45 protein-coding genes and 1 pseudogene (1 of these 46 running past the window's edge) are annotated in these 45,319 nt (G+C 57.7%); 32 read left to right on the plus strand and 14 right to left on the minus strand.

The genetic code is table 11. The features are described 5' to 3' along the window. The 4 genes from MFP24_RS03755 to MFP24_RS03770 all read left to right on the plus strand — a co-directional run. Positions 1–986, plus strand: the 3' portion of a protein-coding gene (locus MFP24_RS03755; protein ID WP_249229185.1) for a PucR family transcriptional regulator. The gene continues 250 nt to the left of window position 1, outside the view; only the last 986 of its 1,236 coding nucleotides appear in the window; its start codon lies beyond the left edge, outside the window; it ends in the stop codon at positions 984–986. After that, a complete protein-coding gene (gene codA, locus MFP24_RS03760) occupies positions 983–2,245 on the plus strand; it encodes a cytosine deaminase (protein WP_249229184.1) in 1,263 nt (420 codons plus the stop codon). The genes MFP24_RS03755 and codA overlap by 4 nt, the downstream gene beginning before the upstream one ends. Before the next feature lie 276 nt (positions 2,246–2,521). After that, positions 2,522–3,058 carry a type IV secretion protein Rhs gene (locus MFP24_RS03765; protein WP_249229183.1) on the plus strand — a complete coding sequence of 179 codons (537 nt, stop codon included), beginning with the start codon at positions 2,522–2,524 and terminating at the stop codon, positions 3,056–3,058. A gap of 5 nt (positions 3,059–3,063) precedes the next feature. Then, on the plus strand, positions 3,064–3,477 hold the full coding sequence (locus MFP24_RS03770; protein WP_249229182.1) for a putative T6SS immunity periplasmic lipoprotein: 414 nt from the start codon (positions 3,064–3,066) through the stop codon (positions 3,475–3,477). A gap of 57 nt (positions 3,478–3,534) precedes the next feature. Here MFP24_RS03770 and MFP24_RS03775 read toward each other — a convergent pair whose 3' ends face one another. Then, positions 3,535–4,530: a type IV pilus twitching motility protein PilT gene (locus MFP24_RS03775; RefSeq protein ID WP_249229181.1), complete on the minus strand. Its 996-nt coding sequence runs from the start codon at positions 4,528–4,530 to the stop codon at positions 3,535–3,537. A gap of 21 nt (positions 4,531–4,551) precedes the next feature. Here MFP24_RS03775 and MFP24_RS03780 point away from each other — a divergent pair, with 21 nt between their 5' ends. The 9 genes from MFP24_RS03780 (at position 4,552) to MFP24_RS03820 (ending at position 9,889) form a co-directional block, all read left to right on the plus strand. Continuing rightward, entirely contained in the window at positions 4,552–5,265 is a 714-nt protein-coding gene (locus MFP24_RS03780; protein ID WP_249229180.1) for a YggS family pyridoxal phosphate-dependent enzyme, read from the plus strand. Between the two features lie 68 nt (positions 5,266–5,333). Beyond that, a complete protein-coding gene (proC, locus tag MFP24_RS03785; RefSeq protein WP_249229179.1) occupies positions 5,334–6,155 on the plus strand; it encodes a pyrroline-5-carboxylate reductase in 822 nt (273 codons plus the stop codon). A gap of 115 nt (positions 6,156–6,270) precedes the next feature. Continuing rightward, positions 6,271–6,825 carry a YggT family protein gene (locus MFP24_RS03790; RefSeq protein WP_009111529.1) on the plus strand — a complete coding sequence of 185 codons (555 nt, stop codon included), beginning with the start codon at positions 6,271–6,273 and terminating at the stop codon, positions 6,823–6,825. Further along, a complete protein-coding gene (gene yggU / locus MFP24_RS03795) occupies positions 6,822–7,112 on the plus strand; it encodes a DUF167 family protein YggU (protein ID WP_136167235.1) in 291 nt (96 codons plus the stop codon). Before MFP24_RS03790 ends, yggU begins: the two co-directional genes overlap by 4 nt. Before the next feature lie 17 nt (positions 7,113–7,129). Continuing rightward, complete coding sequence (gene rdgB, locus MFP24_RS03800; protein ID WP_249229178.1) at positions 7,130–7,723, plus strand: RdgB/HAM1 family non-canonical purine NTP pyrophosphatase; 594 nt, start codon at positions 7,130–7,132, stop codon at positions 7,721–7,723. Beyond that, entirely contained in the window at positions 7,716–8,858 is a 1,143-nt protein-coding gene (gene hemW / locus MFP24_RS03805; RefSeq protein WP_249229177.1) for a radical SAM family heme chaperone HemW, read from the plus strand. The genes rdgB and hemW overlap by 8 nt, the downstream gene beginning before the upstream one ends. A gap of 204 nt (positions 8,859–9,062) precedes the next feature. Then, entirely contained in the window at positions 9,063–9,329 is a 267-nt protein-coding gene (locus MFP24_RS03810) for a type II toxin-antitoxin system ParD family antitoxin (RefSeq protein WP_249229176.1), read from the plus strand. Positions 9,330–9,354: 25 nt separating this feature from the next. Next, entirely contained in the window at positions 9,355–9,612 is a 258-nt protein-coding gene (locus MFP24_RS03815) for a type II toxin-antitoxin system RelE/ParE family toxin (RefSeq protein WP_232216569.1), read from the plus strand. Between the two features lie 145 nt (positions 9,613–9,757). Continuing rightward, on the plus strand, positions 9,758–9,889 hold the full coding sequence (locus MFP24_RS03820; protein WP_407061970.1) for an entericidin A/B family lipoprotein: 132 nt from the start codon (positions 9,758–9,760) through the stop codon (positions 9,887–9,889). Here the strand turns inward: MFP24_RS03820 and MFP24_RS03825 are convergent. The 4 genes from MFP24_RS03825 to MFP24_RS03840 all read right to left on the minus strand — a co-directional run bounded on the left by MFP24_RS03825 (position 9,878) and on the right by MFP24_RS03840 (position 14,711). Next, on the minus strand, positions 9,878–10,810 hold the full coding sequence (locus MFP24_RS03825; RefSeq protein WP_249229174.1) for a helix-turn-helix domain-containing protein: 933 nt from the start codon (positions 10,808–10,810) through the stop codon (positions 9,878–9,880). The two genes, MFP24_RS03820 and MFP24_RS03825, sit on opposite strands and share 12 nt — an antisense overlap. A gap of 46 nt (positions 10,811–10,856) precedes the next feature. Continuing rightward, positions 10,857–12,089, minus strand: a complete 1,233-nt coding sequence (locus MFP24_RS03830; RefSeq protein ID WP_249229173.1) for a CaiB/BaiF CoA transferase family protein — start codon at positions 12,087–12,089, stop codon at positions 10,857–10,859. Between the two features lie 59 nt (positions 12,090–12,148). Next, positions 12,149–13,450: an MFS transporter gene (locus tag MFP24_RS03835; protein ID WP_249229172.1), complete on the minus strand. Its 1,302-nt coding sequence runs from the start codon at positions 13,448–13,450 to the stop codon at positions 12,149–12,151. A 94-nt stretch (positions 13,451–13,544) separates the two neighbouring features. Next, a complete protein-coding gene (locus tag MFP24_RS03840) occupies positions 13,545–14,711 on the minus strand; it encodes an acyl-CoA dehydrogenase family protein (protein ID WP_249229171.1) in 1,167 nt (388 codons plus the stop codon). A gap of 656 nt (positions 14,712–15,367) precedes the next feature. Here MFP24_RS03840 and MFP24_RS03845 point away from each other — a divergent pair. From MFP24_RS03845 to MFP24_RS03880, 8 genes are all read left to right on the plus strand, one after another. Next, positions 15,368–16,516 carry an acyl-CoA dehydrogenase gene (locus MFP24_RS03845; RefSeq protein WP_249229170.1) on the plus strand — a complete coding sequence of 383 codons (1,149 nt, stop codon included), beginning with the start codon at positions 15,368–15,370 and terminating at the stop codon, positions 16,514–16,516. Between the two features lie 8 nt (positions 16,517–16,524). After that, positions 16,525–17,289 carry an electron transfer flavoprotein gene (locus tag MFP24_RS03850; RefSeq protein WP_249229169.1) on the plus strand — a complete coding sequence of 255 codons (765 nt, stop codon included), beginning with the start codon at positions 16,525–16,527 and terminating at the stop codon, positions 17,287–17,289. Between the two features lie 12 nt (positions 17,290–17,301). Further along, positions 17,302–18,261: an electron transfer flavoprotein subunit alpha gene (locus MFP24_RS03855; protein WP_249229168.1), complete on the plus strand. Its 960-nt coding sequence runs from the start codon at positions 17,302–17,304 to the stop codon at positions 18,259–18,261. A 39-nt stretch (positions 18,262–18,300) separates the two neighbouring features. Continuing rightward, positions 18,301–19,590 (plus strand): FAD-dependent oxidoreductase, encoded by a 1,290-nt coding sequence (locus MFP24_RS03860; protein WP_249229167.1) that lies wholly within the window; start codon positions 18,301–18,303, stop codon positions 19,588–19,590. Continuing rightward, positions 19,587–19,871 carry a ferredoxin family protein gene (locus MFP24_RS03865; protein ID WP_249229166.1) on the plus strand — a complete coding sequence of 95 codons (285 nt, stop codon included), beginning with the start codon at positions 19,587–19,589 and terminating at the stop codon, positions 19,869–19,871. The genes MFP24_RS03860 and MFP24_RS03865 overlap by 4 nt, the downstream gene beginning before the upstream one ends. A gap of 112 nt (positions 19,872–19,983) precedes the next feature. Beyond that, a complete protein-coding gene (gene fadK, locus MFP24_RS03870) occupies positions 19,984–21,666 on the plus strand; it encodes a medium-chain fatty-acid--CoA ligase (protein WP_249229165.1) in 1,683 nt (560 codons plus the stop codon). Between the two features lie 13 nt (positions 21,667–21,679). After that, positions 21,680–22,240 carry a desulfoferrodoxin family protein gene (locus MFP24_RS03875; RefSeq protein WP_249229164.1) on the plus strand — a complete coding sequence of 187 codons (561 nt, stop codon included), beginning with the start codon at positions 21,680–21,682 and terminating at the stop codon, positions 22,238–22,240. Positions 22,241–22,461: 221 nt separating this feature from the next. Next, a complete protein-coding gene (locus MFP24_RS03880; protein WP_249229163.1) occupies positions 22,462–24,411 on the plus strand; it encodes a glycoside hydrolase family 3 protein in 1,950 nt (649 codons plus the stop codon). Positions 24,412–24,428: 17 nt separating this feature from the next. On the opposite strand, the gene MFP24_RS03885 is transcribed toward MFP24_RS03880, so the two are convergent. The 4 genes from MFP24_RS03885 to MFP24_RS03900 form a co-directional block, all read right to left on the minus strand. Continuing rightward, entirely contained in the window at positions 24,429–24,887 is a 459-nt protein-coding gene (locus MFP24_RS03885) for a GNAT family N-acetyltransferase (protein WP_249229162.1), read from the minus strand. A gap of 135 nt (positions 24,888–25,022) precedes the next feature. After that, the gene (gene lplT, locus MFP24_RS03890) at positions 25,023–26,231 is read right to left on the minus strand and encodes a lysophospholipid transporter LplT (protein WP_249229161.1); all 1,209 of its coding nucleotides are present in this window, start codon (positions 26,229–26,231) and stop codon (positions 25,023–25,025) included. Then, positions 26,228–28,375 (minus strand): bifunctional acyl-ACP--phospholipid O-acyltransferase/long-chain-fatty-acid--ACP ligase, encoded by a 2,148-nt coding sequence (gene aas / locus MFP24_RS03895; protein ID WP_249229160.1) that lies wholly within the window; start codon positions 28,373–28,375, stop codon positions 26,228–26,230. Before aas ends, lplT begins: the two co-directional genes overlap by 4 nt. Before the next feature lie 319 nt (positions 28,376–28,694). Further along, entirely contained in the window at positions 28,695–30,221 is a 1,527-nt protein-coding gene (locus MFP24_RS03900; RefSeq protein ID WP_249229159.1) for an MFS transporter, read from the minus strand. A gap of 119 nt (positions 30,222–30,340) precedes the next feature. Between MFP24_RS03900 and MFP24_RS03905 the strand changes: the two genes are divergently transcribed. After that, a complete protein-coding gene (locus tag MFP24_RS03905) occupies positions 30,341–31,222 on the plus strand; it encodes a LysR family transcriptional regulator (RefSeq protein WP_249229158.1) in 882 nt (293 codons plus the stop codon). A 288-nt stretch (positions 31,223–31,510) separates the two neighbouring features. On the opposite strand, the gene MFP24_RS03910 is transcribed toward MFP24_RS03905, so the two are convergent. Both MFP24_RS03910 and lysA read right to left on the minus strand, forming a co-directional pair. Continuing rightward, positions 31,511–31,876: an ArsR/SmtB family transcription factor gene (locus MFP24_RS03910; protein WP_249229157.1), complete on the minus strand. Its 366-nt coding sequence runs from the start codon at positions 31,874–31,876 to the stop codon at positions 31,511–31,513. Positions 31,877–31,939: 63 nt separating this feature from the next. After that, positions 31,940–33,202 (minus strand): diaminopimelate decarboxylase, encoded by a 1,263-nt coding sequence (gene lysA / locus MFP24_RS03915; RefSeq protein WP_249229156.1) that lies wholly within the window; start codon positions 33,200–33,202, stop codon positions 31,940–31,942. Between the two features lie 136 nt (positions 33,203–33,338). On the opposite strand from lysA, the gene MFP24_RS03920 reads away from it, so the two are divergent. From MFP24_RS03920 to pspG, 5 genes and pseudogenes are all read left to right on the plus strand, one after another. Then, positions 33,339–34,262: a LysR family transcriptional regulator gene (locus MFP24_RS03920; RefSeq protein ID WP_249229155.1), complete on the plus strand. Its 924-nt coding sequence runs from the start codon at positions 33,339–33,341 to the stop codon at positions 34,260–34,262. Between the two features lie 137 nt (positions 34,263–34,399). Further along, positions 34,400–34,486, plus strand: a pseudogene (locus MFP24_RS03925) (type II toxin-antitoxin system RelE/ParE family toxin); the annotation flags it as partial. Beyond that, a complete protein-coding gene (locus MFP24_RS03930; protein WP_249229154.1) occupies positions 34,486–34,770 on the plus strand; it encodes a HigA family addiction module antitoxin in 285 nt (94 codons plus the stop codon). The pseudogene MFP24_RS03925 and the gene MFP24_RS03930, both read left to right, overlap by 1 nt. Positions 34,771–35,025: 255 nt before the next feature. Next, on the plus strand, positions 35,026–36,066 hold the full coding sequence (gene dusA, locus MFP24_RS03940) for a tRNA dihydrouridine(20/20a) synthase DusA (protein ID WP_249229153.1): 1,041 nt from the start codon (positions 35,026–35,028) through the stop codon (positions 36,064–36,066). A gap of 217 nt (positions 36,067–36,283) precedes the next feature. Next, positions 36,284–36,505, plus strand: coding sequence for an envelope stress response protein PspG (pspG, locus tag MFP24_RS03945; protein WP_249229152.1), 222 nt, complete (start codon positions 36,284–36,286; stop codon positions 36,503–36,505). A 323-nt stretch (positions 36,506–36,828) separates the two neighbouring features. On the opposite strand, the gene MFP24_RS03950 is transcribed toward pspG, so the two are convergent. Then, on the minus strand, positions 36,829–37,818 hold the full coding sequence (locus MFP24_RS03950) for a quinone oxidoreductase (RefSeq protein ID WP_249229151.1): 990 nt from the start codon (positions 37,816–37,818) through the stop codon (positions 36,829–36,831). Between the two features lie 105 nt (positions 37,819–37,923). Between MFP24_RS03950 and dnaB the strand changes: the two genes are divergently transcribed. Beyond that, positions 37,924–39,330: a replicative DNA helicase gene (gene dnaB, locus MFP24_RS03955; RefSeq protein WP_009111509.1), complete on the plus strand. Its 1,407-nt coding sequence runs from the start codon at positions 37,924–37,926 to the stop codon at positions 39,328–39,330. A 34-nt stretch (positions 39,331–39,364) separates the two neighbouring features. Then, positions 39,365–40,444, plus strand: coding sequence for an alanine racemase (gene alr / locus MFP24_RS03960; protein ID WP_249229150.1), 1,080 nt, complete (start codon positions 39,365–39,367; stop codon positions 40,442–40,444). A gap of 43 nt (positions 40,445–40,487) precedes the next feature. Here the strand turns inward: alr and MFP24_RS03965 are convergent, their stop codons facing one another. After that, a complete protein-coding gene (locus MFP24_RS03965; RefSeq protein WP_249229149.1) occupies positions 40,488–41,252 on the minus strand; it encodes a transporter substrate-binding domain-containing protein in 765 nt (254 codons plus the stop codon). 204 nt (positions 41,253–41,456) lie between these two features. On the opposite strand from MFP24_RS03965, the gene MFP24_RS03970 reads away from it, so the two are divergent. The 3 genes from MFP24_RS03970 (at position 41,457) to MFP24_RS03980 (ending at position 44,054) form a co-directional block, all read left to right on the plus strand. After that, positions 41,457–41,936, plus strand: coding sequence for an Lrp/AsnC family transcriptional regulator (locus tag MFP24_RS03970; protein ID WP_249229148.1), 480 nt, complete (start codon positions 41,457–41,459; stop codon positions 41,934–41,936). 247 nt (positions 41,937–42,183) lie between these two features. Then, positions 42,184–42,798, plus strand: coding sequence for a YitT family protein (locus MFP24_RS03975; RefSeq protein ID WP_249229147.1), 615 nt, complete (start codon positions 42,184–42,186; stop codon positions 42,796–42,798). Between the two features lie 62 nt (positions 42,799–42,860). Beyond that, complete coding sequence (locus MFP24_RS03980) at positions 42,861–44,054, plus strand: amino acid aminotransferase (RefSeq protein ID WP_249229146.1); 1,194 nt, start codon at positions 42,861–42,863, stop codon at positions 44,052–44,054. Positions 44,055–44,118: 64 nt separating this feature from the next. Here MFP24_RS03980 and MFP24_RS03985 read toward each other — a convergent pair whose 3' ends face one another. Continuing rightward, positions 44,119–44,550, minus strand: a complete 432-nt coding sequence (locus MFP24_RS03985) for a universal stress protein (RefSeq protein ID WP_136166171.1) — start codon at positions 44,548–44,550, stop codon at positions 44,119–44,121. Positions 44,551–45,319: the final 769 nt, after the last annotated feature.

A 45,319-nucleotide genomic window follows, 5' to 3' on the forward strand; every position in this document is an offset into this window, starting at 1 on the left:
CCGGCGAACCCTTTATTCACGCCATTCCCGACGCGGTGGTCGCGCTGGCCGCCCAATTAGGCATGCCGCTGATTGAGCAGCCCTATCTGCTGAAAATGGTCATCGTCACGCAGGTAATCGGCACGGCGCTGGTGCGGCGGGAAACCACGCTGCGCTCACAGCGCGACATTTTGACGCAGTTGCTGACCGGCGATTATCCGAGCCTTGATATCGCCAGCCAGCGGGCCGACCATCTTCAATTAACGCTCGACCGCCCTTATCGGGTTATCGCGCTGCGCCTGTCCGCCATCAAGGCGCTGTTCGATCACAACGCGCCCGAGGCCGCCGAAGCGCGGCTGCAATCGGCCCGCCGGCTGGTGCAGCAGCGTCTGGAAGAGCAGCAGCCGCTGCTGGGGGAAACCCTGCCGCTGGTGATCGTCGGCGATCTGTTTATCCTGGTGCTGCCCAGCGACAGCATCCAGTTTCATCAGGGAAAACGGTGGCTGCACGCCGTACAGCAATCGCTGCGTCAGAAGATTCACCCGCTGCAACTGTTCAGCGGCATTTCATCCACGGTGACGGCGGCGCAGCACTATCGTTCGGGCCTGAGCGAAGCGCGGCGGGCGCTGGACGTCGCGGAAAGCATGCGCCCGGACAAGGGCATGTGCGACTATAGCGAACTCGGCGTGCTCAAATTGCTGACCGCCGTTGCCGATCAGGATCTGGTGACGAATTTTATGCAAGAAACCCTGGGCCGCTTGTTCGACAGCCATCGCAAAAAACCGGCGCTGCTGCTCGAAACGCTGGACGCCGTGTTGCAGGAAAACGGCAATCTGATCAAGGCGGCCGAGCGTCTCGCCATTCACCGCAATACGCTCAATCAGCGCCTGCAGCGCATCGAGCTGCAATCGGGCCAGTCGCTCAGCGACCCGCAGTTCCGTCTAAACGCATCCGTCGCATTACTTATCTGGCGCATGTCCCATGCGCAACAGCAGGAGTTTTTATGAAAATAATCAACGCCGCCCTCCGCCGGCAAAGCGGTCTTTTCAGCATCACCCTCGACAACGCTCTGATCGCGGCCATCGACGCGCAGCCTGGATTATTGCCAGCCGCGGCAGACGGCGAGACGATTGACGCCGGCGGCCAGTTGGTTATTCCGCCGCTGGTCGAGCCGCATATTCATCTGGACGCCACCCTGACGGCCGGCGAACCGCAATGGAATATGAGCGGCACGCTGTTTGAAGGCATTGAACGCTGGAGCCAGCGCAAGGCGACCATCACCCATGACGACACCAAGCGCCGGGCGCACACCGCCATCGGCATGCTGCGGGATCATGGGATTCAGCACGTGCGCACCCATATCGACGTCACCGACCCCAGCCTGGCGGCGCTGCAAGCCATGTTGGAGGTGAAAGAGGAAGCGCGCGATCTGATTGATTTGCAAATCGTGGCGTTTCCGCAGGAAGGCATCGAATCCTTCGCCAACGGCCGCCAACTGATGGAGAGCGCCATTGAAATGGGCGCAGACGTGGTCGGCGGCATTCCGCATTTCGAAAATACCCGCGAACAGGGCGTCAGTTCGGTCAAGTTTCTGATGGACCTGGCTGAACGCACCGGCTGCCTGGTGGACGTACACTGCGATGAAACCGACGATGCGCAGTCGCGCTTTCTGGAAGTACTGGCGGAAGAAGCCCGAGTGCGGCAAATCGGACAGCGGGTGACCGCCAGCCATACGGTGGCCATGGGCTCCTACGATAACGCCTACTGCTCCAAGCTGTTCCGCTTGCTTAAAATGTCCGGCATCAGCTTCGTCTCCTGCCCTACGGAAAGCATCCATCTCCAGGGGCGTTTCGACACCTTTCCCAAACGGCGCGGCATTACGCGGGTGGCGGAGCTCGATCGGGCGGGCATGAACGTCTGCTTCGGGCAGGACTCCATCAAAGATCCCTGGTATCCCCTCGGCAACGGCAACATTCTGCGCGTGCTGGATGCCGGGCTGCATATCTGCCATATGATGGGTTACGAAGATCTGCAACGCAGCCTTGATTTCGTCACCGATAACAGCGCCAGGGCGATGAATCTCGGAGAAGGCTACGGCATCGCCGTGGGCCGCCCGGCCAATCTGCTGGTGCTGGACGCGGAAAATGATTACGAAGCCGTGCGCCGTCAGGCCAAAGCCCGAATATCGATACGACACGGCAAGGTGATTATGCGCCGAATCCCGGAGCAGTTGAGCTATCCGGAAGCACGGCCTGCCGAAAAATGACGGCTAAGCCGTGTATGTTTTTATGGCAAAAATGACCAAAGATCTAATGGCCATTACGGTGGTCATTAGGAGGTGATATGGCCCTTGCTCGTACATTTTCAGACTAATGACAAGATAGCATACGGCCCCAACAAAGTTTGTCATCTGCGCCGATCGCCCAAATCAGTGAATTTTTCTTATCTTTGATAGCATTTTAAGAAAATACTGGTTGATTAGACGAATAAAACAGCATTGTATATGTTCCATATTTTCTTCTAGGTGAAAGGAGTCCGCCTGATGGCACAGGGAGTGAAAGAGGGAACGCTCAGACAATTAACAATAGGTGAAATTGCTTTAGCCCGTCAGGTGTTTGGGAATTCTATCGCTTACCATAAAGTCTGGATTCATTGTGATAGTTATCTACCTTTTGGATTACAGCCGGCAAATACCGCAATGGCGCCAAATGGTGAACTATGGTTCAGAAAAGAACTTTATAAACCAGATTTCTCAATGGCCTATATATACGCTCAACACACTTTTATACATGAGATGGCCCATGTCTGGCAGCACCAAAAAGGGATGTGGGTGAGAAGCAGAGGTCTTTTCAGTTGGGCGGCGGATTATAATTATAGGCTTGATGGTAAGAAGTTATTGAATGACTATCAGATGGAACAACAGGCACAAATAATTGCAGATTATTTTTTCCTTAAGAAGCAGGGATATTATGCTTGGTTAAGAGCTATCGGCTCAACGGTGACCTTTCAGGGCGTGACGAATAATAATATCGATTCACTCTATGAATACGCTCTTTCGCTGTTTTTTAAACAAAGGTGATGGTAATGAAAAGGAAAATGGCAATAGCATTAATCGGCACGCTAAGTTTAACTCTGACTGGTTGTCATCTTGGCGACCCCCGAGCCAAACATTACCGCGCTTCTGTAATCACAATTTCTGATAATATTTGTGTTATGGTTCAACCTGAAAGAGATGAAAAGATTGTTAGCCTTATTATTAGCGAGATTGGAAGACCTGAGAATAAATTAGAAAAATTTGACGCTATTTCCGTTTCATCTGATAAATGTGTTCCTGATTTTGGCTATAAATATGAAATGGGACACGCCTATAACTTTTCGGTAATACTTGAATCACCGGAGAAAAAGAAAAAAGGGATTATACCAGCAAGCCGTATCTTTGGTGTCGATTTCTCACTATGGGAGAATAACGGCAAATTAGAGGCGTATCCTATCAATTAAGTTAAATATTCTTATATATCCGTCATGCTTCAGGCTGTATGTATTGGCTTTCCTCGCTCACTCCAGCAGCCCTTCCCGGCAGCGCTGCTGCCGGCTTTGCTCAAAGGTCTGCATCCCCGCCTGCGCGCCGGTCTGGATCAGGCTGGGCAACTGGTGGCTTTTCCCTTCCCTGATCAGATTGCCGACCGCGGACGTCGCCGTCAGCACTTCAAACAGCGCCACTCGGCCCCCTTGCGGCATCGGCAGCAGTTTTTGCGCCACGACCGCCCGTAAACAGGCGGCGAGCTGGCTGCGGACAAACGCTTTCTCTGCGCCGGGAAATACGTCCACCAGCCGGTCCACCGCCTGCGCCGCACCGCGGGTGTGCAGGGTAGCCAGCACCAGATGGCCGGTCTCGGCGGCGGTCAACGCCAGGCGGATGGTTTCGCTATCGCGCAGTTCCCCCAGTAAAATCACATCGGGATCCTGACGCAGCGCGGCCCGCAGCGCCAGGGCAAACGAGGCGCTGTCCCGGCCGATTTCACGCTGCTGGATCAGGCACTCCCCGCTGGTATGGATAAACTCGATGGGATCTTCCAGCGTGATCACATGCCGACGGCAGCGCTGGTTCAACGCCGCGATCATCGCCGCCAGCGTGGTGGATTTGCCGCTGCCGGTCGCGCCGCTGAGTAAAATCAGGCCGTCGGGCTGTTCAATAAGTTCCGACAGCGCCGGCGGCGCGCGCAGCATGGTCAATGACGGGTGGGCGGACGGAATAATGCGCAGCGCGGCGGAGAGCCCCTGACGCTGACGAAACAGATTGACCCGCAGGCGCGGCCCGTCCGCCGGCATCAGCGCGCAGTCCACCTGACCCGACCGTTGCAGCTGTCGTAGCTGGGGCGGCTCAAGCCAGGCGGCACACCATTGTTCCAGCTGTTCCGAACATAAACGTGGTAAGGTATTTTCCGATCGCAGTTGACCGTCGATGCGCAACATCGGCGGATGTCCGCTACACAGGTGCAGATCAGAGGCATTATGTTTTACACTAAGCGCCACCCATTCATCCACATTCATCGATTAATCTCCTGAACTACTATGACCACTATCCAGCAGAATCTACAGGACATCAGGCAGCAGATCGCCGTCGCCGCCCAGGGCTGCGCGCGGGCACCGGAAGAAATAACGCTGCTTGCAGTCAGTAAAACCAAACCTGTGACGGCTATCGAAGAAGCGATCGAGGCCGGGCAACGGGCGTTTGGCGAAAATTACGTGCAGGAAGGCGTGGACAAAATCCTTTATTTCCGGGAACACTCGCCGGAGACGGGGTTGGAATGGCACTTTATCGGCCCGTTGCAGTCGAACAAAAGTCGACTGGTGGCGGAGCATTTCGACTGGTTCCACACGGTGGACCGTCTGCGTATCGCCCAGCGACTGAGCGAGCAGCGCCCGGCGTCGCTGCCGCCGCTGAACGTCCTGCTACAGATTAATATCAGCAACGAGCCGAGCAAATCCGGCATCAGGGCGGAGGAGTTGGCCACGCTGGCGGCCGCCGTGGCGGCACTGCCGAACCTGAACCTGCGCGGTCTGATGGCGATTCCGGCGCCCGAAACCGACTATCGGCGCCAGCTTGCCGTTTTCCGGCAAATGGATGATCTGTTCCAACAATTGGCATTACACTATCCGCACATCGATACCCTGTCGATGGGGATGACGGATGATATGCATGCCGCCATCGCCGCCGGCAGCACGCTGGTGCGGATTGGCACCGCCATCTTTGGCGCGCGTGATTATTCAGCGGCAACCCAATAATCAGACGCGCGGAATACCTCGCCGCCTTGGCGACCGTTAACAGAACAAGATAATCAGCGAGAATTCACATGCAACAACGTAAAATAGCGTTTATCGGCGCCGGAAATATGGCGCAGGCCATTGTTGCCGGGTTAATCGACGGGGGTTATCCCGCGCGGAATATCAGCGTGTGCGCGCCATCCGCCACGCACCGCGACCAGCTGGCCGCCGAATTTGGCGTCATCAGCAGCGCGGATAACGTGCGCAGCGCTCAGCAAGCGGATGTGGTGGTGCTGGCGGTCAAGCCGCAAATCATGGCGGACGTCTGCGAACCGCTGCGCCGGCAGGTGGATTTCTCCGCCAAGCTGGTGCTGTCGATCGCCGCCGGCATCAGCACCGCCCGTTTTCAGGCGCTGTTGGGAGACAACCTGAATATCGTGCGGATTATGCCGAATATGCCGTCGCTGGTGGGTCAGGGAATGAGCGGACTCTATGCGCCGGCCGCCGTCAGCGACGCCGATCGGCAATTCACCGCCGAACTGATGCAAAGCGTGGGTAAAATCTGCTGGGTGGAAAACGAAGCGGGGATTAACGGGGTGATTGCCGCGGCAGGCAGCGCGCCGGCCTATTTTTTCCTGTTTATGGAAGCGATGCAGCAGGAAGCCGTCCGCCAGGGGTTCGATGCGGATAGCGCGCGTTTGCTGGTACAGCAGGCCGCATCCGGCGCCGCGGCGCTGGTGGAGGCCAACCCGGAGACGCCGTTGTCGACTCTGCGCGAGAATATCACCTCCAAAGGCGGCACCACGGCCGAAGCGCTGCGGGTGTTTAACCAACGTCAGTTGCCGCAAATCGTGGCGGAGGCGATGCAGGCCGCCGTCGAGCGCGCTCAGGAAATGGAAAAGCTGTTTTAATTGAAAGCGGTGATAATCACCCCCATTTATACCCGAAGTCATTGGCGTTGCGGTCGACATACCCGCAACCTGAAAGATGAAAGGTATCATCCATTAATAAGGAACTGACGTATTTATGCTTACCCTGACTTTTCTGGTCAAAACGCTGGTCGACCTCTACGTAATGGTCCTGCTGTTGCGCATCTGGATGCAGTGGTCGCGCAGTGATTTTTATAATCCGCTGTCGCAGTTCGTGGTCAAGATCACCCAGCCGATCGTCGGGCCGCTGCGCCGGATCCTTCCGTCGCTGGGGCCGATAGACAGCGCCTCGCTGCTGCTGGCCTTTATCCTGACCACCATCAAGTACCCGCTGCTGTTGCTGATTCAGGTCGGCGCCCTGTCGCTCAGCCCGATGAATCTGCTGGTCGGCCTGCTGTCGCTGATCAAGTCGGCGGGTTACCTGATTTTCTGGGTGGTGATTATCCGTTCGCTGATGAGCTGGATAAGCCAGGGACGCAGCCCCATCGAATATCTGCTGCACCAGCTTACCGAACCCTTTATGGCGCCGATCCGCCGCATCATCCCGGCGATGGGCGGCATCGACTTCTCGGCGATGGTGGTGATCCTGATCCTCTACCTGCTCAACTATCTGGGCATGGATCTGTTTCCGGGGCTGTGGTTCCTGCTGTGAGCGCCGTCACTCGCCAAGATGACGACCTGGTGATTCGGCTGTATATTCAGCCGAAAGCCAGCCGCGACCAGATTGTCGGGCTGCACGGCGACGAGCTGAAAGTCGCCGTGACCGCCCCGCCGGTCGACGGTCAGGCCAACGCCCATCTGACCAAATTCCTCGCCAAACAGTTCCGGGTCGCCAAAAGTCTGGTCATTATTGAAAAAGGCGAACTCGGGCGGCACAAACAGATTAAAATCATCAATCCGCAACACATCCCGGCTGAAGTCGCGGAACTTATCCGATAAATACGCAGGAAAACAGTATGCAAAAAGTGGTTTTGGCTACCGGCAACCCCGGAAAAGTGCGCGAACTCTCCGGTCTGCTGGCGGACTTCGGTCTGGATATCGTGGCGCAAACCGAACTGGGCGTGGACGCCGCGGAAGAAACCGGCCTGACGTTTATCGAGAATGCGATTCTGAAAGCGCGCCATGCGGCAAAGATCACCGGGCTGCCGGCCATCGCCGATGATTCCGGTCTGGCGGTGAATGCGCTGGGCGGCGCGCCGGGGATCTATTCGGCGCGCTACGCCGGCGTGGATGCCAGCGACCGCCAGAATCTGGACAAGCTGTTGCACGCGCTGCAAGACGTGCCCAATGAACGGCGCGGCGCCAGCTTCCATTGCGTGCTGGTTTATCTGCGCCATGCGGAAGACCCGACCCCGCTGGTGTGCCACGGCAGTTGGCAGGGAATGATTGCCGTTGAAGCCGCCGGTAACGGCGGCTTTGGTTACGATCCCATATTTCTGCTGCCGGACGAAGGCGTCACCGCCGCCGAACTGACGCGCGAAGAGAAAAACGCCCGCTCCCACCGCGGTCAGGCGCTGCGTTTATTGCTGGATGCCCTGCGTAATGCTTAAACTGCCGCCGCTCAGCCTGTACATCCATATTCCCTGGTGCGTGCAAAAGTGCCCGTACTGCGACTTCAACTCTCATGCGTTGAAAGGCGACGTGCCGCATCAGGAGTATGTCGACCATCTGCTGGCCGATCTGGATGCCGACCTGCCGCTGGCGGATGGCCGGGAGCTGCACTCCATTTTTATCGGCGGCGGCACTCCCAGCCTGCTGAGCGCGGAAGCGATGCAATCCCTGCTGGACGGCGTACGGGCGCGTTTACCCCTTGGTCCCGACGCCGAAATCACCATGGAGGCGAACCCCGGCACGGTGGAGGCCGATCGCTTCAGCGGCTATCAGCGCGCGGGCATCAACCGCATCTCGATCGGCGTACAAAGTTTCAGTCAACAAAAGCTGACCCGGCTGGGACGCATTCACGGCCCGGAAGAGGCCAAACGCGCCGCGCATCTGGCCGCCGGGCTGGGATTGCGCAGCTTTAACCTCGACCTGATGCACGGCCTGCCCGACCAGTCGCTGGAAGAGGCGCTGGACGACCTGCGTCAGGCGATCGCCCTCAACCCGCCGCATTTGTCGTGGTATCAGCTCACCATCGAACCCAATACGCTGTTCGGCTCGCGCCCGCCCAAACTGCCGGACGACGACGCGCTGTGGGATATCTATGAACAGGGGCACCGCCTGCTGAGCGCGGCCGGTTATCAGCAATACGAAACTTCGGCCTACGCCAAACCGGGCTACCAGTGCCGGCACAACCTGAACTACTGGCGCTTTGGCGACTATCTGGGCATCGGCTGCGGCGCGCACGGCAAGCTGACCTTTCGCGACGGGCGCATTCTGCGCACGGTGAAAACCCGCCATCCGCGCGGCTATATGCGGGGCACCTATCTGGACAAACAGCAGCAGGTCGCCAGCGAAGACCGCGCCTTCGAGTTCTTTATGAACCGTTTTCGCCTGCTGGAAGCCGCCCCGCGAGCCGACTTTACCGCCTACACCGGGCTGGATGAAAGCGCGATCCGCCCGCAGCTGGAACAGGCGCTGGCCCAGGGTTACCTGATTGAGAGCGCCGCCCACTGGCAAATCACCGAGCACGGCAAGCTGTTTCTCAATTCGCTGCTGGAACTGTTTCTGCCGGAAACGGAATAAAGCGGGGCCGCTCGTTCCGCGAGCGCCCCGTTCACCTCCCGCCATTGCAAAGCGGCGCACAAAACGCGTTGCGAACCGCTTTCCATTTTCACGCTATCCACCTTGCCAGACGGCCAAAAATATCATCTTCTTTACTCTGGATTGAGATTTCATCTTTAGGTATTCTCTGTAAGAATAAATCTTACATCCACCGCTGAGGTAGTTATGGCCAGAACGATAACCATTGATCTTGGAGATGAACTGCGACACTACGTGGAGTCGCTGGTTGAGTCCGGTGATTACCGAACACAGAGTGAAGTCATTCGGGAGGCAATCAGAATGCTGCGTGAAAAACAGGCTGAGTCCGATCTGCAAAAACTGCGTAATCTGATCGCCGACGGATTAAATAGCGGAGAGCCACAGGAATGGAATCGCGATGAGTTTCTGCAAAAAGTCAGGGATAAAGTGCAGACGTCGACAAAAAGGAATTAAGCTCACCCCGCTCGCGCAGGAGGATATGGAAAGTATTTATCTGTATGGCCTGCTGAATTTCGGTGAAGAGGCGGCTGAGCGATATTTATCAAAACTTGAGAACACGTTTAGTACCATTGCTCAATATCGCGTCGGCACGGAACGCCACGAAATCGGTAGAGGCATCTATTCGTTGCCTGTCTCAAGCCACGTTATTTTCTTTTTGTATGAAGTCGATACGGTCATTATTGTGCGTATACTTCACCAATCGCAAGATGCCGTACGCCACCTCCGGTGGATCTAGCCGACAGAAACCTAAACGCGCGGTTTGATGAGTAAGGCATCCGGCTGAATATCCCGATAAATTTCCGTTTTTTCAGCCTGTTCGAGATTGAATTTTTGCTCCGGATTATGACAAAGTGTAGCGATGTTTATCTCCTCGGGTGACGATGATGAAATTGGTGAAATTAATCATGGTATCGCTGCTGATGGCGGCGGTATTGAGCGGTTGCAACACCGCGCGCGGCTTTGGTCAGGACGTGGAAAAACTGGGTAGTAAAATTTCCAGTTCAGCCGGTTAACCTGTCCGTTGGCGGCCGTTCCTCGGACAGGGCGATTTGCCGCACCGCCAGTTCGCGGAACTGCTTCGGACTGACGCCGGTATGCTTATGGAAAAAGCGGGTGAAATAGGCCTCATCATTAAACCCCAGCGAAGCGGCCAGCTGTTTAATGGTTTGCGCGGTATACACCAATTCACGCTGCGCTTCCTGAATAACCCGCATATTAATCACATCAAGGCTCGACATCCCCAACGTGGCGCGGCACAAACGCGAAAGGTGGCCGGGCGATATGCCCATTTGGCCGGCATAGTCATTTACCGAAAGCCGCTTTCTGAATTGCCGATCCACGCTGAGCAGAAACTTATTAATCTGCGCCGCCTTGCGCGAACAGGTGGCGAGTTCCTCCTGTTGCTGCGAAAACTTACTGATGCGGGCGATATGCACGAACAGCGAGGCAAACAGCGACATGCACATCGCCGTTTGATTCATTCGCGGCATCCTGAGCTCACGTTTCATTAACTGGTAAAACCCGCGCACCTCCCTTCTGTCGCGGGTGGAATGCGCCAGCGGAATAACGCACGGCTTATGGATAAGCGTTATCAGACTTGGCGCCAGCAGGCCGGCCATGGATTCCAGCGGCTTCTGTGAGGCCGTAATGGTTAATCCTTCAGTATCCGGCGTGTAATGAAAGCTGTGCACCGTCTGCGCCGGCACCAGGATAAGACAGGGTGCAACCGCCATCAAACGCGCGTAGTTGAGTAAAACATCCACTTCTCCCTGTTGGATAAACAGCACCTGAATTAACGATTCGTGTAAATGCGGGCTGACTTTCCAGTTATAGGTTTTTGAGCGGTAAGAAATCTCTTCCACATTAAAGAAATTTTCCCAGCTCAGTTCCGACTTTTCACCATACAAGGCATAGGTGGGAATGGTGGTTGTCATGGTAATACCCCCGAAATACGGCACGCAGCCCGTGCTGACACATTATTCAACCGCTGTTGCCCGGGAATGAATGCAGGATCACCGCGCCTTCGGCGCCGAGGCGGTCGATCTCCGCGGAAGAGTAGCCGTACTCGGCGAGAATTTGCCGCGAGTGGTAGCCCAGCGCCCGCGACGGAATAATGCGCGCGGCCCCCATTTCGCCGATGTTCACCGGCGGCGTGGTCAGCACCCGCTGATTGCCGGTGGGGTAGTCAACCTTGCGCAAACAGTCATTCGCCCATGCCTGCTCGTCCTGCAGGATCTCATCCGGCGTATAGCCTTTTTCATGCGCGAAGTCGTTTTGCTTCAGCATGGCCGTCATTTCATCCAGCGTTTTTCCGGCGATCCGTTCACTGATGATGTCGATAATCGCCCGGTTGCGGCCATAGCGATTCACGTCGTCAATCCGGCAGAATTCGGGGCTATCCAGCAAATCATCCCGTCCCAGCAGCGTCATGAATTTATTGAAAAAGCGGTCATACTCGGGAATACAGATCACCATCCAGCGTCCGTCTTTGGTTTGATAGGTATTGTTGAACGGATTGACGACTTCCCGGCGGGATTTCGGGTAGCGGTTGCCATACTGAGCCGACACCACGGCGACGCTCATCATAAACAGGGCGGTATGATGCAGGCTCACGGTGACCTTATCGCCTTTGCCGGTTTTATTACGCGCCAGCAGCGCGGCGCAGATCCCCGAAACCAGGCATATCGATGCTTGAAAATCACCGAACCCGTTCACCGAATTAATCGGCGTTTCGCCCCGTTCATTGGTGGATCCCAGAATGCCCCCGCGGCACACATAGGCGGTGGCGTCAAAACCGGCGGTATCCTTTTCCGGGCCCTGCTCGCCGTAACCGAGAATTTGCGCAAAGATCAGGCTGGGAAAACGTGAATGCAGCTCTTCATAGGAAAAACCCAAACGCTCCAGCGCCCTGGTGCGATAGTTGGTCACCAGCACGTCGGCGCCGGCCAGGATTTTATAAGCGATCGCTTTTGCGCGATCGTTTTTTAAATTGAGGCACAGAAACCGTTTATTGGCATTGGCGATATCGAACGCCGGGTTTTCATCATCGCTGTAGGGCATATTAAAGACGGATGCCTGCGTTCGGCCGGGATCGCCGGCGGGCGGTTCGATCTTGATGACATCCGCGCCCCAGTCGCCCAGAATGCGGGGCACCGTGGGCGCCGCCAGAAATGACGTCAGATCGACGACCTTCACTCCCTCCAATGGTCTCATGATATTCACTCCTTCATTCGGTAGATAACGGGAATACTTATATTAAAAATATCAAATAGTTACATTCTCAGCGTTTGATGAGCCACCGGATGGTTTTTTTTCTCGATCGGCTGAATGCGGACCATCAGAATGATCAAGGCGCCGATAATGGCCACCGCCGCGCCGAGATAGAGGGCATATTCATATTTTCCTGTTACATCAATGATCAACCCGGAAAATACCGGCGACAGAATGCCGGCCGTGGTGCCGAAAACCCCGTTAAGCCCCACCAGTACGCCGGTGTTTTTCTGCGAAAAAACCATCGGGATGGAGAAATGCGACGCCATGGTGAAACACAAAAAGAAGTTGGAGGCGGAAATCAATCCCGCCGCGCCCCATAAACTGGTGGTGCGCGTCCCCAGAACCAGGAACAAACCGGCCAGCAACAGGCCGATAATCGGCGATAGCTTTCTGCCCAGATTTTGCCCGAAACGTTGCGACGCGCTGTCCGCCACCAGACCGCCCAGCGGATAAGCAAAAATCGCCGCCAGATAGGGCAGCATGGCGAAAATGGCGCTCTGCTTCAGGTCTATCCCGCGCCCCATGGCAAAATAGGTGGGCAGCCAGGTCATAAACAGGAAGAAAAGGTAGTTGGTGCAGAAGTAGCACAGCGAACATCCCCAGATCGACGGGGTGGAAAAAATATCCCGCTTGCTTAATGCCGCCGCGTCGCCAGCGCTATTGGCCGAAGCCTCTTTTTGTCCGGCCAAAATATAAGACAGCTCGGCGGGACTAATGCCCGGATGCTGCTCCGGCCGGTTTCTGCCTAACCGCCACCAGAGCAGACACCACAGAATCCCCGGCAAGGAAAGAGCGTAAAAGGTCATTTGCCAACCCCAGATTTGAATAATCCAGGCTGAGATCAGCATGGACGCGGCGATCCCCGCCGGGCATCCCACCTGCAGCAGTCCCGTCGCCTTACCGGATTCACTCTTCGGCACCCAGTTGGCCAGCAGCGAAAAGTTTGCCGGAACCAGCACCCCCTGCCCGATCCCCACCAGAATACGAATCAGCATCATGGCCCCGAGCGTCGAGCCGAACGGCGTTAAAAAGGTAAACAGCGCCCACCACAGGGTGCCGGTCACCAGCACGACGCCGCCGCCAAAGCGATCGGCCAGGGCGCCGGCCGGCAGCATGGTTACGGCATAGCCGATAAAAAAGGCGGTGGAGACCCAGCCGAACTCGGTGGCATTCCAGCCATACTGCTGCATTAACGCCGGCCCGCACATGGACATGCTGCTTCTGGCGACGAACATGACAAAATAATCGATGATCAACAGAATCACGATGTTCCAGCGTGTATTACCAATTGACGTGCTCATAGGTCACTCTCGCGATAGAACGAAAATGACTACATCTGCCATTACGCCAGGAGATGCAGCCATGGTGAACGGTGATGATGCGATTAGCGGTGCATCACGCAATAACGCCGGCGCTGGCGATCAACGGGCGGGCAATAGTCAGGCGCTGCACGGTGCGCGGCCCCTCTTCAAACCATAGGGCCCGGGCATCGCGGTACATTCTTTCCACCGGGCCGTAAGGGTTATCCTCGAAATAGCCAATCCCGCCGAAAATCTCCAGACAGCCATCCGAGACGGTGCGCACGGTATCAATGCCGTGCAGCTTGCACATGGCGGAGACCATTTCGATATCTTCGCCGCGATCGAATTTACGGGCGCAGTCCTGTAACATCACCCGCAGCGCATGGACCTGCGTGCCCATATCGGCAATGGTCTGCTGAATGGCCTGGCGGGCGACCAGCGGCTTGCCGAAGGTCACGCGATCTTTGGCGCGGGCGATGGCCAGCTCCAGAAAGCGCTGGGACATGCCCAGGCAGGTGACGGCGATCATGGCGCGGGAATGCGCCAGCGCATCCATGAAAATATCCAGCCCGTCGCCCTCTTTCCCCATAATGTTGTGTGCGGGAACCTCGCAGTTTTCAAAGCGCAGGTAAGCGTGGCCGGCGCCGCGACACCCCATCATGTGCGGCATGGGATCGATGTAATAACCCGGCGAATTGGTTTCGATCAGGAACGCCGTCAGGCCGCCTTTTTTGCGTTTGTTTTCATCAGTGACGGCAATGACGTAGCTGGCATCGGAAATATCGGTGTGGGAGATCAGCGTTTTTGAGCCGTTAAGGATATATTTGTCGCCTTTTCTGACCGCGGTGGTGCGAATATCCGCCCCGGATCCGCAGTCGGCTTCAGTTAAGGCGAAGTTGATATAGGCGTCTTTATTCGCCAGTAACGGCAGCCAGCGGGCTTTCAAGTCCTCCGCGCCGTGATCGCGCAGAATGCGCCAGTTCAGGCCGTTGGCATGATGCAGATTCATACGCATTCCGCCGGGGCCGCGGCAGAACTCCTCCATAACCGAGAAAAACTGTTCGCAATTCAGCCCCAGACCGCCGTATTCCTCCGGGATAGCCAACCGAAAGAGATCATTTTTACGGCATACGTCATAATAGGCGTCAGGAAAGACATTGGTTCTTTCCACTTCCAACTGTAATTCCTCCAGATCGGTTTCCGTGACTCGACGGACCTTTTTTTTCAAGGCATCCAGCTCGTGTTGCGATAATATGGACATATCTCACCCTCTACTTATCATTGAGTTAATAGCAAAGTGATGACGGCGATTAAATGCCATTCTCGATGGTATTTAATCACTGCGGATTATTTGAATTTCTTTCAAATATCGCCCGGCATCATTAACGATAAGCAGAGTATAGGGACAGGCTTGAGCGTTTAAACATTGACATATTCTGCTAATAACAGGACAAATCGAACATCGATATTCAGGCTATGCAAAAACAAAAATTAACACCATATAAAACAAATAATTAAATAAAATACTCGTTAAAACACAATTGCCGAATTTTATAATTTAGTCATGTTTTGCGAGAGAGATCAATATTTCGCCAACCGTCATTCATTTCCCCTCAGGTTAAATACATGTTAATTAAAATAATCAAAAAAATACATTTAACCATTAATGAACACCCTCTTATAAAAAATAACATATTCGTTTTGTCCAAGTATTTGCCATAAATGTCTATATCTAATCAACAGTAGTTATTCTATTCTCATCAGAATAAATAAACCCATACGACACCGCCCCGAATAAAAATAGTTTTCCACGACAATAGAAGAACGCAGTGAATAACGGTCATGCCGGGAGATATCCGCATGGGGAAATACCGCGCGATGCCCTGGATATACACCGCCTTTTAATCAGGAGACGTTATGGACTTTACGCTAACCGAAGAACAGGAACTGCTGCTCGCCAGCATCCGCGAGCTTATTAGCCGCGATTTTCCGGAAGAGTATTTCAAAACCTGCGATGAAACGCGCAAGTTTCCCCATAAGTTTTTTTCCGCCCTGGCGGAAAGCGGTATCGGCCTGCTGGGGATCCCTGAAGAGCTGGGCGGCGTTCCCGCCGATATGCTGACCCAGGTTTTAGTCCTGGAGGAGATAGCCCGGATGGGCGCCCCCGCCTACATTATGACCGAAGGGCAGTGCATTCATAATATGCAGCGTTTCGGCAACGCGGAACAGCTGGCGAAAACCGCCGCCGTCGGCCTTACCGGTATTCCGGCCTATTCGCTGGCCTTTACCGAACCGCAGGCCGGTTCCGATAACAATCGCATCGCCACCACCTATACGCGAAAAAACGGCAAGGTCTACCTGAACGGACAAAAAACCTTTATCACCGGCGCAAAAGACTTTCCTTATATGCTGGTGCTGGCGCGTAATCCGCAGCCGGACGATCCCAAGCGTTGCTTTACCCTATGGTGGCTCGATCCCAGTTCGCCCGGCGTAAAACGCAACGATCTGCATAAGGTCGGCTGGCATATGGTCAGCAATTGTGAGGTTTTCCTCGACAACGTGGAGCTGGAAGAGAGCGCGATGGTAGGCCGAGAAGGCTACGGCTTTATCCATATGATGGAAAACTTCGACATTGAACGCCTGGTTATCGCCGCACACTCCCTCGGCGTTGCCGAGTGCGCTTTTGAAGATGCCGCCCGCTACGCCAACCAGCGCGTTCAGTTCGGCAACCCCATCGGCCAGTTCCAGATGATTCAGCTAAAACTCACCCAGATGGCCGTCAAGATTCAGAATATGAAGAACTTCGTCTACCGCGTGGCCTGGGAGTGCGACAGCGGTTTACCCATGCGCCTTTCCTCACCGATGTGCAAACTCTACTGCGCGCAGTCCGCCTGCGAGGTGATCGACGACGCCATGCAAATCATGGGCGGGCTGGGCTACACCAACGATAGCCGAATTTCCCGTTTCTGGCGGGATACCCGGGTGAACCGTATCGGCGGCGGCACCGATGAAATCATGGTGTATATCGCCGGCCGGCAGATCCTGAAACAGTATGAGAGCAAATAGGGGGAATAATGAAAATCATCACCTGTTGCAAGCTGGTGCCTGAAGAACAGGACATTGCGATCACGGCTGAGAGAACGCTGAACTTCGATCGCGCCGGCGCCAAGATCAGCCAGTTCGATCTGAATGCGCTGGAAGCGGCGGTTCAGATCGCCGGCGACGGCGATCGCATCATCGCGCTCAGCGCCGGCGGCAAACTGCTGGAAAATTCCAAAGTCCGCAAGGATCTCTTGTCGCGCGGCCCCGACGAGCTTTATCTGGTGCAGGACGAACGTCTGGAACGCGCCCAGCCTTACGACACCGCGCAGGCGCTGTCCGCCGCCGCCGGCAAGATCGGCTTCGATCTGCTGCTGTTCGGCGAGGGTTCCGGCGACCTGTACGCCCAGCAGGTCGGGCTACTGGTCGGCGAGACGCTGCAGCTTCCCACCATCAATGCGGTCAGCAATATCCAGTTGGTCGATAACCGCGTGCTGGTTGAACGCACCCTGGAAGATGAAGTGGAAGTGCTGGACGTTCCCCTGCCAGCCGTGCTGTGCGTCACCTCCGATATCAACGTGCCGAAGATCCCCTCGATGAAAGCCATTCTGGGCGCGGGGAAAAAACCGGTGACGCCATGGCGCCCGGACGACATCGGCTGGACGCCCACCTCCCCGCACAGCGAACTGGTCAGCGTCTTTGCCCCGGCTCAGACCGAGCGGAAACACATCATCATTGAAGATGACTCACCCGAAAGCGTCAGCCAACTGGCCGACTATCTGAGTAAAGCGCTGAACTAAGAGGACGACATCATGAGCAAACTGACCAACGTATGGGTGTTCAGCGACAAGCACGACCGCTATGCCGAACTGCTGGCCGGCGCACGTCAGCTGGGAGAACGGGTGACGGCGCTGGCGACTAACGCCGACAGCGTTGAACATATTCAGCGACAGGGCGCGGATACGCTCTATCGGCTGGCCGAACCGACGCCATTGCAGCGGATAGAAAATTACGCGGAAACCATTGCCGCCGCGATAAAGCAGCAGGTTGAGCAAGCCAATGCGCAGACCGCCACGCTGATCCTGCTGGCCGCCACCAAGCGCGGCAAAGCGCTGGCGGCCAGACTGAGCATCCAGCTCGATGCCGCGCTGGTTAACGACGTCACCGCCCTGAACGTGGAAGATGACGGCATCTTTGCCGAACACCGCATGTACGGTGGTCTGGCCTTCGGCCGGGAACAAATCAATACCCCGATTGTCGTGGTCACGCTGGCTCCCGGCGTATTCGAACCGCAGCCGGAAAGCGCGCCGCGCCCCTGCCAGGTGATACAAACGGACTACCTCACGCCCCGGCAGGAAATCGTTTGCCAGGAACGCCGGGGGAAACCCGCCAGCAGCGTGGATCTGAGCAAGGCCAAACGCGTGGTGGGCATCGGCCGGGGTCTGGTGGCGCAGGACGATCTGCGCATGGTGCAGGAGCTGGCGGCGCTGCTTCAGGCCGAGGTGGGCTGTTCGCGGCCGATCGCCGAGGGCGAACACTGGATGGAGCGCGAGCGCTATATCGGCGTGTCCGGCGTATTGCTGAAATCCGATCTCTATCTGGCACTGGGTATTTCCGGGCAGATCCAGCATATGGTCGGCGGCAACGGCGCCAAAACCATCGTCGCCGTCAACAAAGACAAGAATGCGCCTATTTTTCAGTACGCCGACTATGGCCTGGTGGGGGATATCTACAAGGTGGTGCCGGCCCTGATTGAACAGCTAAGTAGCTAATAATAAACGGCTCGCCACGCGGGCCTGGGAGCCGAAAGCATGTCGGAAGAAAAATTCGATGCCATCGTGGTCGGGGCGGGCGTCGCCGGATGCATCGCCGGTTACGTGATGGCCAAAGCCGGGCTGGATGTTCTGGTGATAGAACGCGGCAGCGCGCCCGGCAGTAAAAACATGACCGGCGGGCGTCTTTACGCCCACAGTCTGGAAAAAATCATGCCCGGCTTTGCGCAGGAAGCGCCGCTGGAAAGGAAAGTCACCCGGGAAAAAATTTCATTTTTAACCGCAGAAAGCGCCGTCACGCTGGACTTTCATACCGAGCAGCCGGACCAGCCGCAGCAACACTCCTATACGGTGTTGCGCGGCGAGTTTGACCCCTGGCTGATGGAAAAAGCGGAAGCCGCGGGCGCGCAGTTTATCGCCGGCGTCCGGGTGGATGCGCTGCGGCGGGAAGGCGACAGGGTTACCGGCGTACAGGCGGGCGAGGATACGCTGGCGGCCAATATCGTCATTCTGGCCGATGGCGTGAATTCCCTGCTTGGCCGCGATATCGGCCTGGTTGCGCCCCCCTCGCCGCACCACTTCGCGGTTGGCGTTAAGGAGCTGATCTCGCTGCCGCAATCGCAGTTGGAAGATCGCTTTAACCTGCCTCCCGGCGAAGGGGCGGCCTGGCTGTTCGCCGGCGCGCCGTCGGACGGGCTGTTGGGCGGCGGCTTTCTTTATACCAACCGCGACACGCTTTCTCTCGGGCTGGTTTGCGGGCTGGGGGATATCGAAAAGGCGCGCAAAAGCGTGCCGCAGATGCTGGAGGATTTTAAGCGCCATCCCACCATCCGACCGCTTATTCAGGGAGGAACATTACAGGAGTATTCGGCGCACATGGTGCCGGAAGGCGGGATGGCGATGTTGCCCCGGCTGGTCGGCAACGGCGTCATGATCGTCGGCGACGCCGCCGGTCTCTGCCTGAATCTGGGCTATACCGTGCGCGGTATGGATCTGGCCGTCGCCTCGGCGGAAGCGGCCGCCGTCACCGCCATCGAGGCAAAACAGACGCAGGATTTCAGCGCCGACGGTTTGATGGGCTACAGCCGGCAACTGGAGCAGAGCTTCGTGTTGCAGGATATGCAGCGCTACCGCAAGCTGCCCGCCCTGATGGAAAACCCGCGTCTATTCAACCAATACCCGCGCATGGCCGCCGACCTGATGTCCGATTTATTTGTTATCGACGGCCAGCCGAGCCGCTCCGTTGCGGCGAAAATCTGGTCGCGCGGCAGACAGGTCGGCCTGATCAATCTACTGAAAGATGGGTTCAATGGAGTACGAGCGCTATGAGCGAGGTCAATGTCGATATCAAGCTGGGGGTCAATAAGTTCCGGGTTGATGAAAGCAATCCGCATATCCTGCTGGTTGACGCCCCCGACCCGGTTCAGTTCAGGAAACTGGTTATCGCCTGTCCCGCCGGTCTGTATAAACAGGACACCGAAGGCAATATCCATTTCGACTACGCGGGGTGCCTGGAGTGCGGCACCTGCCGGGTGCTGTGCGGCGATACCATTCTGGAGAAGTGGGAATACCCGCAGGGCACCTTCGGCATCGAATACCGTTTTGGCTGACGGTCTTTACTGCCTGGGGCGCCGGCGATGTATATGAAAAAACAAAATACGGCGACGGCATATATACCCAATAGTTTGCAGGACACCGGGGAATTCCACTGAGAGCATACTCATGAGCATCACAATCAAATTTAATGCGGCGCGCAGAACGCTGTATCGGGAAATGGGGTATTGGGGCGATGCGTCGCTGGCGGATTACTGGCATATGGCGGCCATCGCCGCGCCGGAAAAATGCGCCGTCATCGATAACCACGGCGCGAGCTACACCTATGCGCAACTGGATGACGCGGCGGCGCGCCTGGCCTCTTACCTGCTCGCCGCGGGCATCCAGCCCGGCGACAGGGTGGCGTTTCAACTCCCCGGCTGGTGCGAGTTCACGATGATTTATCTGGCCTGTCTGAAAGTCGGGGCGGTATCGGTTCCGCTGCTTCCCGCCTATCGCGAATCGGAACTCACCTGGATACTCAACAAATGCCGGGCGCGGCTGTTATTTATGCCGACGCGTTTTAAAAACGCCGAACCGACGTCCATCATCGCCCCGCTGCGCGCCAAACTGCCTTACCTGCGGCAGGTGATTGCCGTCGATAAGCTGGCGCCGGCGACGTCAGAGCCGTCATTAAGCCGGATCCTGCGGGATTCGCCGGCGCTGGAACAGGATATTCCCACCCATGGGGACAGTCTCGCCGCCGTGTTATTTACCTCGGGCACCGAAGGGTTTCCCAAAGGGGTTATGCTGACGCACAACAATATCCTCGCCAGCGAACGCGCTTTCTACGCCACGCTGAATCTGACCTGGCTGGACACCATTCTGATGCCCGCCCCGCTGGCGCACGCCACCGGTTTTTTACATGGCGTCACCGCGCCTTTTCTTATCGGCGCCCGCAGCGTCCTGCTTGATATCTTCAACCCGGCGCAATGTCTGACGCTGCTGGAGCGGGAGAAATGCACCTGCATTATGGCGGCGACGCCCTTTCTGTATGACATATTGTGCGCCCTGCGAAAGCAGCGCTACGATTTATCTTCGCTGCGTTTTTTTCTCTGCGGCGGCACGGCGATACCGAAAAAAATCATCAAAGAGTGCCTGCTGGCGGGGATCCCTGTTTTCAGCGTCTACGGCGCCACGGAAAGCGCCCCTCATACCATGGTAAAACCCGATGCGCCGCGCTCGCGCATCATTAATACCGACGGGGCCGCCGCGCCCGGCGTCGACATTAAAGTCGTCGATAAGGCCCGGCAGCCGGTGCCGTGCGGAGAAGAAGGCGAAGAAGCCTCCCGCGGGCCAAACGTTTTTATGGGGTATCTGGATGAGCCGGAACTAACGGCCGACGCGCTGGACGAAGAGGGCTGGTACTACAGCGGCGACCTGTGCCGCATGGATAAGGAAGGCTATATCAAGATCACAGGAAGGAAGAAAGACCTGATCGTTCGGGGCGGGGAAAAAATCAGCAGCCTGGAGCTGGAAGAGATTTTGCTGCAACACCCGCGGGTCAGGGAAGCCGCGGTCGTCGCCATGCCGGACGAGCGGCTGGGCGAACGCGCCTGCGCCTATGTGGTATTGCAACATCCGTATCGCACGCTGACGCTGGGTGACGTCATTACGTTTTTCAGCCGAAAACGCGTGGCCAAATATAAATACCCCGAGCACGTGGTGATTGTCGACCGTTTGCCGCGCACCGCCTCGGGCAAGACCAAAAAATACCTGCTGCGGCGGGACATTACTCAACGTCTCGGACTGGATGATAGCAACAATCCGGCGGGAAACATCATTACGTTCCCTCCCTTCGTTGCCACATAGCGGAGGGGCGTTGATGTTATCCGCAAACAAAAATACCGGCAGGCCCGGCGCCGGACATAAAACCTCAACCCGCATCAGAAACAGCACGAAGCCGACGTTCTGCGCCGCCGCGCCGGTCTTTTATCGTTGCGCACGCTGCCGCCGGCTGATGGTGCAGCAGTTCGCCGGGGATGGCGCGTTATCCCTCACCTGCTGCGGCGAAGCGATGAGCGAGTTAACGCCGCGGTCGCCGGCCGACGCCGAGGCCGAGGCCGGACAGCATCTGCCCGCCATGGTGGTGTCCGGCGGTTTTGAATCCAACGCCTTGTGCGTCACCGTCGGCATACCGCCGCATCCGATGAATAACGAGCACCATCTGGAATGGATTTATCTCTATACGTTCCAGGGCGGACAAATCAAATTCATGGCGCCGGGCGACAGGGCCACGGCCATCTTTTCACTCGCGCAGAGCGATGCCTACGTCTATTGCGACCGCACGGTATGCAAGGGCAGCCAGTGCAAATTCAACTGCAAGCGCGGCTTTACCGCCTACGCGTATTGCAACCGGCACGGCCTGTGGAAGAACGCCTTTTAGGCGGGCGACTCAATAGGACAAGGCTCGGGACGGATCGTGAATGCGTTCACGGTTTTCCCTTCCCAGATTGCTATAGTCACTCAGGCCGTTCGCACCGGACGGCGTCAGGATTGTGACTGTTTGTACAGGCAAAACCTAAACCTCTCGACGTATTGCTTCCCATGCGGGGAATGATGCGTCGCGGCGTTTAGGTTTTTTTTTATCGGACAAAGGACGGACATATGAAGAACACAATGTTGTCGTTAGGGATGCTGTGCTGCGCCGTTCCGGTCGCGGCGACGCAACCAGTACTGACCTGGCACGCGGGAAAAATCATCGAGCAGGACGGACTACAGTTCCGCGATCTGAACCGCGATGCCGAACTGCAGCCCTACGAGGACTGGCGCCTGCCGGCGCAAGAGCGGGCGCGGGATCTGCTGTCCCGTATGACGCTGCCGGAAAAGGCCGGCATGATGATGCACGCTTCGGCGTCGTCCGTCGGGGATCCCATCGGCCGCGGCGCCGCCTACGATCTGGATGCCAACCGTCGGCTGGTGGCGGACAAGCAGGTGAACAGCCTCATTACCCGCCTGAACGAGTCCGCTCCCGCAGAGTTCGCCCGGCAGAATAATTTGTTGCAGGAGATCGCCGAAGCCTCCCGCCTGGGGATCCCGCTGACCATCAGCGTCGATCCGCGCAATACCTATAGCTATGCCATGGACGCCGCGCCGTCGCCCGCCGGATTCTCCCAGTGGCCGGCGCCGCCGGGAATGGCCGCCATCGGCAACGAGGATCTGATCCGGCATTACGCCGACCTCATCCGCCAGGAGTACCGCTCCGTCGGCATCACCCAGGCTCTGTCGCCGGTGGCGGATCTGGCTACGGAACCGCGCTGGTCGCGCATCGACGGCACCTTTGGCGACAATAAGGAACTGGTAAAGAAAATGGTGCGGGGCTACGTCGCCGGGATGCAGAACGGGCGCCGGGGGCTGAACAGCTCCAGCGTCAGCTCGGTGGTGAAGCATTGGGTCGGGTATGGCGCGTCAGACAAAGGATTCGACGGCCACCACTACTACGGCAGATATGCGCCGTTTAAAGACTCGCAGGCGCTGGAGGAGCATATTTATCCCTTCACCGGGGCGTTCGAGTCCGGGGTCGCCGGAGTGATGCCGACCTACCCCATTCTGAAAGACGCGGTCTATAAGGGCACGTCCATTGAGCAGGTGGGAGCAGGCTTCAACCCATTCCTGCTACAGAACGTGTTGCGCGGAGAGTACGGCTTCCGCGGGGTGATCGTCAGCGACTGGCTGATCACCGCCGACTGCGTCGGCACCTGTATAACGGGTTATCCGCCCGGTGAAAAGCCCGGCGTGGATATCGGCATCCCCTGGGGCGTGGAACACCTGTCGGTGGCGGAGCGCTTCGTCAAGGCCGTCGAGGCCGGGGTGGATCAGTTCGGCGGCGTAGACGACTCATCGATCATCGTGCAGGCCGTGCGCGAGGGTAAGCTGAAGGAGGCGCGCATCGATAGTTCGGTGCTGCGTATCCTGGAACAGAAGTTCCTTCTGGGGCAGTTCGAGGCGCCGTTTGTCGATCCGCAGCGGGCGGAGCGGGTGCTGAACAATAGAGACGCGCAGCGGCAGGCGGATCGGGCGCAGTACGACTCGCTGGTGCTGCTGAAGAAGCGGGACGGCGTGCTGCCGATAAAACCGGGCGCGAAGGTTTATGTCTGGGGGATAAGCCGCAAGGCGGCGCAGAGCGCCGGCCTGACGCTGGTCGAGCGCCCGGAACAGGCAGAGGTGGCGATAGTGCGCGTCAACGCCCCTTACGAGCAGCCACACAGGAACTTCTTCTTCGGCGCCATGTACCACGAGGGCGCGCTGGACTTCAAGCCGGACGACCCGCAGTACCTGGCGATCCTCGCCGCGGCCCGGCACGTCCCCACCGTGGTGACCGTCTACCTCGACCGGCCGGCGATCCTGACCGCGATCGAGGATAAGGCCGCCGTGCTGCTGGGGAATTTCGGCGCCAGCGACGAGGTGCTGCTGCGCTCGCTACTCAGCGACAGAGCCTATACCGCCCGGCTACCGTTCGAACTACCCTCCTCAATGACGGCGGTGGAGCAACAGCGCGGCGATGTGCCGCACGATTCGCCAGCGCCGCTCTATTTCTCGGGATTCGGACTGCAATAAGACAAGGGAACCGGCGTCTATAAAATAATATTGCGCATATCAATATGGGGAATGCCGTCTTCGTCGTACGCCTCGCCGGTGGCGACAAAACCGAAGGCGGCATAAAAATCCTGCAAGTGCGCCTGGGCAGAGAGAAACAGAAGCTTTTGCGGCCAGTGGCGCGCGCAGGCCGTCAGCGCATGTTCCATCAGCAGATGTCCCAAATGCCGCCCTCTGGCGTCGGGCGCCACAATCACCCGTCCGATGGTGACCACATCATTGCCCGGATGCGGCGCCAGCAGACGCGCATAGGCCGCCAGCTTGCCGTTATGATAGGCCGTAATATGCCGGTTGCCGTCCGCCAGATCCCGCCCGTCGATATCCTGATACGGACAGCGCTGCTCCACGATAAAAACCTGATTACGCAGCGCCAGAATGTCATGGAGTGAATAAACGTTCAGATCGGCAACATGCCAGTCATGCCATATCAGGTTCATATCCGCCTCTATCCTGTCAGATTGCTGACAACGTTCGAAATCTTACCCTTAATTACCCCCTCCCGGCCTCCCCCTTGTCAGGGGGAGGAACCGACTCCCTCCCCTGCGAAGGGGAGGGTCGGGGTGGGGTGAAATTCACGACGCCCGCCGTTTCGCGTAAATCAGCCATAGCCACAATAGACCAATGGCGCAGGCAAATAACACGCCGAAGCCAATGCCAATGGTGATAACCGATACGCCCAGTTTAACCACCAGCGAATAGAGCCCCAGCATCAGCAGCATGGCGCCGTTTTCTCCCAGGTTCTGCACGGCGATGGCGTTGCCGGCGCCGACGCTGGCCTTTCCCCGCTCCTGCAACAGCGCATTCAGCGGCACGATAAAGAATCCCCCCAGCGCGCCGAGCAAAATCAGCAGCGCATAGGCGCTGAACAGGCTCTGTTGCAGCGTGAAAATCACCACCACCACGCCAATCAGCACCCCCGCCGGCAAGCAGCGCTGTACCGTTTTCAGCGTAATCAGTTTGGCCGCCGCCCCGGCTCCGAACACAATGCCCACGGCCACCATCGCATTGAGCAGCGTCGGCGTGGCGTTATCGGTAATGCCGAGCGCCAGCGGCACCCACAGCACCAGCAGGAAACGCAGCGTCACCCCCGCGCCCCAGAACAGGCTGGTGCCGAGCAGGGAAAAACGGGTTTCGCCATCGCGCCAGAGTACGCGACAGGCGGAAAAGAAACCGCGCGTCATCCGGGCGGGATGCCAGGACTGACCGGGCCGCGCCGCGCTGAGCCGCGGGATTAGCATATTGGCGCCCAGCGCCACGCCGTAGGCCGCCGCACAGACGGCCAGCGCGGCGTACAGATTCCAGTCCGCCAGCACGCCGCCGGCCACCGACCCGGTGAGGATCGCCGCAATGGTCGAGGCTTCCATCAGGCCGTTGGCCTTCACCAACTGGTCGCCGTGGGTGATCTCCCCCAGAATGCCGTACTTGGCGGGCGAGTACGCCGCCGCCCCCACGCCCACCAGCGTATAGCCGAGAAACGGATTGCCGCCGAAGCAGATAAGCAGCGCCCCGGCCAGCTTCAGGGTATTGGCGAACATCATCACCCGGCCTTTGGCGAAGCTGTCCGCCACCTGCCCGACAAACGGCGCCAGCACGATATAGGCGGCGACGAAGCCCATTTGCAGAAACGGCTGACTCCATTCGGGATAAACCAGCTGTTTGATCAGCGCCAGCGTGGCGAACAGCAGCGCATTGTCGCCAAACGCCGAGAAAAACTGCGCGATAATCACCGCGCTCATACTGCGCGACAGCAGCGGGGTTGCCTGTGACGAGGTCTGATTCATTCCGCCTGCTCCGCCATTTCACGCAGCGTGACAAAATCGGGTTTGCCGCTGCCGAGTAACGGCAATGCCTTCACATGCCGGATATCGCGCGGCACCGCCAGTTCCGGCACGCCGCTGCCGCGCGCCTGCGCCGACAGCCGTTCGCGGGTTAGCTGGCCGTCGGTGGTAAACAGCACCAGCGCCTCGCCTTTGCCGCTGTCGCTGCGGGCGCTGGCGGCGTGCTGAGCCTGCGGGGAAACCGCCAATGCCAGCTGCTCCACGCTTTCCAGCGACACCATCTCGCCGGCGAGTTTGGCGAAGCGTTTGACCCGGCCGACGATGGAACAAAAGCCGGTTTCATCCAGTTCGACGATATCGCCGGTGTCGTACCAGCCCGCCTCGGTTTCGCCCTGCGCGTTTTCCGCCGCCGGCGTTTCCAGCACGCCGGGATGCTCGACGCGCAGGTAGCCTTTCATGATGTTCGGTCCGCGCAGCTGCAGGCGTCCGCCCCGCTCGATGCCCGGCACCGTAATCAGCCGCGATTCCATTTCCGGCAGCAGACGCCCGACGGTATGGATTTTCGCCGCCATCGGCACGTTGATCGCCACCACCGGCGCGCACTCCGTCACCCCGTAGCCTTCCAGAATGCGGATGCCGAATTTATCCTGCCAGATCTGACGCGTGGTTTCCGATAGCTTCTCCGCCCCGGCCACCACATAGCGCAAACGGGCGAAATCATAAGGATGGGCAAAGCGCGCGTAGTGGCCCAGAAAGGTTGAGGTGCCGAACAGCACGGTGCAGTTCTGGTCGTACACCAGCTCCGGCACGATGCGGTAATGCAGCGGACTGGGATAGAGGAAGACTCTGGCCCCGGTGATCAGCGGGGTCAGCAGCCCGACGGTCAGGCCGAAGGCATGGAACAGCGGCAGCGCGGACATAAAGCGGTCGCGCGGCGTGAAGTCCGCCACGGTGCGAATCTGTTCGACGTTCGCCAGCAGGCTGTCATGGGAATGCACCACGCCTTTCGGACTTCCCTCGGAGCCGGAAGTAAACAGGACCATCGCCGCATCGTCCGCCTGCTGCATCAGCATCGCCCGGGCGGGGAACAGCAGATGAAACAGGATCCACAGCTTATCCGCCAGGGTGACGGTATCTTTTAAATCTTCCAGATAGACCCAGTTGGCCTCGCCGACCTGCGGCGGCAGGTCGGTCAGCTTGCCTTTTTCCAGAAACTGACGCGAGGTGACGATGGTGTTAATGCCGGCGGCCTTCATGGCGCTTTGCAGCCCTTTCGCCCCCGCCGTATAGTTCAGCATCGCCGGCACCCGGTTGCGCAGCGACGCCCCGAGGATCGCCGCCGCGGTAACGGTGGCGTTGGGCAGCAGCAGGCCGACGTGCTCATCTTCGCGGGTAAAACGCTGCAAAATCCGCGCGACGCCCAGCGATTTTTTCAGCAGCCCCTGATAGCTGTCTTCTTTAAACGAGATATCCGAAATACAGGGGGAGCGCCGCCCGTAGCGGGTGCGCGCGGCGAGAAAAGCCTGATAAAGCGTGTGCCGCGGCCGCGTCGCCATCCGGGCGTGCATCATAATCCGATGCAAATGTTCGCCCGCCAGAATACGGCGTTCTCTGGCGCTGTTCGCCTCCGGCATCGGCAGCGTGGTGGGCGGCAGATAGTTGATGGTTATCTGCGGGAACCAGCGGCGCTTGAACACCCCGGACAGCCGACCGAACGGGGTGAACTCCGCGCCGTCCAGCCGCACGGGAACAATGGTTGCTCCGGATTTCGCCGCTACAAACGCCGCCCCGCTGTAGATTTTCATCAGCGATCCCGTCACGGTGATGCGCCCTTCGGGGAACACCACCACCGGCTGCCCCCGCTCAATCAGCCTAATCAGCCCCTTGATGGCGAGCGGCTTGGTCGGGTCCAGCGGCACGAAGTCAATATAGGGCTTCAGCCAGCGCATAAACCAGCGATCCGAAATGGTGGAATAGACCGCGAATACCGGTTTGATGGGTAAAAACAGCGCCAGCAGCGCGCCGTCGAGAAAGGAGACGTGGTTAGGGGTAATCAACAGTTTGGACTGCTGAAAATGGCGGCTGTCGCCTTCAATCCGGATGCGGTACAGTCGTCTGAACACCCAGCGTAACAGGGTATAAACCATGTCTTCTCCCAATAGACAGATAAAGGCTATGGACTGCGAAAAGCAGAACGGTGGGCCACTGTAACCAAAATACGCCCGGTATCAAAATATCTTATACCCTAAATAATTCGAGTTGCAGGAAGGCGGCAAGAGAAGGACAAATTCGTCGGGAACGAATTTGACCAGCCAACGGCTGGCCTCCGGTGAGAGACAGGATGTCTTTCATTTAATCCCGATGAGCTTACTCAGGTAAGTGATTCGGGTGACTGAACGCAGCCAACGCATCTGCAGCTTGAAGTATGACGGGTATAGCCCAGTATAGTAGAAGACAATACGCTATTTATCCCCGTTCCCTCTGCGCAGCGGGCCTATCCGGGTGCGCTTCTCCACGTCGCAGGGCGAAAAAAACCGCCAGCGCGGAAAGCAGCGTGATCGCCATCAGCCATAGCAGCAACGGATGAAACGAGGCGGCATAAAGTTGCTGAAGCTGCGTCGCGCTGGAGTGCGGCAGAAGACCCTGCGCCCGCGACAGGTCTCCCGTTGCCAGCCGCTGCGCCGCCTCGCCGACATTTCCGGCGGCGTCGGAGGCCAGCAGCGCCCTATGGATAAACGCGGCGAGCATCGCCCCGACCGTCGCCAGCGCCAGTCCTTCACCGGCCACCCGCGTGGTGCTGAAAATGCCGCTCGCCATCCCCGCCCGTTCAATCGGCACGACGCCGATCGACAGTCCGTCCATCAGTCCCCACGGCAGCCCGGTGCCGATGCCAATCACCAGCATCGGCGCAATCATCCCCGGCACGTCCTGCGCCAGCACCGCCTGGCTCAGCCAGCCAAGACCGCCGGCGGCAATCACCAGCCCGGCGGTGCACAGTTTCCCCGGCGCTATCCAGCGCGTTAGCCATCCCGCCAGCAGCGGAACGATCAGCATGGGCAGCGATAGCGCCATCATCATCAGCCCGGCGCGCGCTTCGCTCAAACCGACCACGCCGATAAACAACATCGGCAGCAGCACCAGCAGCACCACAAAGCAAAAACCGGTGGCCAGCGGCAGCGCCTGTACGCCGATAAAACGCGGGAAGCGAAACAGCGACAGCTCAAGCATCGGGTGCGCCACCCGCAGCTCCACGCGGATAAACACCGCCAGCAACAGCGCCACGCTCGCCAACAGCGACAGTACCGGCGCGCTGCGCAGACCGTATTGCGGAATAGCCATCAGCGCCCAGGTCAGCAGCGCCAACATGGCGGTAAACGACAGCGTTCCCGGCCAGTCGATGCCCGTTGCCTGCGGGTTGCGCGTTTCACGCATTTTTGACGTGCCGGTCAGCAGGGAAAGCAGGGCGACGGCGGCGATGGAAAAAAACACCGAGCGCCAGCCCCAATGGGCGATCAGCGTCCCGGCAAGAAACGGCCCGAACGCCAGGCCGATGCCAAAGCTGCTGCCGAGCAGGCTGAAAGCCCGAGTCCGCGCGTGCCCCGTAAACTCCTGAGCCAGCGCCGCGGAGCCCCCGGCCAATGCCGCGGCGGCGGCAACGCCCTGCGCCGCGCGCAACAGGTTAATCCCGATCAGGCTGCCGCTGAGCGCCTGCAATAAAGAAAACAGCGCGAACAGCGCCACCCCGCCGATAAACACCTTCTTCCGGCCGAATTCATCCGCCAGCGCGCCGGCCGCCATCAGGGTACAGCCGAAACTGAGCATAAAGGCGTTGGTGATCCAGCTCAGCGCCTGAGCGCCGCCCCCCAGCTCATGGGCGATGGCCGATGTCGCCACCGCGCCGCCGACAAAGTTGAGCGGCAGGATCACCGACGCCAGACACACGGTGAACAGCACGCGGAGACTGCCCGCCGCGCGGATAGATAAAGACTTCATCGCTTTCCCCAGAAAAGTAATTCGTGCTAAAAATGATAAAATGTCTTTAATTAAACAAAAATAGGCTTCACGTCCGCTCATTACGGACTAAAGCGCTCGAATAGGCGGGAGATAGTGCGATGGATAGTCTCAACGGATTAGTGGCGTTTGTGCGCGCGGCGCAGAGCCAGAGCTTTGTCGCCGCCGCAGAACGGATAGGCATTTCCGCATCGGCGGTCGGTAAAAGCGTGGCGCGGCTGGAAGAAAAACTCAACGTGCGTTTGTTCAATCGCAGTACCCGGCGCATCAGCCTGACCGATGAAGGTCAGCTATTCTTCGAGCGCTGCCAGCATATCGTGACGCAACTGGAGGAGGCCGAGCAGGAGCTGGTGCGGATCTCCGCCGTGCCGCGCGGCAAATTGCGCATCACCGCCCCGGCGATTGGCTATCGCATGCTGCTGCCTCATTTGCCTGAATTCCGGCAACGTTACCCCGAGGTGGAACTGGATCTCGATTTCAGCGACCGCATGGTGGATATGATTAATGAGGGCTTTGATATTGCGATCCGCAGCGGCGAGCTAATCAGTTCGCAAATGATGTCGCGCCGGCTGGGGCCGTTTCGTTTCGTCATTGTCGGCAGTCCGGCCTATTTTGCCGGCCGACCGCCGCCGCAGACCCCGCAAGCGCTGCAACATCACGCCTGCCTGCGTTACCGCTTTCCCAATAACGGCCAATGGCAAGAGTGGGATATCGACGATGCCTCGCCGGTGGCATTACCGCTGGCGCTCAGCAGCAACAATCTGGAATCGCTATTGCAGGCGGCGCTGCAAGGGCTGGGCATTGCCTATGTGCCGGAGTTTATCGTGCGGGACTATCTGGCATCCGGGGAACTAGTATCGGTTCTGGCGCCCTATCTGAAAGACGCGGGAAAATTCTCCGTCGTCTGGCCGAGCAGCCGTCATATGCTGCCGAAAGTGCGGGTATTTATTGATTTCCTGAGCGAAAAGCAGGTGCTGGGTTGATGAATCCAGCTTAAATTAAAGGCAAAAAAAACCTACGCATCCGCGTAGGTTGGTGTAATCAAATGGTTCAATGTACAGAGCACATCGATTTATCACCAATCAATACCTCTGGGACTTGATACTCTAGAGATAGCGCGCCGGGTACACCAGCACAGAATCGAAAGAGTTCTGCTCTAAATGCAACCAACTGTAAAATTATGCCGGGTAATGTAATACCCCTGACGGCCGACCGCCATCGCCGCGATCCGACGGCAAAATCGTGCTACCGCATTAGGTAAAGGTAGAGGGTTACCGAGGGTCGTCGGTCTGGGATGGCGGCGGGTTTTTCGCCGTCGCCGCGGCGGTGGCGGGATCGTACTCGACCGCGCCCAGCAGGGCATCGAGCAGGCCGGGAAAGCGCGCGTCCAGATCCTCGCGGCGCAGCGACAGCAGATTCTCGCGCCCGTAGGGCCGCTGCCAAATTACGCCGCTGTCGCGCAGCACCCGCCAGTGGTGAGTCAGGGTTGACTTCGAGATACCCCGCAGCACCGAGCCGCAGGAGTATTCGCCGCCGTCGGCCAGCACCCGCAGTACGGCGAGGCGTAGCGGGTTACCTAGCGCGGTAAGCACATTTTCCAGGCGAATCTGGTCGCGATCGGGGTGGTTGGCAATCATTCCAGCACGGTATCCAATAGTACGAGGAGTGTCAAACACTCCCCGGTTGAGGGCACAGCGTTTTTAAACCAATTCCAGCGCCAGCAGCTCTTCCAGCGTCTGGCGGCGGCGGATCAGCCGCGGCTTTCCCTGTTCGAACAACACTTCCGGCAGCAGCGGGCGACTATTGTAGTTGGAGGACATGGACGCCCCGTAAGCGCCGGTATCGTGGAACACCAGATAATCCCCCACCTGCGCCTGCGGCAGCGCGATGGTTTCCACGCCGCCTCCCGCCTGCTGGGTAAAGACATCGCCGGATTCGCATAGCGGCCCGGCAATCACGCTGTCGCGCAGCGGCGCCTGGCCGATATTGCGGTCGTCGCCCGGCAGCAGGGATATATGGTGATAGCTGCCGTACATCGCCGGACGCATCAGATCGTTGAAACCGGCGTCCACCAGCACGAAGTGACGGCCGCCCATGTCCTTCACCGCGCGCACTTCCGCCACCAGCACGCCGGATTCGGCCACCAGAAAGCGTCCCGGCTCGATTTCCAGCGTCACCGGATGCCCCAGATGGGCGGCGATTTTCTCGCGGGCGGCATTCCACAGCCCGTAGTAATGTTCGGTATTAATGGATTCTTCGCCGTCGCGGTAGGGAATGGATAAGCCGCCGCCGGCCGAGATCGCCTCAATATCGTGGCCCAGGGTAATCACCTGTTGCACCATGGCGTCGCACACCTGCTCCAGATGGCCGTAATCCACGCCGGAACCGATATGCATATGTATGCCCACCAGCTTCAGTTGGTAACGCCGGATCTGCGCCAGCGCCTGCGGCAGATCGCCGTACCAGATGCCGTGTTTGCTGTTCTCGCCGCCGGTATTGGTTTTCTGGCTGTGGCCGTGGCCGAAACCGGGGTTGACCCGCAGCCACACCGCATGCCCCGGCGACTGGCGGCCCAGCTGTTCCAGCATATCCACCGACCCCGCGTTGACCGGGATCTTCAGCTCCGTCACCCGCTGTAATGTCGGACGATCCAGCAGGTCGGCGGTAAAGACGATCTCACGATCGTCGGTGCCCGGCACAAACCCCGCCACCAGCGCGCGCTCAATTTCCCCCAGCGATACCGAATCCACCTTGACGCCCTGCTGATGCATCAGACGCAGAATATGCGTATTGGAACAGGCTTTCTGCGCAAAGCGAATGGTATCGAAGCGGCGCAGCCTGACGATACGCTCGATGATGGTTTGCGCATCATACGCCCACACCGGGCAGCCGAAGCGGGCCGGCAGTTCGCGCAGGCTTTGCGCATTCAGCGCGTGCGTGGCGTCATTCAAATCGTGCGGCATAACGTTTCCCTGAAACAAAAAAATGACCATTTAGCGAATGTTTGTATTATGCCGATGGCCTATATGGTAATAAAATATCCATATATGCTTACTCTATTCATTTTTGATATACCAGGTGACTCAAACAGGATCCACGATGGCGGCCGTATCACTGAGACATATTGAGATTTTCCACGCGGTAATGACCACCGGCAATCTGACGGAGGCCGCCGCGCTGCTGAACACCTCGCAGCCGACGGTGAGCCGCGAACTGGCGCGGTTTGAAAAACTGATTCAGATGACGCTGTTCGAACGCCAGCGCGGACGGCTTTACCCCACCGCGCAGGGCCTACAGCTATTTGAAGAAGTACAGCGCTCCTATTACGGGCTGGAGCGAATCATCAACGCCGCAGGCGATATCCGCCGTTTTCAGCAGGGGCAGCTATCGGTCGCCTGTCTGCCGGTATTTTCCCAATCGCTGCTGCCGGAAGTCTGTAAACCGCTGCTGAGCCGCTATCCGTCGCTTAATCTGCACATTATTCCGCAGGAGTCGCCGCTGCTGGAGGAGTGGCTCTCCGCCCAGCGCCACGATCTGGGGCTGACCGAAAACAGCGTCACCCCGGCCGGGACCGAACGTCAGACCCTGATGATGCTAAATGAAGTGTGCGTGCTGCCGGCCCGCCATCCTCTGGCGGCTAAAAACGTGCTCACCCCGGCCGATTTCGCCGCTCAACCTTTTATCAGCCTGTCGAGCGCCGATAGCTATCGTCAATTGTTGGATAAGTTGTTTCAGGAGGAAGGCGTCGCTCGCCAAATGGTGCTGGAAACCCACAGCGCGGCATCGGTGTGCGCGATGGTGCGCGCCGGCGTGGGCCTTTCGATTGTTAATCCGCTGACCGCGCTGGACTACGCCTCTTCCGGCGTGGTGGCGCGCGCGTTCAGTATCGATGTCCCTTTTACCGTCAGTCTGATTCGTCCGCTGCACCGCCCGGCCTCGGCGCTGGTGGAGACCTTTATCGCCGAGCTGAAACGGTACGCGCAAAGCGTGCCCGAGCGCCTGCGGCAGGTGTTGCGGCCTTAGTCGTAATGCGGAAAGCCTACTGCTCCATGTTAGTTAATATATAAACAAGCGTTGCGCAACGCGCAACAACCGATATAATATTTCGTATGGCGCGGGAACGGGAAAGCTATTAATAACCGGAAAAAAAAGGGCAATGATCCATAACCGTTACAGGGAACTGGCGCATTACATTTGAATTTATCGATGGGAATGCCTATATCGTTAATTATGAGGATTACCACTGATGACTATGCATAACCCCCCGCATCCGGGGGAAATCATTGCCGAAACCCTGGAAGAATTGGGCGTAGGCATCAGAGAACTAGCCAGGGCGCTCGATGTCGCGCCTTCGACCGTGCAACGTCTTGTTGCATGCAATGCCGCTATCAGTCCTGAAATGGCTGTGAGGCTATCCACCGTTCTGGGTAGTTCGGCGAAGTTTTGGCTAAACCTTCAGGGCAATTACAGTCTTTGGGTAGCTCAGCAGAACGTTGACACGTCAACCTTGCACAAACTTGTTGCTGCATGATATGAGGCCACTACTGTAGCCTTCATGTAATGACAGAATGCACTAAAATTTCTTTTACCTGTTTGCCGAATCTTTTATTTTCACGATAAACGTATTTACCCTTTTCTTTCACGCCTACAGTACAGCGGTAGCGCATGGTGTCATCGGCGCGCTAACCCATCTCTATGCTATAGTATGCCATATTAATTTTTTCGCTTTTAAGGTCCCCATAAATATGGGGTGCTGACAAAGCGTAAATACGCAAAAATGATAAAAATGCACGAAAATATAGCCACGGAAAAATCAGCAAAAACAAGCATAAACACTGAAAACCCGCAGAAATACCGCCCCCACCGCTTCTCCGTTGCGCCGATGCTCGACTGGACGGATCGCCATTGCCGCTATTTTCTCCGGCAGTTGACCCGCCAGAGCCTGCTGTATACCGAGATGGTCACCACCGGCGCCATTATTCACGGCAAAGGGGATTATCTCGCCTACAGCGAAGAAGAGCATCCGCTGGCGCTTCAACTGGGGGGCAGCGATCCCGAGGCGCTGGCGCACTGCGCGCGGCTGGCGGAACAGCGCGGCTATGACGAGGTGAACCTGAATGTCGGCTGTCCGTCCGATCGGGTGCAAAACGGCCGTTTCGGCGCCTGTCTGATGGCGGAAGCCGCGCTGGTGGCCGACTGCGTCAGGGCGATGAAAGACCGGGTCGCCATCCCGGTGACGGTGAAAACCCGCATCGGCATCGACGATCGCGACAGCTATGAATTTCTGTGCGACTTTATCCACACCGTTGCCGAGCGCGGCGGCTGCGACACCTTTATCGTGCATGCGCGCAAAGCCTGGCTCTCCGGCCTGAGCCCGAAAGAGAACCGCGAAATTCCGCCGTTGGATTACCCGCGGGTTTATCAATTGAAACGCGACTTTCCGGCGCTGACCATCGCCATTAACGGCGGCGTCAAAACGCTGGAAGAAGCAAAAATCCACCTGCAGCATCTGGACGGCGTGATGATGGGGCGCGAAGCCTACCACAACCCCGGCATCCTGGCGCAGGTGGATGCTGAACTGTTCGGCGTGCCGGCCGCCAGCCCGGATCTCGTCGCGGCGGTCCAGGCCATGTATCCCTATATCGAGCGCGAATTATCCCATGGCGCGGCGCTGGGCCATATCACCCGTCATATGCTGGGCCTGTTTCAGGGCGTGACCGGCGCGCGTCAGTGGCGGCGCTACCTGAGTGAAAACGCGCACAAGCCGGGGGCGGATGCCGCCGTCGTCGAACGAGCGCTGGCGCTGGTTAACCACTCCGCGCGCTGAAAAGACCAATAGTTAGTCTTTTTGACTAACAGCGCACGCGCCCTTCTTTATGTGTTGCTGATAAATCAGTAAGTTACCAGCGACACAACCTGGCACGATTCTTGTTATACCCTATGGCATGACTTTGATGCGGCAACCGACGACAATCACGCCACGGCTGCCGATACATCAGGATTAATCTCGTGTACAGCACATTCAGCCGCAACAGGAGCGCGCCATGTTGGAAATTTTCTTCGTTATTGGTTTTTTTATCATGCTGATGGTGACCGGAGTGTCATTGTTGGGGGTTATCGCCGCCCTGTTTGTCGCCGCCTTTTTTATGCTGATCGGCGGGCTGTTCGTGATGGCCATCAAAGTGCTGCCCTGGCTGTTGCTGGCCGTCGCGGCGGTGTGGATATGGCGTCATTTCCAACAAAAACCGCTGCGTTATTATCGGTAATCGATCGCGGATAACCCATCGCAGCCTTGGGTAAAGGCATCCCGCTGCGGCTTTTATGCAAAATTGTGCGCCAGCAGATATTTTTCCCCTTTTGCGGCTGCTAGGATGTCGCCACAATTTGTTGGCGGCTTTGCAGTCCGGCCCTTGAGCGGGCAAAAGCAGCAAACAACAAGATTTCATCAGCGTCAGAAAACAACCGTCACGCAGGCAGTGGCACCTTATATAACGACGCCCGCTGTACCCTACATACAGTTTGATGAAATAAGCGTTATGGCAAGGGCCTCCCGCAAGGGAGGCCTTTTGTTTTGCAGCGGGAAAATGGATTATCGTCCGGGGATCAACAGGCTGGAACCCTGCGTGCCGCGGCTTTCCAGCGCCCGGTGCGCCGACTGCGCGTCCGCCAGCGCAAAGGTCTGGTCGGCCGGAACGTCCACCTTGATGGCGCCGCTGGCCAGCAGGGAGAACAGCGCATTGCCGGCCTGTTCCAGTTCGGCGCGATTGGTGATATACCCGTTTAACGACGGGCGGGTAACGTACAGCGACCCTTTCTGATTCAGCAGCCCCAGATTAACCCCGGTTACCGGCCCGGACGCATTGCCGAAGCTGACCATTAATCCGCGACGGCGCAGGCTGTCCAGCGAAGGTTCCCAGGTATCTTTCCCCACCGAATCGTACACCACGGCCACCTTTTCGCCGCCGGTCAGTTCGGCGACCCGCCCGGCGATATTTTCGGTGCGGTAATTAATGGTTTCCCAGGCGCCCGCCTGTTTTGCCCGCTGCGCTTTTTCATCGGACCCCACCGTGCCGATCAGTTTGGCGCCCAGCGCTTTCGCCCACTGGCTGGCAATCAGCCCGACGCCGCCCGCGGCGGCATGGAATAAAAAGATCTCATTCGGTTTGAGAGCATAAGTCTGATGGAACAGGTAGTAAACCGTGAGCCCTTTCAGGAACGATGCCGCCGCCTGCTCAAAGCTGATGCTGTCCGGCAGCAGCGCCACTCGCTCTTCCGCCACGTTATGCACCTCGCTATACGATCCCAGCGTCGACTGCGCATAAACCACCCGGTCGCCGACCTGCAGATGCCGCACGCCCGCGCCGACTTTCGCCACCACCCCCGCCGCTTCCGTTCCCAGCCCGGCAGGCAGATCGGGAACCGGATACAGGCCGCTGCGCACGTAAGTGTCGATGAAATTGATGCCGATGGCGCGGTTTTCTACCTGAACCTCGCCCGCTGCGGGCTCGGCGGGCGTGAAATCAACATATTGCAGAACCTCAGGGCCGCCGTAGGCTCTGAACTGAATGCGTTTTGCCATATCGCTTCCTCTCTTTGTGCGTATTAGAAGTGTGTTATTCGTCGCTTTCAGATATACAATGCCCTCTTAACCAATGGCAAATCAACCGGTAAAAGAACTCGTTTCATGGCAGAAAAAAGACCGACCAATAAATCGAATGAACCCCGAGACCGCCAGATGGAAGGTCTGAAGCTTCCGCCGCATTCGCTGGAAGCGGAACAATCGGTATTGGGTGGCCTGATGCTCGATAATGAGCGCTGGGATAACGTCGCCGAACGCGTTGTCGCCAACGATTTCTATAATCGCGCCCACCGTCTGATTTTCACCGAAATGCAGCGCCTGCTGGAAATGAGCCGGCCGATAGACCTGATCACCCTGTCCGAATCCCTTGAACAACAGGGTGCGCTGGAATCGGCGGGCGGTTTTGCCTATCTGGCCGAGCTGGCGAAAAACACCCCCAGCGCGGCCAATATCGGCGCCTATGCCGATATCGTGCGCGAACGCGCCGTGGTGCGCGAAATGATTTCCGTCGCCAATGAAATTGCCGACGCCGGGTACGATCCACAGGGGCGCAGCAGTGAAGATCTGCTCGATCTGGCGGAGTCCCGCGTCTTTCAGATTGCCGAAAACCGCGCCAGCAAAGATGAAGGCCCGAAAAGTATCGACCGTATCCTGGAAGATACCGTCGCCCGTATCGAACAGCTTTATCAGAAACCGCACGACGGCGTTACCGGCGTGGATACCGGCTATCAGGATCTCAACAAAAAGACCGCCGGCCTGCAAAAATCCGACCTGATTATCGTGGCGGCGCGTCCGTCGATGGGTAAAACCACCTTTGCGATGAACCTGTGCGAACACGCGGCGATGACCCAGGATAAACCGGTGCTGATCTTCAGTCTGGAAATGCCCGGCAATCAGATCATGATGCGTATGCTGGCGTCGCTGTCGCGCGTGGATCAAACCCGTATCCGTACCGGCCAACTGGACGATGAGGACTGGGCGCGCATTTCCAGCACCATGGGGATCCTGCTGGAAAAACGCAATATGTACATCGATGACTCCTCCGGCCTGACGCCAACCGAAGTTCGATCCCGCGCCCGCCGGGTATTTCGCGAACATGACGGCCTGAGCCTGATTATGATCGACTACCTTCAATTGATGCGCGTTCCGTCCCTGTCCGATAACCGTACGCTGGAAATCGCCGAAATTTCCCGTTCGCTCAAAGCATTGGCAAAAGAATTGCAAGTCCCTGTCGTCGCGCTGTCCCAGCTTAACCGTAGTCTGGAGCAGCGGGCGGATAAACGGCCGGTTAACTCCGACCTGCGAGAATCCGGCTCCATCGAGCAGGACGCCGACCTGATTATGTTTATCTATCGTGATGAGGTTTATCATGAAAACAGCGACATGAAAGGCATCGCCGAAATTATTTTGGGGAAACAGCGTAACGGCCCGATCGGTTCCGTTCGTTTGACCTTTAACGGGCAGTGGTCGCGCTTTGATAATTACGCCGGCCCACAATACGATGACGAATAACGCACAGCGAGCATAGTGCGTTAAGGACTAAAGAATGAAAACGGCAACCGCCGTCATTAATCGCCGCGCGCTGCGTCACAATCTGCAACGGATCCGCCAACTGGCCCCGCAAAGCCGCCTGGTTGCGGTCGTGAAAGCCAATGCCTACGGCCACGACATCATTGAAGCGGCTCGCGCCTTTTGCGACGCCGACTGCTACGGCGTCGCCCGGCTTTCAGAAGCGCTGCAGCTGCGCGCGGCGGGCATCGACAAACCCATCCTGCTGCTGGAGGGTTTTTTCTCCGCCGACGAACTCCCGCTGGTGGCCGAGCATCAATTGGAAACCGCCGTTCACAGCCCGGAACAGCTCGCCGCGCTGGAACAGGCGACGCTGCCGCAGCCCGTTCGCGTGTGGATGAAGCTCGATACCGGAATGCATCGCCTCGGCGTGCTGCCGGAACACGCCGAAGCCTTCTACCGACGGCTGGCGCAATGCCGCAATGTGGTGCAACCGGTGAACGTTATGAGCCATTTTTGCCGCGCCGATGAGCCGCAGGCGGATACCACCGTACGCCAGCTCGACTGCTTTGACGCTTTTGTCGCCGATAAACCTGGCGCGCGATCCATCGCCGCCTCCGGCGGTATTCTGCTGTGGCCGCAGTCGCACCGCGATCAGGTGCGGCCGGGCATCATCCTGTACGGCGTCTCGCCGCTGGAAACCGCAGACGCCGCCCATTTTGGTTTCCAGCCCGCCATGACCCTGACCTCGCAGCTGATTGCCGTGCGCGAGCACAAAGCGGGAGAACCCGTTGGCTACGGCGGCATCTGGACCAGTAAGCGCGATACCCGGCTGGGGGTGGTGGCCATCGGCTACGGCGACGGCTACCCGCGCAGCGCGCCGGCCGGCACGCCGGTGCGGGTGAACGGCCGTGAAGTCCCGCTCGCCGGGCGCGTGGCAATGGATATGATTACCGTCGACCTGGGGCCGGATGCGCAGGACCGCGTGGGCGACGAGGTGATCCTGTGGGGTGAGGCGCTGCCGGTGGAAAAAATCGCCGCACATACGGGGATCAGCGCCTATGAGCTTATTACCCGCCTGACGCAGCGCACCCGGCTGGAATATAGCGACGAATAGCCAAAGGCAGGCCATCGATGATGGCCTGCCTTTTAGCGGATGATTACGGCTTGAGCGCCAGCCATTCCCCTACGATTTTGTGGTATTCACCGGTGGCTTTGCTCAAATGCAGCCACTGGTCGACGTACTGCTTCCAGGTGATGTCATCGCGCGGCAACATATAGGCCTTTTCTCCGTACTGCAACGGCTTGTCGGGGTTAATCGCGCATAGCGCCGGGTAATGTTTCTGCTGGAATAAGGCTTCCGACGCTTCGGTTATCATCACATCCGCTTTGTTATCCACCAACTGCTGAAAGATGGTCACGTTGTCTTGCAGTATCAACGTCGCCTGCGGCAAATATTTATGCGCGAAGGCTTCATTGGTGCCGCCAGCCGGCTCGATCAGACGCACGGAAGGCCGATTAAGCTGTTCAATGGTTTGGTATTTACCTTTATTCTCACAGCGCGCCAGCGGGATTTTTCCATCCACGTCCAGCCTCGTGGTAAAGAACGCCGCCTTTTGCCGCGCCAGCGTCACGGAGATGCCGCCCATGGCGATATCGCACTTACCGGCCTGTAAGTCCGGCATCAGCGTTTTCCAGGTGGTGTTCACCCAGTTAACCTTCACGCTCAGGCTTTGCGCCAGCGACTCGGCCATCGAGATATCAATTCCCTCGTAGCGCCCGTCGGCGTGTCGATAGGTATAGGGCTTGTAGTCCCCGGTGGTGCACACGTTCAGCACGCCCTGTTGCTGAACCTTATCCAGATGAGACTGCGCGCTTACGCCTCCGGCGATTAATAGCAAAGCAAACGGACACCATTTGATCATTACGTTTTCCCCATAAGTAAAAATAGACGGTTGGCAAAAGCAGCAGTATACACAAATGAGACGCGCCGACAGCGCGGCGAACCGCGTTCCGCCCGGCGGGTTTCCGCCGTTGCCGGGACGCCGGCGATAAAAAACCCATAGACAACGCGGGATAAAAAACTGGTAGTCTGGGAGATTATTTTCCCGCGCCGCGTAGAGAGAGCCATGTACAACATTGATGACTTTGATCTGAAAATACTGACGCTATTGCAGGCCAATGCCCGTCTGACCAACCAGGAGCTGAGTGAACTGGTCGGGCTTTCCGCCTCCCAATGCTCCCGGCGCCGTATCGCGCTGGAGCAGGCCCAGCTTATTCTTGGCTATCACGCCCGCCTCTCCCCCAACGCCGTTGGCCTGGAGTGCCTGGGGCTGATCGAGGTCAGGCTGATTAACCACACCGCGGAATACGTCGAAAAATTCCACCAGATGCTGGGGGAAGTCGACGCCATTATCGACGCCTATAAAACCACCGGCGATGCCGACTATCTGCTGAAAGTGGCGGTGGCGGATCTGCCGGGATTGAGCGCATTGATCAGCCAGATCCTGTCACAGAACAAAAGCGTGGCGCATCTGAAAACCTCGGTGGTGCTTAACCGGCTGAAGGAAAATGGCCTGATGACGCCCGAAGCGCCGCCGTTGCCCTGAGATGGGGCACTCCGCCTTTTATTGGTGCAAATAATCACTGAAACACGCATAAGATAGTTAAAAAACGCACAACATAGACGCCAAGAAGCCAACCAATGCATTATCTGTGCATATTTTTCATATTTATGATTCAATAAGTTATCCCCTTCCCCTGGCGTCGCCCTTCCGTATAAGGCCCGCCAGCGGGTTATCTGGTGCAATTTTTGCTTAATATCCACGGTTATTGACTACGTATTGAGCCGCCATCATGGACAACGTTATCGCTACTGAAAAACTGTCGCACACCCCGCTGGAAGATGTCCTGGCGATCCTGATCGGCACGCTGATGGTCTCTTTCGGCATTATTCTGCTACGTCAGGCCGGCGCCCTTACCGGCGGCACCGCGGGTATGGCTTTTTTACTGCACTACCTGACCCACGTCTCCTTCGGTACGGCGTTTTTCCTGCTCAACCTGCCGTTCTATTATCTGGCCATCCGCCGGATGGGGTGGAAATTCACCATAAAAACCTTCTGCGCCGTGGCGCTGGTGTCGCTATTTTCCGATCTGCATTCGCTATTTATTCACTTCGATCGGCTGAACCCGTTCTACGCGACGCTGTTCGGCAACCTGATTATGGGGCTGGGGTTTATCGTGCTGTTCCGCCATAAGGCCAGCCTGGGCGGCGTAAACATACTGGCGCTCTACCTGCAAGACAAATACCGTCTGCGCGCGGGAAAATTTCAGATGGGGGTGGATATTGTGATTGTGCTGACTTCCCTGTTCGTGGTAAGCATACCGATGCTGATCGCCTCCATTCTGGGCGCGATTATTCTGAACCTGATTATCGCGATGAACCATCGCCCCGGCCGCTACGCGGTCTGACTGTCTGAGCGATGCCGAGACAACCGTTGCCCGATACCCCATAGATTTAGGAGAGTTACACCGTGTTTCAAAACGTTGATGCCTACGCCGGCGATCCCATCCTGTCGCTGATGGAAAAATTCAAACAGGATCCGCGCGCGGACAAGGTGAATTTGAGTATCGGGCTTTACTACAACGAACAGAACATTATTCCGCAGCTTCGTGCCGTCAGCGCCGCGCAAGACGAACTGCAACAATTGCCCAAGCAGGCAAACTCCTACCTGCCGATGGAAGGGTTGCCGTCTTACCGTACCGCCATTCAGCACCTGCTGTTTGACAAAAATCATCCGGCGTTGACCGCCAACCGCATTGCCACCATTCAGACGCTCGGCGGTTCGGGCGCGCTGAAAGTCGGCGCCGACTTTCTGAAACGCTACTTTCCGCACTCGGAAGTGTGGGTCAGCGATCCGACCTGGGAAAATCACATCGCCATTTTCTCCGGGGCGGGTTTCAAGGTGCATACCTACCCTTACTTTGACGCCGATAGGCTGGGGGTAAAATTCGACGCGATGCTCGCCGTCCTGCAACAGCTACCGGCGCAAAGCATCGTGCTGCTGCATCCGTGCTGCCATAACCCGACCGGTTCCGACCTGACCAACGAGCAATGGGATCGCGTTATCGAGGTGTTGATAAGCCGCGAACTGATCCCGTTTATGGACATCGCCTATCAGGGCTTCGGCGCCGGCATCGCGCAAGATGCCTATGCGATTCGCGCCGTTGCCGGCGCGGGTATTCCGGCGCTGATCGCCAACTCGTTCTCGAAAATATTCTCACTGTACGGCGAGCGCGTCGGCGGCCTTTCGGTGGTGTGCGAAAATGAGGAAACCGCGCTGCGCGTGCTGGGCCAGCTAAAAGCCACCGTACGCCGCAACTATTCGTCACCGCCGAATTTTGGCGCCCAGGTGGTATCCAAAGTATTGAACGACCCGGCGCTGAATGCCGGCTGGCAGGCCGAAGTGGAAGAGATGCGCACGCGTATTTTGGCAATGCGCCAGACGCTGGTCGCGGCGTTGAAAGAAGCGTTGCCGCAGCGCAATTTTGACTATCTGCTGACCCAGCGCGGCATGTTCAGCTATACCGGCTTCAGCCCGGCCCAGGTCGATCGCCTGCGCGAAGAGTTCGGCGTCTATCTGATCGCCAGCGGCCGTATGTGCATCGCGGGCCTGAACCACGGCAACGTTCAGCGCGTCGCCGCGGCTTTCGCCGCCATTCAATAAGCGACCGGGGAGCCGCCGTCCGGCGGCTCTTATCCCTGCGCTATAACAGAACGGAGATGGCTGACTAGCGCGCCACCAGCACGGAGGTTTTGGCGTAGCGCACGATAGCGGAAGCGTTGGAACCCAGCAGATAAGTGGTCACGCTCGGTCGCCGCGAACCAATGACAATCAGGTCGGCGTTGACCTCCTCGGCCTCTTTCAGAATTTCATCATAAATCGATCCCATACGAACGCTGATTGAAAGCCGCTCCTCCGGCAGCGCCAGCTTATCGGCGATAGCTTTCAGCTGTTGCTTGATATCCGTTGCCAGCGTGTCTTCAAACTGATGCGTTTGCGGATTAAACCGGTTCAGAATATAGTCCGGCACCGTGGATATCACATACAGCAGCCGCAGGCTGGCCGACGTTTTTTCCACCAGAAACCTGGCCTGCTGCAACGATTTTTCCGTTAACTCCGGTTCGCTGACGTCCACCGGTAATAAAACTGACTGATACATCCTGCCCTCCTGACGAAAATTAATGCCAATAATGCAACTTTACTCCCGATGGAAGGCAATAGACAAAAAAACCGCGCCGGGCGGGGCAGTAATCACGCGCGTTGTTGCGCGCAAGAAAACCGCTATCGCCAGAGGAGCCCGGCAACGCTGCTGACTTTTGTGGGCTGCCTGTGTGGCAGTGAACCTCATGAAGAAGTTTTTGCGGGGAAGTCTTTTTTTCTGAGCTGCCTGTACGGCAGTGAACGGAAGGAAAGCCGGTTCCTGCGTATGTAGCAATTTCTAAGCTGCCTGTACGGCAGTGAACGCCTCGGCCACTGTAGCCTCGCGCTGGATGTATTTCTAAGCTGCCTGTACGGCAGTGAACCGTTGCCAATCAACAGTAGTTGATTAAGGTTACTGACAAACCCACTCCGCCATAGTCATCCCCGCGCAGGCGGGGATCTGCTTTCAGCTAATGCGTTGATATCAGGAAGATTCCTGCCTACGCAGATACTGTGTTGAACGTCAGCGGTCAAGACACTTTATTCACCATGCCTACCCCTCCGTCATGCCCGCGCAGGCGGGCATCTCTGGCAACGCAGCGCCAGCAGTGAAGACTTCTCTCCGCTTTTTCCACCCCCCGTAGAGGAAGCTTCCTCTACCACCATCAGCCTTTCGCCAGCGTTTTTTCCACATCGAACGCTTGCCCTGATTTCAGCACGCCCCACGCCCAGTGCACCAGCTTTCTCATCACCGCCCCCACGATTAGCTTCCCGTTCTTTCCCTGCGC

The organism is Brenneria tiliae (assembly GCF_023347575.1).
Taxonomy (GTDB): Bacteria; Pseudomonadota; Gammaproteobacteria; order Enterobacterales; family Enterobacteriaceae; genus Brenneria; species Brenneria corticis.

Excerpts from the sequence above, each read along its gene's own strand:
- codA (WP_249229184.1), top strand. The coding sequence starts at position 983 with ATGAAAATAATCAACGCCGCCCTCCGCCGGCAAAGCGGTCTTTTCAGC.
- MFP24_RS03765 (WP_249229183.1), top strand. The coding sequence starts at position 2,522 with ATGGCACAGGGAGTGAAAGAGGGAACGCTCAGACAATTAACAATAGGT.
- MFP24_RS03770 (WP_249229182.1), top strand. The coding sequence starts at position 3,064 with ATGAAAAGGAAAATGGCAATAGCATTAATCGGCACGCTAAGTTTAACT.
- MFP24_RS03775 (WP_249229181.1), bottom strand. The coding sequence starts at position 4,530 with ATGAATGTGGATGAATGGGTGGCGCTTAGTGTAAAACATAATGCCTCT.
- MFP24_RS03780 (WP_249229180.1), top strand. The coding sequence starts at position 4,552 with ATGACCACTATCCAGCAGAATCTACAGGACATCAGGCAGCAGATCGCC.
- proC (WP_249229179.1), top strand. The coding sequence starts at position 5,334 with ATGCAACAACGTAAAATAGCGTTTATCGGCGCCGGAAATATGGCGCAG.
- MFP24_RS03790 (WP_009111529.1), top strand. The coding sequence starts at position 6,271 with ATGCTTACCCTGACTTTTCTGGTCAAAACGCTGGTCGACCTCTACGTA.
- rdgB (WP_249229178.1), top strand. The coding sequence starts at position 7,130 with ATGCAAAAAGTGGTTTTGGCTACCGGCAACCCCGGAAAAGTGCGCGAA.
- hemW (WP_249229177.1), top strand. The coding sequence starts at position 7,716 with ATGCTTAAACTGCCGCCGCTCAGCCTGTACATCCATATTCCCTGGTGC.
- MFP24_RS03810 (WP_249229176.1), top strand. The coding sequence starts at position 9,063 with ATGGCCAGAACGATAACCATTGATCTTGGAGATGAACTGCGACACTAC.
- MFP24_RS03815 (WP_232216569.1), top strand. The coding sequence starts at position 9,355 with ATGGAAAGTATTTATCTGTATGGCCTGCTGAATTTCGGTGAAGAGGCG.
- MFP24_RS03820 (WP_407061970.1), top strand. The coding sequence starts at position 9,758 with ATGATGAAATTGGTGAAATTAATCATGGTATCGCTGCTGATGGCGGCG.
- MFP24_RS03825 (WP_249229174.1), bottom strand. The coding sequence starts at position 10,810 with ATGACAACCACCATTCCCACCTATGCCTTGTATGGTGAAAAGTCGGAA.
- MFP24_RS03830 (WP_249229173.1), bottom strand. The coding sequence starts at position 12,089 with ATGAGACCATTGGAGGGAGTGAAGGTCGTCGATCTGACGTCATTTCTG.
- MFP24_RS03835 (WP_249229172.1), bottom strand. The coding sequence starts at position 13,450 with ATGAGCACGTCAATTGGTAATACACGCTGGAACATCGTGATTCTGTTG.
- MFP24_RS03840 (WP_249229171.1), bottom strand. The coding sequence starts at position 14,711 with ATGTCCATATTATCGCAACACGAGCTGGATGCCTTGAAAAAAAAGGTC.
- MFP24_RS03845 (WP_249229170.1), top strand. The coding sequence starts at position 15,368 with ATGGACTTTACGCTAACCGAAGAACAGGAACTGCTGCTCGCCAGCATC.
- MFP24_RS03850 (WP_249229169.1), top strand. The coding sequence starts at position 16,525 with ATGAAAATCATCACCTGTTGCAAGCTGGTGCCTGAAGAACAGGACATT.
- MFP24_RS03855 (WP_249229168.1), top strand. The coding sequence starts at position 17,302 with ATGAGCAAACTGACCAACGTATGGGTGTTCAGCGACAAGCACGACCGC.
- MFP24_RS03860 (WP_249229167.1), top strand. The coding sequence starts at position 18,301 with ATGTCGGAAGAAAAATTCGATGCCATCGTGGTCGGGGCGGGCGTCGCC.
- MFP24_RS03865 (WP_249229166.1), top strand. The coding sequence starts at position 19,587 with ATGAGCGAGGTCAATGTCGATATCAAGCTGGGGGTCAATAAGTTCCGG.
- fadK (WP_249229165.1), top strand. The coding sequence starts at position 19,984 with ATGAGCATCACAATCAAATTTAATGCGGCGCGCAGAACGCTGTATCGG.
- MFP24_RS03875 (WP_249229164.1), top strand. The coding sequence starts at position 21,680 with ATGTTATCCGCAAACAAAAATACCGGCAGGCCCGGCGCCGGACATAAA.
- MFP24_RS03880 (WP_249229163.1), top strand. The coding sequence starts at position 22,462 with ATGAAGAACACAATGTTGTCGTTAGGGATGCTGTGCTGCGCCGTTCCG.
- MFP24_RS03885 (WP_249229162.1), bottom strand. The coding sequence starts at position 24,887 with ATGAACCTGATATGGCATGACTGGCATGTTGCCGATCTGAACGTTTAT.
- lplT (WP_249229161.1), bottom strand. The coding sequence starts at position 26,231 with ATGAATCAGACCTCGTCACAGGCAACCCCGCTGCTGTCGCGCAGTATG.
- aas (WP_249229160.1), bottom strand. The coding sequence starts at position 28,375 with ATGGTTTATACCCTGTTACGCTGGGTGTTCAGACGACTGTACCGCATC.
- MFP24_RS03900 (WP_249229159.1), bottom strand. The coding sequence starts at position 30,221 with ATGAAGTCTTTATCTATCCGCGCGGCGGGCAGTCTCCGCGTGCTGTTC.
- MFP24_RS03905 (WP_249229158.1), top strand. The coding sequence starts at position 30,341 with ATGGATAGTCTCAACGGATTAGTGGCGTTTGTGCGCGCGGCGCAGAGC.
- MFP24_RS03910 (WP_249229157.1), bottom strand. The coding sequence starts at position 31,876 with ATGATTGCCAACCACCCCGATCGCGACCAGATTCGCCTGGAAAATGTG.
- lysA (WP_249229156.1), bottom strand. The coding sequence starts at position 33,202 with ATGCCGCACGATTTGAATGACGCCACGCACGCGCTGAATGCGCAAAGC.
- MFP24_RS03920 (WP_249229155.1), top strand. The coding sequence starts at position 33,339 with ATGGCGGCCGTATCACTGAGACATATTGAGATTTTCCACGCGGTAATG.
- MFP24_RS03930 (WP_249229154.1), top strand. The coding sequence starts at position 34,486 with ATGACTATGCATAACCCCCCGCATCCGGGGGAAATCATTGCCGAAACC.
- dusA (WP_249229153.1), top strand. The coding sequence starts at position 35,026 with ATGCACGAAAATATAGCCACGGAAAAATCAGCAAAAACAAGCATAAAC.
- pspG (WP_249229152.1), top strand. The coding sequence starts at position 36,284 with ATGTTGGAAATTTTCTTCGTTATTGGTTTTTTTATCATGCTGATGGTG.
- MFP24_RS03950 (WP_249229151.1), bottom strand. The coding sequence starts at position 37,818 with ATGGCAAAACGCATTCAGTTCAGAGCCTACGGCGGCCCTGAGGTTCTG.
- dnaB (WP_009111509.1), top strand. The coding sequence starts at position 37,924 with ATGGCAGAAAAAAGACCGACCAATAAATCGAATGAACCCCGAGACCGC.
- alr (WP_249229150.1), top strand. The coding sequence starts at position 39,365 with ATGAAAACGGCAACCGCCGTCATTAATCGCCGCGCGCTGCGTCACAAT.
- MFP24_RS03965 (WP_249229149.1), bottom strand. The coding sequence starts at position 41,252 with ATGATCAAATGGTGTCCGTTTGCTTTGCTATTAATCGCCGGAGGCGTA.
- MFP24_RS03970 (WP_249229148.1), top strand. The coding sequence starts at position 41,457 with ATGTACAACATTGATGACTTTGATCTGAAAATACTGACGCTATTGCAG.
- MFP24_RS03975 (WP_249229147.1), top strand. The coding sequence starts at position 42,184 with ATGGACAACGTTATCGCTACTGAAAAACTGTCGCACACCCCGCTGGAA.
- MFP24_RS03985 (WP_136166171.1), bottom strand. The coding sequence starts at position 44,550 with ATGTATCAGTCAGTTTTATTACCGGTGGACGTCAGCGAACCGGAGTTA.